The 56,746-nt window shown below is 70.0% G+C and carries 53 protein-coding genes (1 of these 53 cut by a window edge); 29 read left to right on the top strand and 24 right to left on the bottom strand.

The genetic code is table 11. The features are described 5' to 3' along the window. Nucleotides 1-610 carry the 3' portion of a class II fructose-bisphosphatase gene (gene glpX, locus AB0B61_RS52160; RefSeq protein ID WP_358448826.1) on the top strand. The gene continues 425 nt to the left of window position 1, outside the view, so the window shows 610 of its 1,035 coding nt (coding positions 426-1,035); its start codon lies off the left edge, out of view; it ends in the stop codon at nt 608-610. A gap of 20 nt (nt 611-630) precedes the next feature. Here the strand turns inward: glpX and AB0B61_RS52155 are convergent, their stop codons facing one another. Next, nucleotides 631-1,281, bottom strand: coding sequence for a DUF1707 domain-containing protein (locus AB0B61_RS52155; protein ID WP_357651747.1), 651 nt, complete (start codon nt 1,279-1,281; stop codon nt 631-633). 86 nt (nt 1,282-1,367) lie between these two features. Then, nucleotides 1,368-1,919 carry a TetR/AcrR family transcriptional regulator gene (locus AB0B61_RS52150; protein WP_358448824.1) on the bottom strand — a complete coding sequence of 184 codons (552 nt, stop codon included), beginning with the start codon at nt 1,917-1,919 and terminating at the stop codon, nt 1,368-1,370. A gap of 73 nt (nt 1,920-1,992) precedes the next feature. On the opposite strand from AB0B61_RS52150, the gene AB0B61_RS52145 reads away from it, so the two are divergent. The 3 genes from AB0B61_RS52145 (at nt 1,993) to AB0B61_RS52135 (ending at nt 4,784) form a co-directional block, all read left to right on the top strand. After that, a complete protein-coding gene (locus tag AB0B61_RS52145) occupies nt 1,993-2,700 on the top strand; it encodes an SDR family oxidoreductase (protein ID WP_358448822.1) in 708 nt (235 codons plus the stop codon). Further along, complete coding sequence (locus tag AB0B61_RS52140; protein ID WP_358448820.1) at nt 2,697-3,521, top strand: SDR family NAD(P)-dependent oxidoreductase; 825 nt, start codon at nt 2,697-2,699, stop codon at nt 3,519-3,521. The genes AB0B61_RS52145 and AB0B61_RS52140 overlap by 4 nt, the downstream gene beginning before the upstream one ends. 102 nt (nt 3,522-3,623) lie before the next feature. Beyond that, complete coding sequence (locus AB0B61_RS52135; protein WP_358448818.1) at nt 3,624-4,784, top strand: MFS transporter; 1,161 nt, start codon at nt 3,624-3,626, stop codon at nt 4,782-4,784. 3 nt (nt 4,785-4,787) lie between these two features. On the opposite strand, the gene AB0B61_RS52130 is transcribed toward AB0B61_RS52135, so the two are convergent. The 3 genes from AB0B61_RS52130 to AB0B61_RS52120 form a co-directional block, all read right to left on the bottom strand. Beyond that, nucleotides 4,788-5,351: a TIM barrel protein gene (locus AB0B61_RS52130; protein WP_358448816.1), complete on the bottom strand. Its 564-nt coding sequence runs from the start codon at nt 5,349-5,351 to the stop codon at nt 4,788-4,790. Nucleotides 5,352-5,414: 63 nt separating this feature from the next. Continuing rightward, nucleotides 5,415-6,353 (bottom strand): Gfo/Idh/MocA family oxidoreductase, encoded by a 939-nt coding sequence (locus tag AB0B61_RS52125; RefSeq protein ID WP_358448814.1) that lies wholly within the window; start codon nt 6,351-6,353, stop codon nt 5,415-5,417. A 48-nt stretch (nt 6,354-6,401) separates the two neighbouring features. Continuing rightward, complete coding sequence (locus AB0B61_RS52120) at nt 6,402-7,787, bottom strand: PLP-dependent aminotransferase family protein (RefSeq protein WP_358448812.1); 1,386 nt, start codon at nt 7,785-7,787, stop codon at nt 6,402-6,404. Between the two features lie 68 nt (nt 7,788-7,855). On the opposite strand from AB0B61_RS52120, the gene AB0B61_RS52115 reads away from it, so the two are divergent. Both AB0B61_RS52115 and AB0B61_RS52110 read left to right on the top strand, forming a co-directional pair. Beyond that, entirely contained in the window at nt 7,856-8,719 is an 864-nt protein-coding gene (locus tag AB0B61_RS52115; RefSeq protein WP_358448810.1) for a DMT family transporter, read from the top strand. Nucleotides 8,720-8,951: 232 nt separating this feature from the next. Next, on the top strand, nt 8,952-10,604 hold the full coding sequence (locus AB0B61_RS52110) for a fumarate hydratase (RefSeq protein WP_358448808.1): 1,653 nt from the start codon (nt 8,952-8,954) through the stop codon (nt 10,602-10,604). 152 nt (nt 10,605-10,756) lie between these two features. Here the strand turns inward: AB0B61_RS52110 and AB0B61_RS52105 are convergent, their stop codons facing one another. Next, the gene (locus AB0B61_RS52105; protein ID WP_214639679.1) at nt 10,757-10,945 is read right to left on the bottom strand and encodes a DUF5999 family protein; all 189 of its coding nucleotides are present in this window, start codon (nt 10,943-10,945) and stop codon (nt 10,757-10,759) included. A gap of 765 nt (nt 10,946-11,710) precedes the next feature. Here AB0B61_RS52105 and AB0B61_RS52100 point away from each other — a divergent pair. From AB0B61_RS52100 to AB0B61_RS52090, 3 genes are all read left to right on the top strand, one after another. Next, the gene (locus tag AB0B61_RS52100) at nt 11,711-12,820 is read left to right on the top strand and encodes a serine/threonine-protein kinase (RefSeq protein WP_225296465.1); all 1,110 of its coding nucleotides are present in this window, start codon (nt 11,711-11,713) and stop codon (nt 12,818-12,820) included. 35 nt (nt 12,821-12,855) lie between these two features. After that, entirely contained in the window at nt 12,856-14,847 is a 1,992-nt protein-coding gene (locus tag AB0B61_RS52095) for a protein kinase (protein WP_358448805.1), read from the top strand. A gap of 67 nt (nt 14,848-14,914) precedes the next feature. Beyond that, nucleotides 14,915-16,306: a class II fumarate hydratase gene (locus tag AB0B61_RS52090; RefSeq protein ID WP_358448803.1), complete on the top strand. Its 1,392-nt coding sequence runs from the start codon at nt 14,915-14,917 to the stop codon at nt 16,304-16,306. Between the two features lie 84 nt (nt 16,307-16,390). On the opposite strand, the gene trpD is transcribed toward AB0B61_RS52090, so the two are convergent. Beyond that, the gene (trpD, locus tag AB0B61_RS52085) at nt 16,391-17,428 is read right to left on the bottom strand and encodes an anthranilate phosphoribosyltransferase (RefSeq protein WP_358448801.1); all 1,038 of its coding nucleotides are present in this window, start codon (nt 17,426-17,428) and stop codon (nt 16,391-16,393) included. Between the two features lie 260 nt (nt 17,429-17,688). Between trpD and AB0B61_RS52080 the strand changes: the two genes are divergently transcribed. The 5 genes from AB0B61_RS52080 to AB0B61_RS52060 all read left to right on the top strand — a co-directional run bounded on the left by AB0B61_RS52080 (nt 17,689) and on the right by AB0B61_RS52060 (nt 23,857). Further along, on the top strand, nt 17,689-18,441 hold the full coding sequence (locus AB0B61_RS52080) for an SDR family NAD(P)-dependent oxidoreductase (RefSeq protein WP_358448799.1): 753 nt from the start codon (nt 17,689-17,691) through the stop codon (nt 18,439-18,441). 126 nt (nt 18,442-18,567) lie between these two features. Then, a complete protein-coding gene (locus tag AB0B61_RS52075) occupies nt 18,568-20,427 on the top strand; it encodes a helix-turn-helix domain-containing protein (protein ID WP_358448797.1) in 1,860 nt (619 codons plus the stop codon). 30 nt (nt 20,428-20,457) lie between these two features. Further along, nucleotides 20,458-21,729 carry an MFS transporter gene (locus AB0B61_RS52070; protein WP_358448795.1) on the top strand — a complete coding sequence of 424 codons (1,272 nt, stop codon included), beginning with the start codon at nt 20,458-20,460 and terminating at the stop codon, nt 21,727-21,729. Continuing rightward, complete coding sequence (locus tag AB0B61_RS52065; protein ID WP_358448793.1) at nt 21,726-22,724, top strand: alpha/beta hydrolase; 999 nt, start codon at nt 21,726-21,728, stop codon at nt 22,722-22,724. Before AB0B61_RS52070 ends, AB0B61_RS52065 begins: the two co-directional genes overlap by 4 nt. Next, the gene (locus tag AB0B61_RS52060) at nt 22,724-23,857 is read left to right on the top strand and encodes a tannase/feruloyl esterase family alpha/beta hydrolase (RefSeq protein WP_358448791.1); all 1,134 of its coding nucleotides are present in this window, start codon (nt 22,724-22,726) and stop codon (nt 23,855-23,857) included. Before AB0B61_RS52065 ends, AB0B61_RS52060 begins: the two co-directional genes overlap by 1 nt. Here the strand turns inward: AB0B61_RS52060 and AB0B61_RS52055 are convergent. Both AB0B61_RS52055 and AB0B61_RS52050 read right to left on the bottom strand, forming a co-directional pair. Beyond that, on the bottom strand, nt 23,847-25,844 hold the full coding sequence (locus tag AB0B61_RS52055) for a glycosyltransferase family 2 protein (RefSeq protein ID WP_358448789.1): 1,998 nt from the start codon (nt 25,842-25,844) through the stop codon (nt 23,847-23,849). The genes AB0B61_RS52060 and AB0B61_RS52055 overlap by 11 nt on opposite strands. 70 nt (nt 25,845-25,914) lie before the next feature. Then, the gene (locus AB0B61_RS52050) at nt 25,915-26,550 is read right to left on the bottom strand and encodes a lytic transglycosylase domain-containing protein (RefSeq protein ID WP_358448787.1); all 636 of its coding nucleotides are present in this window, start codon (nt 26,548-26,550) and stop codon (nt 25,915-25,917) included. 353 nt (nt 26,551-26,903) lie between these two features. Here AB0B61_RS52050 and AB0B61_RS52045 point away from each other — a divergent pair, with 353 nt between their 5' ends. The 3 genes from AB0B61_RS52045 to AB0B61_RS52035 are packed head-to-tail and all read left to right on the top strand — an operon-like array spanning nt 26,904 to nt 29,492. After that, nucleotides 26,904-27,578 carry a response regulator transcription factor gene (locus tag AB0B61_RS52045; protein WP_358448785.1) on the top strand — a complete coding sequence of 225 codons (675 nt, stop codon included), beginning with the start codon at nt 26,904-26,906 and terminating at the stop codon, nt 27,576-27,578. After that, nucleotides 27,575-28,987: a HAMP domain-containing sensor histidine kinase gene (locus AB0B61_RS52040; RefSeq protein WP_358448783.1), complete on the top strand. Its 1,413-nt coding sequence runs from the start codon at nt 27,575-27,577 to the stop codon at nt 28,985-28,987. Before AB0B61_RS52045 ends, AB0B61_RS52040 begins: the two co-directional genes overlap by 4 nt. Further along, complete coding sequence (locus AB0B61_RS52035) at nt 28,980-29,492, top strand: hypothetical protein (protein WP_358448781.1); 513 nt, start codon at nt 28,980-28,982, stop codon at nt 29,490-29,492. Before AB0B61_RS52040 ends, AB0B61_RS52035 begins: the two co-directional genes overlap by 8 nt. A gap of 1 nt (nt 29,493) precedes the next feature. Here the strand turns inward: AB0B61_RS52035 and AB0B61_RS52030 are convergent, their stop codons facing one another. The 9 genes from AB0B61_RS52030 to AB0B61_RS51990 form a co-directional block, all read right to left on the bottom strand. After that, complete coding sequence (locus tag AB0B61_RS52030) at nt 29,494-30,813, bottom strand: PhoH family protein (RefSeq protein ID WP_308016218.1); 1,320 nt, start codon at nt 30,811-30,813, stop codon at nt 29,494-29,496. Between the two features lie 207 nt (nt 30,814-31,020). Next, complete coding sequence (locus tag AB0B61_RS52025; RefSeq protein ID WP_214639665.1) at nt 31,021-31,782, bottom strand: isoprenyl transferase; 762 nt, start codon at nt 31,780-31,782, stop codon at nt 31,021-31,023. A gap of 82 nt (nt 31,783-31,864) precedes the next feature. Beyond that, the gene (locus tag AB0B61_RS52020; protein WP_358448779.1) at nt 31,865-32,380 is read right to left on the bottom strand and encodes a hypothetical protein; all 516 of its coding nucleotides are present in this window, start codon (nt 32,378-32,380) and stop codon (nt 31,865-31,867) included. 19 nt (nt 32,381-32,399) lie between these two features. Further along, on the bottom strand, nt 32,400-33,233 hold the full coding sequence (locus tag AB0B61_RS52015; protein WP_358448777.1) for an amidohydrolase family protein: 834 nt from the start codon (nt 33,231-33,233) through the stop codon (nt 32,400-32,402). Between the two features lie 185 nt (nt 33,234-33,418). Next, complete coding sequence (locus tag AB0B61_RS52010; RefSeq protein WP_358448775.1) at nt 33,419-35,212, bottom strand: phosphoenolpyruvate carboxykinase (GTP); 1,794 nt, start codon at nt 35,210-35,212, stop codon at nt 33,419-33,421. 249 nt (nt 35,213-35,461) lie between these two features. Then, entirely contained in the window at nt 35,462-35,983 is a 522-nt protein-coding gene (locus AB0B61_RS52005) for a hypothetical protein (protein ID WP_358448773.1), read from the bottom strand. A 68-nt stretch (nt 35,984-36,051) separates the two neighbouring features. After that, entirely contained in the window at nt 36,052-37,194 is a 1,143-nt protein-coding gene (locus AB0B61_RS52000; RefSeq protein WP_358448771.1) for a C40 family peptidase, read from the bottom strand. A 137-nt stretch (nt 37,195-37,331) separates the two neighbouring features. Beyond that, nucleotides 37,332-37,832 carry a transcription elongation factor GreA gene (gene greA, locus AB0B61_RS51995; RefSeq protein WP_219534083.1) on the bottom strand — a complete coding sequence of 167 codons (501 nt, stop codon included), beginning with the start codon at nt 37,830-37,832 and terminating at the stop codon, nt 37,332-37,334. Between the two features lie 105 nt (nt 37,833-37,937). Next, the gene (locus AB0B61_RS51990; protein ID WP_358448769.1) at nt 37,938-38,360 is read right to left on the bottom strand and encodes a DUF4307 domain-containing protein; all 423 of its coding nucleotides are present in this window, start codon (nt 38,358-38,360) and stop codon (nt 37,938-37,940) included. Between the two features lie 134 nt (nt 38,361-38,494). Here AB0B61_RS51990 and mca point away from each other — a divergent pair, with 134 nt between their 5' ends. From mca to AB0B61_RS51975, 3 genes are all read left to right on the top strand, one after another. Next, on the top strand, nt 38,495-39,379 hold the full coding sequence (mca, locus tag AB0B61_RS51985) for a mycothiol conjugate amidase Mca (protein ID WP_225296424.1): 885 nt from the start codon (nt 38,495-38,497) through the stop codon (nt 39,377-39,379). A 66-nt stretch (nt 39,380-39,445) separates the two neighbouring features. Then, the gene (locus tag AB0B61_RS51980; RefSeq protein WP_358448767.1) at nt 39,446-39,610 is read left to right on the top strand and encodes a hypothetical protein; all 165 of its coding nucleotides are present in this window, start codon (nt 39,446-39,448) and stop codon (nt 39,608-39,610) included. Further along, nucleotides 39,611-39,904, top strand: a complete 294-nt coding sequence (locus tag AB0B61_RS51975) for a GNAT family N-acetyltransferase (RefSeq protein WP_358448765.1) — start codon at nt 39,611-39,613, stop codon at nt 39,902-39,904. A gap of 3 nt (nt 39,905-39,907) precedes the next feature. On the opposite strand, the gene AB0B61_RS51970 is transcribed toward AB0B61_RS51975, so the two are convergent. Continuing rightward, nucleotides 39,908-41,059 (bottom strand): hypothetical protein, encoded by a 1,152-nt coding sequence (locus AB0B61_RS51970; RefSeq protein WP_358448763.1) that lies wholly within the window; start codon nt 41,057-41,059, stop codon nt 39,908-39,910. Nucleotides 41,060-41,155: 96 nt separating this feature from the next. On the opposite strand from AB0B61_RS51970, the gene AB0B61_RS51965 reads away from it, so the two are divergent. Continuing rightward, nucleotides 41,156-43,132: a thioredoxin domain-containing protein gene (locus tag AB0B61_RS51965; RefSeq protein WP_358448761.1), complete on the top strand. Its 1,977-nt coding sequence runs from the start codon at nt 41,156-41,158 to the stop codon at nt 43,130-43,132. Nucleotides 43,133-43,198: 66 nt separating this feature from the next. On the opposite strand, the gene AB0B61_RS51960 is transcribed toward AB0B61_RS51965, so the two are convergent. Continuing rightward, complete coding sequence (locus tag AB0B61_RS51960) at nt 43,199-45,268, bottom strand: transglycosylase domain-containing protein (RefSeq protein WP_358448759.1); 2,070 nt, start codon at nt 45,266-45,268, stop codon at nt 43,199-43,201. A 183-nt stretch (nt 45,269-45,451) separates the two neighbouring features. Continuing rightward, nucleotides 45,452-45,931: an Lrp/AsnC family transcriptional regulator gene (locus AB0B61_RS51955; RefSeq protein WP_358448757.1), complete on the bottom strand. Its 480-nt coding sequence runs from the start codon at nt 45,929-45,931 to the stop codon at nt 45,452-45,454. Nucleotides 45,932-46,034: 103 nt separating this feature from the next. Between AB0B61_RS51955 and hppD the strand changes: the two genes are divergently transcribed. From hppD to AB0B61_RS51940, 3 genes are read left to right on the top strand one after another with little or no spacing between them, the layout of a single operon-like run. After that, entirely contained in the window at nt 46,035-47,144 is a 1,110-nt protein-coding gene (gene hppD, locus AB0B61_RS51950) for a 4-hydroxyphenylpyruvate dioxygenase (protein ID WP_358448755.1), read from the top strand. Nucleotides 47,145-47,182: 38 nt separating this feature from the next. After that, nucleotides 47,183-47,335, top strand: a complete 153-nt coding sequence (locus tag AB0B61_RS51945) for a hypothetical protein (RefSeq protein WP_358448753.1) — start codon at nt 47,183-47,185, stop codon at nt 47,333-47,335. After that, nucleotides 47,325-48,737: a M1 family metallopeptidase gene (locus tag AB0B61_RS51940; RefSeq protein ID WP_358448751.1), complete on the top strand. Its 1,413-nt coding sequence runs from the start codon at nt 47,325-47,327 to the stop codon at nt 48,735-48,737. The genes AB0B61_RS51945 and AB0B61_RS51940 overlap by 11 nt, the downstream gene beginning before the upstream one ends. Nucleotides 48,738-48,746: 9 nt before the next feature. Here the strand turns inward: AB0B61_RS51940 and AB0B61_RS51935 are convergent, their stop codons facing one another. Beyond that, complete coding sequence (locus AB0B61_RS51935; RefSeq protein WP_358448858.1) at nt 48,747-49,931, bottom strand: FIST N-terminal domain-containing protein; 1,185 nt, start codon at nt 49,929-49,931, stop codon at nt 48,747-48,749. Between the two features lie 171 nt (nt 49,932-50,102). On the opposite strand from AB0B61_RS51935, the gene AB0B61_RS51930 reads away from it, so the two are divergent. From AB0B61_RS51930 to AB0B61_RS51920, 3 genes are all read left to right on the top strand, one after another. Continuing rightward, entirely contained in the window at nt 50,103-51,494 is a 1,392-nt protein-coding gene (locus AB0B61_RS51930; protein WP_358448749.1) for a sigma 54-interacting transcriptional regulator, read from the top strand. 62 nt (nt 51,495-51,556) lie between these two features. Further along, complete coding sequence (locus AB0B61_RS51925) at nt 51,557-52,306, top strand: hypothetical protein (RefSeq protein ID WP_358448747.1); 750 nt, start codon at nt 51,557-51,559, stop codon at nt 52,304-52,306. A gap of 30 nt (nt 52,307-52,336) precedes the next feature. Beyond that, the gene (locus tag AB0B61_RS51920) at nt 52,337-54,292 is read left to right on the top strand and encodes a hypothetical protein (RefSeq protein ID WP_358448856.1); all 1,956 of its coding nucleotides are present in this window, start codon (nt 52,337-52,339) and stop codon (nt 54,290-54,292) included. A 67-nt stretch (nt 54,293-54,359) separates the two neighbouring features. Here the strand turns inward: AB0B61_RS51920 and AB0B61_RS51915 are convergent, their stop codons facing one another. Further along, nucleotides 54,360-54,782, bottom strand: coding sequence for a DUF6292 family protein (locus AB0B61_RS51915; RefSeq protein ID WP_358448745.1), 423 nt, complete (start codon nt 54,780-54,782; stop codon nt 54,360-54,362). Nucleotides 54,783-54,922: 140 nt separating this feature from the next. On the opposite strand from AB0B61_RS51915, the gene AB0B61_RS51910 reads away from it, so the two are divergent. Then, a complete protein-coding gene (locus AB0B61_RS51910) occupies nt 54,923-55,048 on the top strand; it encodes a hypothetical protein (protein ID WP_263655728.1) in 126 nt (41 codons plus the stop codon). A gap of 10 nt (nt 55,049-55,058) precedes the next feature. Continuing rightward, the gene (locus AB0B61_RS51905; RefSeq protein WP_358448743.1) at nt 55,059-55,493 is read left to right on the top strand and encodes a hypothetical protein; all 435 of its coding nucleotides are present in this window, start codon (nt 55,059-55,061) and stop codon (nt 55,491-55,493) included. 29 nt (nt 55,494-55,522) lie between these two features. On the opposite strand, the gene AB0B61_RS51900 is transcribed toward AB0B61_RS51905, so the two are convergent. Next, nucleotides 55,523-56,662, bottom strand: a complete 1,140-nt coding sequence (locus tag AB0B61_RS51900; protein WP_358448741.1) for a cystathionine gamma-synthase — start codon at nt 56,660-56,662, stop codon at nt 55,523-55,525. Nucleotides 56,663-56,746: the final 84 nt, after the last annotated feature.

Raw genomic sequence — 56,746 nt, 5'->3', positions numbered from 1 at the left:
CACCGGCCCCGACGCCGCTGACGTGGTCGACATCGAGGCTCCGGTGGCCGCCAACATCCGGGCGGTCGCCAGGGCCAAGGGTTGTTCGTCCTCCGACGTGACGGTGGTCGTACTCGACCGCCCGCGGCACGAGCAGATGGTCAAGGAGATCAGGGAGACCGGGGCGAGGATCAAGTTCATCGTCGACGGCGACGTGGCGGGCGCGATCATGGCGGCCCGCGCCGACACCGGCATCGACCTGATGCTGGGCATCGGCGGCACCCCCGAGGGCATCGTGGCCGCGTGCGCGCTCAAGTGCCTGGGCGGCGTGATCCAGGGCAAGCTGTGGCCGCGCGACGACGCCGAGCGGCAGAAGGCGCTCGACGCCGGGCACGACCTCGGCCAGGTGCTGACCACGAACGACCTGGTGCGTTCGGAGGATGTGTTCTTCGCGGCGACGGGCATCACGCAGGGCGAGCTCATGCAGGGCGTACGGTTCAGGGGCGGGGTGGCGCTGACGCACTCGCTGGTGATGCGCGGGCGTTCCGGCACCATCCGCAAGGTGGACAGCGAGCACCAGCTCACGAAGCTGCGCGCCTACAGCGCGATCAACTTCGACACGGCCGGATAGGGGCCGGTTAGGGATAGGGATCAGCGGCGGCGCTTGCGGCGGGGCGGCTCTTTGACCTTGACGTCACCCGCGAAGTTCGTGGTGCGTACCTCGACCACCGGCGCTCCGGGCTCGGTCGGCTGCTTGGTCAGCCGGACCGTGCTGCCCTTCGCGACGCGGATCACCTCGAGGCCCTCGGGCACGTGGATCTCCAGGCCGCCGAAGACCAGCGTCGCGTTGATCACGATGCGCCGGTTCTGCAGGATGGCTTCGCGGAAGTCCAGCTTGGTGGTGCCGAACATGGTGGTCACGCTCAGCTCGGCGGGCACCACCCAGCGTCCGCCGCGCTGCTCCTGCTTGAAGAACGCCGACACCGGCCTGCCGTCGAGGTTCAGCGGCTGCTGCTCCGCCGGCAGCAGGTCGGCCGTCACCGCGGCGAGCTCGCCCAGCGTCCGGGCCGAGTAGACGACGCCGAGTCGCTCCTCCAGCTCGTCGAGCATGAGGCGGCCGTCGGCGTGGGCGTCCTGGAGCACCTGGACGAACCGCTCGCGATCCTCGTCGGATGCGCGTAGTTCGTGCGGGCGCGGGGCGCTGTCATCTTCTTTGGGACGGCGTGCCGAGACCCATTCCTCGGCCAGCCGTTCTCCGACTTCTTGCAGGCGCGGCAACCAGGATCCCGGGCGTTCATTCACACTTCTGACGATATCCGGCAGTCGGCCACTTCGCTCGCGCCTCCGGCGCCGCGCCAGCCGAAAGTGCCCCGAAAGTCAGCCAAGAGTCAGCCGAGCCGCGCGACCAGGGCCGCGATCTCCTCCGCGAGTGCCTCGTCGACTTCGGCGTGGCGGTTGAGCAGGCGGTACCACATGGCGCCGAAGATCAGATCGACCGCGAGCTCCACGTCCACGTCGGCGGGGAGCGCGCCGCGCTCGAGCACCGAGCGCAATGCCTGCCGGCGCGGGCCGATGAGCTTGGCCCGCAGCTCCGCGCCGAACTGGGGATCGGCCTGGGCGTCGGCCATGAGACCCACGACCACCCGCCCGGCCACGCCATGCGCCACCGCGAACGTCTCGCGCAAGAACGTCACCAGGTCCGCGCCCGCGTCGCCGCTGACGGGCGGCGGCCGCATCTCGGCGCCCACCAGGTCGGTCATCGCCTCCAGCAGCACCTCGCGCCTGGTCGGCCACCAGCGATAGAGGGTCTGCCTGCCGACGCCCGCCGCGGCGGCGATGCCCTTCAGGGTGACGTTCGGGTATCCGTCGCGCTCGCACAGGTCGAGCGCGGCCTTGAGGATCGCCTTCCTGGCCACCTCGCTACGCGGTCTGCCTACCATGCCCGCCACTTTACAAGACACGATGCCTCGATATAGTTTCGAGGCAAGATGTCTTGAATTAGGAGGAAACACGATGCGAGTCGTGATCATTGGCGGCACCACGGGTATCGGGCTGGCGACGGCGGCCCGGCTGGCGGCCGACGGCGCCGAGGTGGTCATCACCGGCCGGTCCGCCGAGCGGGTGGCGGCCGCGGTGAAGCTGCTCGGTGACCGGGCCTCGGGAGAGGCCGTGGATGCCCGTGACACCGAGGCGATGCGCGATCTCTTCGCCAGGACCGGTGCCGTCGACCATCTGATCATCACCGTGACCGGCCGCGGGCCCGCCGGGCCGCTGCGCTCACTGACGAAGGAGGCGCTGGTCGAGGCCGTACAGAACAAGCTGATCCCGCATCTGCTGGCCGCGCAGGCCGCCTTGGACGTACTCGATCCCGAGGGTTCGATCACGTTCGTGACCGCGGCGTCGGCGGGCTCGGCCTTCCCCGGCGTCTCCGCACTGGCGGCGGTGAACGGCGGGATCGAGGCCGCGGTGCCCGGCCTGGCGGTCGAGCTGGGCCCGATCCGGGTGAACGCCGTCTCCCCCGGCGTGATCGACACCGAGTGGTGGTCGGGACTCTCCGACGACGCGCGGGAGGCCCTGTTCGCCCACGCGGCGGGGAGCTCGCCGGTCGGCCGGGTAGGCCGGCCGGAGGATGTGGCGGCGACGATCGCCTACGTGGTGGGCAACTCCTTCGTCACCGGAACCGTGCTGACCGTCGACGGAGGGGGCAGGCTGAAGGCATGAGGACGATCCTGATCACCGGCGCGACGGATGGACTCGGGCGGGAGCTGGCGCGACGGCTGGCCGCCGACGACCGCGTCATCGTGCACGGACGAGACCCGGAGCGGGTACGGCAGGCGCGGGCTGACGCGGAGCGGGTACGGCGAGTGGGAGCCGAGGCGGGCGGTACCACCGAGGGTGTGCTGGCCGACCTGGCCGATCTGAGCCAGGTGGACCGGCTGGCCGATGAGGTGCTCGATCGGTTCGACCGGCTCGACGTGCTGGTCAACAATGCCGGGATGGGCGGTGGTCCGCCCGGCTCCGGCCGCGCGGAGAGCCAGGACGGCATCGAGCTCCGCTTCGCGGTCAACTACCTGGCCGGATACCACCTGACCCGGCGGCTGCTTCCGCTGCTCGGCGAGTCGGCGCCGTCGAGGGTGGTGAACGTCGCCTCGGCCGGGCAGCAGGCGATCGACTTCGCCGACCCGATGCTGACCCACGGCTACGGGCGTCAGCGCGCGTACAACCAGAGCAAGCTCGCGCAGATCATGTTCACCTTCGACCTGGCCGAGGAACTGGCCGGGCAGGGTGTGACGGTCAACGCCCTGCACCCGGCCACGTACATGGACACCACGATGGTCCGCGAGGCGGGCGCACCCGTGATGAGCACGGTCGACGAGGGCGTGGCGGCGACGCGGCAGTTGATCGACGGGCTCGACGGCGTGAGCGGGCGTTACTTCAACGGGCTGCGGGAGAGCCGGGCCGACGCCCAGGCATACGATCTCGCGGCGCGGAAGCGGTTGCGCGAGCTCAGCGATGATCTCGTACGGCGAGCGCTGGGCTGATCCACGAGCCACCACCGTCACAGGGCCGTGGGATGGTGGCGAAAGAGCTGGCCAAGCGGCTAACCTGACCCAGCCTCACGTTCCCCCCATCAGGAGGCCGCCGTGCCGACTCCTCGTGATCGCCAGGCCCGTACAGCCACGTTCGTCGTGTACGCGGTGCAGGGCCTCTCGTTCATCACCCTGCTCGCCCAGGTCGCGAACCTGCAGACCAAACACCGGCTCGACGAAGGCGCCCTGACGATCCTGCTGCTCATCGTGCCGGTGTTCGCCGGGCTGGGCAGCGTGGGCGCCGGCTGGTTCGCCTCGCGAAGGGGCAGCAAGCCGCTGCTCCGTCTCGCGCAGCCGGTCGTGGCCGTCGCCGTGGTGCTCATCGCCCTCGCGCCGAGCGTGCCGCTGCTGGTGCTCGCGTTGCTGCTGTTCGGCCTCGGGCTCGGCGCGGTCGACGCGGGCATCAACATGCAGGGCGTGGCCGTCGAACGTCGCTACGGGCGGGCCGTGCTGAACGGCTTCCACTGCATGTGGAGCGTGTTCAGCACGGCCGGAGCGCTCTGGGCGTCGGTCGCGGCCGAGCTTCCCTTGCTGGTCACGATGACGGTTCCGATGGTCGTGGCGGTGGCGGGCTCCCTGTACGCCGGGCCGCGGCTGTGCACCATCGAGGAGGAGAAGGTCGAGGAGAGCGCCGCGACGGCCGCCGGCGGGTTCCCGTGGAAGCCGATCATCCCGCTCTGCCTGGCGATGGCCTTCCTGTACGTCGGGGACGCCTCGGTCTCCAACTTCAGCACCGTCTACATGCAGCAGGTGCTGGCCGCGACCCCCGCGGTCGTCCCGCTGGCCTACGCCGCCTACCAGGCCACCACGCTGCTGATCAGGCTCGGCGGCGACGTCGCCGTCAGGAAGTACGGACCGGCGGCGATCGTCAGGATCGGCGGCGCGATCGCCACCCTCGGCTTCCTGGGCATCGTCCTGGCGCCCAACCAGCCGCTGGCCATCCTGGCGTTCGGCCTGACCGGGGTGGGGCTGTCGGTGATCGCGCCGCAGTCGTTCTCGGCGGCCGGACGGCTCGACCCGGCGGGGACGGGGGTGGCCATCGCGCGGGTCAACATGTTCAACTACGTCGGCTTCATCGTGGGCGCGGCGCTGGTCGGCGGCATCGCCAGCGCCAGCGACATGCAGGTGGCGTTCGTCGCTCCGCTGGTGCTGTCCGCCGGGATCATCGTCCTGGCCAGGGGCTTCGAGCCGCGGCGGGTCAAAGAGATCGCATGACGGTCAGCCAACCCCTAGGTAGGCGAGGCTCCGCCGTACGTCGTGGACCGGCTCGTCCCCCGGGCCGGACAGGACCACGTCCTGCTCCATGACGTACCAGCCCTGGTAGCCGCTGCCCTCGAGGCCGGAGACGATGCCCGCGATGTCCACGTCGCCCTGCCCGAGCGGCCGGTAGACGCCCGCGCGCACAGCCTGCGTGTACGTGAGCTCGCCGCGGGCGACCTGCCGGGCGAGCGAGGCGTCGACGTCCTTGAGGTGGACGTGCGCGACGCGGCCGGGGTCGGCGGCGGCCAGGGCGGCCGGGTGTCGTAGCCGTCGGCGCCGGTGGCCGCCGCCAGCACGAGCATGCCCGGCGGGTCGGGGGGCAGACCGGGGAGCGGGTCGTGACCCGGATCGTGCAGCACCACGGGGACGAATCCGCCCGCGACGCTCAGGCCGTACTCCTCGATGAGGGCGGGTGTCAGGAAACCGTCCGGGCCCAGTTCCGTCGCGGTGAGACCGAGGTCGCGCATCTCGGCGAGCACCCGCTCGGGCGGAAGCTGGAAGCCCCAGCCGGGCACCTCGCACACACCCCACGAGATGGGCGCTCCAGCCAGGTTCATGGCGCTACCTCCACGCCGATGGCCAGGTTCATGACGCCACCTCCGCGACCTCGACAGGGCGGTGCTCGCGGCGGGAGAGCTCGGCGGCCTCGGCGACGTACAGGGCCGCCAGGGCGTCTTCGATGGAGCAGAGGCTCACGTCGCTGCGCAGGAAGCAGTCGATCTCGGCGGCGTACGCGCCGGCGAAGCGGGTGACGAAGTCGGGCCACGGCTCCCCGGGCGGTTGCAGGCCTTCTGAGCTGCTCAGGGGCGCGCGCGGCCCGAGGCCGACGGCTCGGGTGCCCTTGGTGCCGGCCAGTTCCATGCGCACGTCGTAGCCGGCGCCGTTGTAGCGGGAGCCCTGCACCGTGCCCAGCGTGCCGTCGTCGAGCGTGAGCAGCGCGGCGCTGGTGTCGACGTCGCCCGCCGCGCCGAAGAAGGCGGCACCCCGGTTCGCGCCGGTCGCGTACACGGACACCACCTCGCGTCCCGTCACCCAGCGCAGGATGTCGAAGTCGTGGATGTGGCAGTCGCGGTAGATGCCGCCGGACAGCGGGATGTACTCGGCGGGCGGCGGTGCCGGATCCGCGGTGATGAGGTGAACCCGGTGCAGCTCCCCCAGCTCACCGCCGCGCAGCGCCATCGCCGCGTCGACGTAACCGAGGTCGAACCTGCGCTGGAAGCCGATCTGCACCCGGTTGCCCTGACTGGCCGCGAGCACTTCCAGGGTCTCCTTGACGCTCCCCGCGACCGGTTTCTCGCAGAACACCGGGATGCCCAGCCCGCACGCCTTCAGCAGAAGTTCGGCGTGCGTGCCGGTCGGGGTGGCGATGACCAGCGCGTCCGCCTCGAAGGGGTCTCCCGGCCTGCCGTACGGCGACTCACGTACGGGGTCCGAGACGATCAGCTCGTCCACCAGCGGATGTGCGGCCAGGGTGGCCGCGTGAAACGCGCCGATCCTGCCCAAGCCCAGCAGTCCCACGCGCATGGCGCCTCCAATGAGGTGGGGTTTTCTTTCTAAGCGAGACCTTCTCCATCAGTCAATATTTTGTCCTGACATTCTGACCTTTAAGCCTTGGATGACCGCCGCGGCGCGGTGGGCGGGGAGGCGGGCGAAGCCGACCACGACCCCGGGCGGTCCGGGCGTGAGACGCGTCGGGCCGACCGGGTCGGCGGCCAGGCCCAGCTCCCGCGCCGGCCGTACGAAGGCGTCCTCGTCCGAGCCCGGCGGCAGGTCCAGGTAGGCGTGCAGGCCCGCCGCGATGCCCCGGACGCGCACCTCGGGCAGGTGCTCGTCCACGGCCTTGACCAGGGCGTCCCTGCGGCGCCGGTACTCCCGGCGCATCCGGCGCAGGTGCTTGTCGTAGCCGCCGGTACGCAGGAAGTGGGCCAGGGCGTACTGGTCGATGACCGGCGAGCCCAGGTCCAGCTCGCCTCTGGCCTGCCGCATGGACTCGGCCAGCTCGGCGGGGGCCGCCACCCAGCCGAGCCGCAGCCCGGGGGCCAGCGCCTTGCTGACGCTGCCGGACAGGATCACCCGGGCGGGGGCGAGGCCTTGCAGGCAGCCGACGGGGTCGCGGTCGAAGCGGAACTCGGCGTCGTAGTCGTCCTCCAGGACGACCCCGCCGCTCTCGGCGGCCCACTCCATGAGGGCGGCCCGCCGGGCCGGGGAGAGCACGACGCCGGTGGGGTACTGGTGGGCGGGGGTGATCAGGACCGCGTCAGCTCCGCGCGCCCGCAGCTCCGTCACGACGAGGCCCTGGTCGTCCACCGGGACGGGGACGAGCTCGGCGCCCGCCCGCAGGAGGAGGGGGACCTGGCGGTGGCTGTTCGGGTCCTCCACGGCCAGCCGCAGGCCGCCGGTCCCCTGGGTGAGCACGTGGAGCGCCAGGCTGATCCCCTGGGCCACTCCACCGACGATCACCAGGTTGTCGGCGCGTATGTCCGCCGCCCGCACCCGCCGCAGGTAACCGGCCAGCTCGTCGCGCAGCTCAAGGACGCCGCCGGGGTCGCCGTAGTCGAACACGTCGGAGGGCATCGTGGTGAGCACATGGCGTACGGAGGCCAGCCAGCGCTCCCGGGGAAAGCAGCCGAGGTCGGGAGAGGTGGGGCGGTGACCGTAGTGAGGGCTGTAGACCGGGCCATTCGCGGGGACCACGTCCATCGCCGAGCGAGCCGAGGTGGGGGCCACCTGGGTGCCCGCGCCAACGCGGGAGATCAGGAACCCCTCGGCCACCAGCTGCTCGTACGCTTCGACCACGACGCCCCGCGAGACCTGGAGGTCGGTGGCCAGGTCGCGGCTGGCGGGCAGCCGGGTGCCCGGGGTGAGGCGGCCATGCCGGATGGACGCGCGAATCTCCGCCGCGATCTGCCCGGCGATGCCCCCTTGATCCCGATTTATCGGGACATGTAGGTCAGCCACATTGGTCCATCCTTTTAGCGGAACATTGGACTGCTGCTATGAGCCATTGTGTCCCTAGTCTCCTTTTTATGAGAAGCGGAGTCGCCGGGGCCGCCGCCGCCATGTTCCTCGTGGGGACGCTGGCGGGCGTGTCCGGCCTGATCCAGGACTACCCCGTGTACGGCGGGCAGGCGGTGCGCTACCTGGTCGCGGCGGTGATCTGGCTAGTCGTGATCCGGGCGCTCGGCCTGCGGTTCGTCCGGCTGACGCGGCGCGAGACGCTGCTGCTCGTCGGCCTGACGCTGCTCGGGCTGGTGCTGTTCAACATGTGCGTGATCGAGTCGACCCGCACCTCCGGCCCCGCCCTGGTCGGGACCGTGCTGGGCACCGTGCCGCTCGCCCTGGCGCTGCTCGGCGGCCGTCCCGCGCCCCGGCTGCTGACCGGCGCGGTGGTCGTGGTGGCCGGTGCGACGCTGGCCACCGGGCTCGGCAGCGGCGACCTACCCGGCCTGCTGTGGTCGCTGGGCGCGCTGGTGGGCGAGGTCAGCTTCTCGATGCTGGCCATCCCGCTGCTGCCGAAGCTGGGGGCGATCCGGCTGTCGGCGTACTCGACGGTGCTGGCCGTCCCCATGCTGGCCACGATCGGCCTGGTCAAGGAGGGCACCGGCATGCTCAAGACACCGACCACGGCACAGGCCCTCGGCTTCGTCTACCTGGCGGTCGTGGTGACCGTCCTGGCCTTCTTCCTCTGGTACACCGCACTGCCCAAGCTCGGCCCGGGCCACGCGGGCCTGTTCGCCGGCCTCATCCCGGTCGGGGCGATCACCACCGGCCTGGCTTTGGGCATCGCCACCCCAACGGTCTTCGACCTACTGGGCGCCTCATTGGTGATCGCGGGCATCCTGGTCGGGCTGACCACCACGAGGAACCGGGAACCGGTCCCCGTCAGCTGACAGCCCGCCCCCAGAAGGCCGACTCCGTCTCACGGACCGCCCAGACGGCCAACGCCGCCGCACAGACCACCCAGATGGCCGACGTCGCGCACGTCACGGCGGCCCGCCACCTCCACCGGAGGAGCGTGTCCCTGGACAGGGCCCGGCCACGGTCGGCGGGTGGGGCCCACCGGGCTGGCCGTAAAAAAGACTGGTAGAAAAGATAGGCTCTGTGCGGCGAATGGGGAGGATCATGGGCGAGTTCGATTACAGCGAGTTGCTGCCGCTGGGGGCCGACGAGACGCAATACCGGCTCATCACGCCGGACGGCGTGCGGCGGGTCGAGGCCGCCGGGCGCAGCTTCCTCGAAGTGGAGCCCGAGGCGCTGCGGCTGCTCACCGAGACCGCGATCCACGACATCTCCCACTTCCTCCGTCCTTCGCACCTCGCCCAGCTGCGGAAGATCGTCGACGACCCCGAGTCCAGCGGCAACGACCGGTTCGTCGCGCTCGACCTGCTGAAGAACGCCTCCATCTCGGCCGGCGGCGTGCTGCCCATGTGCCAGGACACCGGCACCGCCATCGTCATGGGCAAGCGCGGCCGCCACGTCCTCACCGACGGGCGCGACGCCGAGCACATCTCGCGCGGCGTCTACGACGCCTACACGCGCCTCAACCTGCGCTACTCGCAGATGGCGCCGCTGAGCATGTGGGAGGAGAAGAACACCGGCAGCAACCTGCCCGCCCAGATCGAGCTCTACGCCGAGGACCCCTACGGCCACGCGGACGAGTACAAACTGCTGTTCATGGCCAAGGGCGGCGGATCGGCCAACAAGTCGTTCCTGTACCAGGAGACCAAGGCCGTGCTCAACGAGAAGCGGATGCTGGCCTTCCTGGAGGAGAAGATCCGCTCGCTCGGCACCGCGGCCTGCCCGCCGTACCATCTGGCGATCGTGGTCGGCGGCACGTCGGCCGAGTACGCGCTGAAGACGGCCAAGTACGCCAGCGCCCGCTACCTCGACTCGATCCCCACCTCGGGCTCCCCCTCCGCGCACGGCTTCCGCGACCTGGAGCTGGAGGCCAAGGTCTTCGAGCTGACGCAGAAGCTCGGCATCGGCGCCCAGTTCGGCGGCAAGTACTTCTGCCACGACGTACGCGTGATCCGGCTGCCCCGGCACGGCGCGTCCTGCCCGGTGGCCATCGCGGTGTCCTGCTCGGCCGACCGGCAGGCCCTGGCCAAGATCACGCCCGAGGGCGTCTTCCTGGAGCAGCTGGAGACCGATCCGGCGCGCTTCCTGCCGGAGACCACCGATGAGCACCTCTCGGACGACGTCGTCACCATCAACCTCAACCGGCCCATGCCGGAGGTCCTGGCCGAGCTGTCGAAATATCCGGTGAAGACGCGCCTCTCGCTGACCGGCCCGCTCGTGGTCGCCCGTGACATCGCGCACGCGAAGATCGCCGACCTGCTCGACGCGGGCGGCGAGATGCCCCAGTACCTGAAGGATCACGCCGTCTACTACGCGGGCCCGGCCAAGACGCCGGAGGGCTACGCGTCGGGTTCGTTCGGCCCCACGACCGCGGGGCGGATGGACTCCTACGTGGAGCGCTTCCAGGCCGCCGGCGGCTCGATGGTGATGCTGGCCAAGGGCAACCGGTCGAAGCAGGTGACCGACGCCTGCAGGGAGCACGGAGGCTTCTACCTGGGGTCCATCGGCGGGCCCGCGGCCAGGCTGGCCCAGGACTGCATCAAGAAGGTGGAGGTCCTGGAATATCCGGAGCTGGGGATGGAGGCGGTGTGGAAGATCGAGGTGGTCGACTTCCCCGCGTTCATCGTCGTCGACGACAAGGGTGACGACTTCTTCACCGATCGCACCGGGCCGGTCCTGTCGATCGGCCGCCGCTGACGCTCTCGCGAACCGGTCGCCGAAAGGGTGCCAGGTGGGCCGTCTCCGGCCGCTCGGCACCGGCGGTCAAGTGACGCTCGGGCGGCACCGGTCAGGCGACGCTCAAGCGGCACTGGTCAAGTGACACTCACGTGGCACTGGTCAGGTGACGCTCAGGCGGCCACAAGACCGCGGTGGGGCGCGACGACGGAGCCGTCGGGAAGGAGCAACCCGGTGTCCTCGAACAGCACCACGCCGTTGCACAGCAGGCTCCAGCCCTGATCAGGGTGAGCCGAGATCACGTGGGAAGCCTCACGGTCAGGTGAGTCGGCGGTGGGACAAAGCGGGTAGTGACTGCACATCGTGCACCTCTCAGGTGGCGCTCCTGTTGTGGGTTTCAAAAGGGCAGCTGTCGCCCCGACGGCGTGCGAAGGTCCAGTGCGGGTGCGACCGGCCTCTTTGCCGGTCGGCGACGAACCTGACTCTGGCGCATCCTCATCACGTCCCTCAACGAACTCGTCTCGGTTATTGGTTCCGGCAAGCACCAGGGCGTTTGTCCCCAGTGTGACCGCCGACACTGACAGTTTCGGCCGCCTCCGGGTTCATCCGATCCCCTTAACTTCACTCTGCCCCTTGGCCCTTACGAGACCCTTACAAACTGCTGACGGCTGCGTCAGGCCCCTATGAGTAACCCTGCCGGACGCCTGCGAACTTCTTGCGGGGCATCGCGCACAATCCTGGTGACCAACTTGGGCCAGGTGCCATATCGGCAGGTCAGCGGCCAGAGGAAGATTCGGACGCAGCTCCCTGCCAAGCCCCTGGGGGCGAGCTCGATGCTCGTGGATCTTGGCGCGTTCCCGGAGCGGGCGGCGGTGCGCGGCTCCGCCGGGGTACGAAGCCGAGCTGCGGGACCCCGGGTGGATGGCTGGCCATCGGCCGCGTTTACCACCATCATGGGAACGCCGCTGGTGTTCGGCGCCAGGGAGCACGCCTACTCCTTATCAACTGGACCGATGTGGACAGCAGGTTTGCTGACGTCACGAGTCAGACCAGTTGACTTAACTTCGCAACAATTTATCGGCCCCGCCTCTACTGGTCGGTTTAGACAAATAGGTAAGCTGCCTGCCATGCGTGCGCCCTCCGGTTACCTACTAGCCGCGCGCTACCGGCTTCTGGAGCCGGTCGGCCGCGGCGGCATGGGTACCGTTTGGCGAGCGCACGATGAGCTGCTCGACCGGGACGTGGCGGTCAAGGAGGTCCGGCTGCCGGCCGTGCTCGACGAGGAGCTGCGGGCCGAGCTGTGCGCCCGCACCGAGCGCGAGGGCAGGGCGACCGCGATGGTCGCGCACCCGTCGGTCATCACCGTGTTCGACGTGGTCACCGAGGACGACCGGCCGTGGATCGTGATGGAGCTGCTCCAGGCCAGGTCCCTTGAGCAGCTGATCCTCGAGGGCGGACCGCTCCATCCCCGCAAGGCGGCCGAGATCGGGCGCCAGATCCTCGGGGCGCTGCGGGCCGTACACGCCAAGGGGATCCTGCACCGCGACGTGAAGCCCAGCAACGTGCTGGTGATGGAGGACCGCGCGGTCCTGACGGACTTCGGCCTGGCCGCACTGGAAGGTGACGTTTCTATTACCCAGGCGGGCATCGTGCTGGGCTCCGCGGGATACATCGCTCCAGAGCGGGTGCTGGGGTCGAAGGCCAGTCCGGCCGGTGATCTGTGGTCGCTCGGCGCGACCCTCTACACCGCCGTCGAAGGCAGGGGCCTGCACGGGCGCCGTACGGCCGCCGCCGCGCTGGCCGCGCTCACCAGCGGCGAGCCGATCCCGATGACGAAGGCCGGGCCGCTGGCGCCGGTTCTCGACGCGCTGCTGCGCATCGACCCGCAGACCAGGCTCGACTCCGTACGCGCCTCGTTGATGCTGGCCAGGGTCGCGGCGGGCGGCTCCGCGGAGGAGCCACTGGCCCCGACCAGATCGGTACGGCCGGCCCCGGTGATCACCACTCCCTCTTTCGCGCGCCGGCCCGCGCACCGCGGGCTGCACCGGGCAGAGGCCACCGCGGCCGCCTTGGCGGTTCCGCCACCACGTCAGGAACGTAAACCGGGTGAAGGCGTCCATCGGAAACGGGTCGAACCCCGACCTACACCGTCCGCTTATGCCCGTTTCAAAGCGACGGTGATAAAGTTGTGCCTTCCTCGACGGTTCTGGCCAAGAGAACTTCGCAAGCGAGGGTAAAGCACTTCCCAAGCGAGAATCGATATCTTCTTCTCATGCCGGAACAGCAGACACGCCTGCTCGCGGAGCGCTACGAGCTCATCGCGCCCCTCGGTCGAGGGACCATGGGCACGGTATGGCGCGCCCGCGACCGCGCGCTCGGGCGCGAGGTGGCGGTCAAGGAAATCCGCCAGGACCCGGGTCTCACCGAGGAACAGCGGGCCGAGCTGCGCGAGCGCATGGTCCGGGAGGGGCGCATCGCCGCCCGGATCCAGCACCCGTCCGTCGCCGCCATCCACGACGTGCTCATCCACGACAGCAGTCCGTGGATCATCATGGAGCTCATCGAGGCCCGCTCCCTGGAACAGGTGATCGACGAGGAGGGCCCGCTGCCGCCCCGGCTGGTGGCGGAGATCGGCGTCGACCTGCTCGGCGCGCTGCGCGCGGCGCACTCCCAGGGCATCACGCATCGCGACGTCAAGCCGGGCAACGTGCTCATCACCGAGAGCGGCCGCGTGGTGCTGACCGACTTCGGCATCGCCAAGGCCGAGGGCGACTCCCGGCTCACCAAGACCGGCATGGTCATCGGCTCGCCCGGATACACGGCGCCGGAGCGGGCCAGGGGCGAATACACCGGGCCCGAGTCCGACGTCTGGTCGCTGGGCGCGACGCTGTACTTCGCGGTCGAGGGCCGTCCCGCGTACGAGCGGTCCACGATCGCGGAGACGCTCGCCGCGCTGCTGAGCGAGAACGCCGACCCGCCGACCCAGGCCGGGCAGCTGCGGCCGGTGCTGACCGGGCTGCTGGACAAGGACCACAAGCGGCGACTGTCGGCGGCCAAGGCGGAGACCTTGCTCAGGATGGTCGCCGACACGCCCACGAGCGAGATGCCGGCGATCACGGCGGAGGCCCTGATCGCCCAGGAGGCCGGCGTGCCCGACTCGAACGAGACGGCACCCGCCGTACAGCCCCCCAAGGCGGCCGGCCCGTGGGGTCCCCCACCCGCCGCCCCCGGCCGTGGAGCTCCGGCCGCGGCGGCTGGTCGGGATGCGCGGACCCCGCACGCCGCGACGGGCCCGAGCGGAATGACGCCGGGCGGAGCGGGTTCGAGCGGACAGACGCCGGGCGGAGCGGGTCCGAGCGGACGGGCACCAGCCGGAGCGGGCCCGAGCGGGCAGGCGCCGGGCTGGGCGGGTGGTCCCGGCGGGCAAGCCGGTCCGCGCGGGCAGAGGACGATGGGCGAGCCGCAGGGGCCCGGGTCAGGTCCGAACGCGTTCGACACGCCCCCGCAGGGCCCCCCGACAGGAGCACAGGCCGCGCGGGCAGGCGGGGCACTCGGCGCGCAGGCCGCCGGTCCGGCGACCGGAGCGCGGCCACACGGCCCCGCAGGTGCCCCATCCGGGCCAGCGGGTGGCCCTCCCAGATCTCCCGGATCGACGGGCGCGCCATCCGGCCCTGGTGGCGCCCCACCCGGCTCCACGGGCGCCACGTCCGGGCCCGGCGGCCCTCAGCGTGGTGCCGGAGGATCTGGCGCCCCGACCGGGCCTCGTCCGAGCGGTGCGTACGACCCCGAGCGGACCATCAGCGTGGCGCGTCCGAAGACCCCCATGCCCCAGGACCCATCGCGGCGCGGCTCCGACGAGGAGAGCACCGTCACCACCCGCATCCACCAGCCTCCGGGCCAGCAGGTCTACCCGCTGCCCCCGCCCCAGCAGCAGAACCCGCGCGGCCCACAGCCCGGACCGCCGCCGGGCGGCCCGCAGGCAGGGCCCTACATGGGACCGCAGGGTGGACCGCAGGCAGGACCTCGCATGGGCCCGATGGGGCCGCAGCAGGGGCCGCCGACCGGTCCGCACGCGGGCCCGCCACGCCCGGCGGGGCAGGAGCGCCAGGCCGGGCAGGGGCTGGGCACGGACCTGTTCGCCATCGCGAAGGAGCCCGAGCAGGGCCCCACGGGCAACCGCAACGGGATGCTGGTCCTGATGGCCGTGGCGGCGGCCGCCGCCGTGGTGATCGCCGTGCTCATCGTGGCACTCCTGTCGAGCTGAGCCGGCGCGGCCTCGTCGTGGCGCCCCTTTCGGGCTGTTCTGGTATGCGTGAGCCAGACTGGGAGGCATGAGCGAGTTCCGCATTGAACATGACTCCATGGGTGAGGTGCGCGTTCCGGTCGGAGCCAGGTGGCGCGCGCAGACGCAGCGGGCGGTGGAGAACTTCCCGGTGTCCGGACGGCCGCTGGAGCCGTCCCACATCGCCGCGCTCGGCCTGATCAAGGCGGTCGCCGCCGAGGTCAACGGAGAGCTCGGCGTGCTGGAGAAGGACCTGTCCGAGGCCATCGCCCAGGCCGCGGCCGACGTCGCGGAGAACGAGCACGACGACCACTTCCCGATCGACGTCTTCCAGACCGGTTCCGGCACCTCGTCCAACATGAACGCCAACGAGGTCGTCGCGACGCTGGCCGAGGAGCGGCTGGGCCGTCCCGTACACCCGAACGACCACGTCAACGCCTCGCAGTCGTCCAATGACGTGTTCCCGACCTCGATCCACGTGGCGGCGGCGACGGAGGTGACCTACCACCTGCTGCCCTCCCTGGAACACCTGGCGGCGGCGCTGCGGGCCAAGGCGATCCAGTTCGACCAGGTGGTGAAGTCGGGGCGTACGCACCTCATGGACGCCACGCCTGTGACGCTGGGGCAGGAGTTCGGCGGCTACGCCACACAGATCGAGCACGGCTCCGTACGGGTGAAGACGGCGCTCGGCCACGTGCTGGAGCTGCCGCTGGGCGGTACGGCGGTGGGCACCGGCATCAACACCCCGCCGGGCTTCGCGCGGCTGGCGATCGAGAAGCTGCGCGAGGCGACCGGGATCCCGTTCAGGGAGGCGATGGACCACTTCGAGGCGCAGAGCGCTCAGGACTCCATCGTCGAGCTGTCGGGGCAGCTGAAGGTGGTCGCGGTCTCGCTCAACAAGATCGCCAACGATCTGCGGTGGATGGGCTCCGGGCCGCGCGCCGGGCTGGGCGAGATCAACCTGCCGGACCTGCAGCCGGGCTCGTCGATCATGCCCGGCAAGGTCAACCCGGTGATCCCCGAGGCGACGGCCATGGTCGCGGCGCAGGTCATCGGCAATGACGCCGCGATCACGTTCGCGGGCGCGTCGGGCAGCTTCGAGCTGAACGTGCAGCTGCCGGTCATCGCGCGGAACATCCTGGAGTCGATCCACCTGCTGGCCAACGTCTCACGGCTGCTGGCCGACCGGTGCGTGTCGGGGATCACGGCGAATGTGCCACGGCTGCGGGAGTACGCGGAGTCGTCGCCGTCGATCGTCACGCCGTTGAACCGGTATGTGGGCTACGAGGAGGCGGCGAAGATCGCCAAGCAGGCGTTGGCCGAGCGCAAGACGATCCGCGAGGTGGTCATCGAACGCGGCCACGTGTCGGCCGGCCGGCTCACGGAAGAGCAACTCGACGCTCTGCTGGACGTACTCTCCATGACCCGGCCCGCCGAGTGACGACGGGCCTCAAACCACCCGCCAAGTGACGACGGGCCTCAGGCCACCCGCCAAGTGATGACAGCCCGCCGAGTGATGGCGGCCTCAGGCCGCCCTCTGGGTGGCCTGGGCCCAGCGGGTGAGCAGGGTCTCCGCGGCCCCTGAGTCGACGGCGTCCCCCGCTCGCTTGTAGGCGTGGGCGAGAGCCCCGGTGAGGTCGGCGGCGGGCGGTGTGCCGTCGGCCGCGACCAGGGCGGCGGCCGCGTTCAGCAGGACGATGTCGCGGACCGGCCCCCGCTCGCCCGCGAGGACCGCCCGCGCCACCGCCGCGTTGTGCGCCGCGTCGCCACCGGCCAGGTCCGATGGGCGGGCTCGTGGGATCGACAGGTCCGCCGGATCGAAGCGGGTCGGAGTGACCGTGCCCTTGCGGACGAGCCAGATGGCCGAGGGGCCGGAGGTGGTCAGCTCGTCGAGGCCGTCGTCGCCCCGGAAGACGAGCGAGGAGCCGCCGCGCTCCGCGAGGACGCCCGCGATCACCGGCGCCAGGTCCGGATGGAAGACGCCGACCGCCTGGGCGGCCGGGAGGGCGGGGTTGGTGAGGGGGCCGAGGAAGTTGAAGACCGTCGGCACCCCCAGCTCTCGCCGCGCCCCCGAGGTCCGTCTCAATGCCGGGTGGAAGGTGGGCGCGAAGCAGAACGTGATGCCGACCTCCTCCACGACCTGGGCGACACCGGCCGGCGACAGGTCGATGACCACGCCGAGCTCTTCCAGCAGGTCGGCGGCTCCGGTGGTCGAGGAGGCGGCCCGGCCGCCGTGCTTGACGACCTTGGCCCCGGACGCCGCCGCCACGATGGCCGCCATGGTCGAGACGTTGACCGTGTTGGCCCGGTCGCCGCCGGTGCCGACCAGGTCGACCGGGTCGCCGGGGATCCTGATGGCCGCCGATCTGGCGAGCATGCCGTCGGCCAGGCCGGACACCTCCGCCACGGTCTCGCCCTTGGCCCGCATGGCGATGGCGAACGCGGCGATCTGGGCGTCCGTGGCGGCGCCCGACATGATCTGGTCCATGGCCCAGGCGGCCTGGCCCGAGGTGAGCGAGGTGCCGTCGAGGAGGGTGCTGAGCAGCGCTGGCCAGGTTGTCACTGGACGCCCTTTCGTCTGAGGTGCTCGACAAGGGGGTCCTGACATGACGACGGCCGCCTCGTCGAGGCGGCCGGGGTGCGTATGCGCTAGGAGGACCGCCTAGAAGGCGGGCCACCAGGAGTACGAATACGCGTGCATGGGAGAAACCGTACCAGCCACGTGGGCGCCGTGGCCGCCGGGACACACCACATAAAGGACTACCGATCTATGTCGTGGACACCCATGCCGTCTTCGCCCCGCGAGCGCCTAGGCTCGGAGACATGGCGAACGAGCTGACGGGGCGGACGGCGCTGGTCACGGGGGGCGGAGCCGGCATCGGGGCCGCCTGCGCGAGACGGCTGGCCGCCGGCGGGGCGAAGGTGCTGGTCGTCGACCGGAGCGCGGAGTCGGCGGAGAAGGTGGCCGCCGAGGTCGGCGGGGTGCCGGTGGTGGCCGACCTGAGCGATCCGGAGTTCGTCGGCGTGCTGCCGGACGGGCCCGTCGACATCGTGGTCAACAACGCGGGGTTCCAGCACATGGCGCCGATCGAGGAGTTCCCGCCCGAGGTGTTCGGCACGATGCTGCGGGTCATGGTCGAGGCGCCGTTCCGGATCGCGCGGCATGTGCTGCCGGGCATGTACGCGCGGGGGTGGGGGCGGTTCGTCAACATCTCCTCGGTGCATGGGCTGCGGGCTTCGCCGTACAAGTCGGCGTACACGGCGGCCAAGCATGGGCTGGAGGGGTTCTCCAAGGCCCTCGCGCTCGAAGGGGCGCCCCATGGGGTGACCTCCACCTGCGTGTGCCCGGCCTTCGTACGAACCGGGCTGGTCGAGGGCCAGATCGCCGACCAGGCGAAGATGCACGGCATCGATCCGGGCGAGGTCGTCGAGGCCATCATGCTCCAGCCCGCGGCGATCAAGCGGCTGATCGAGCCCGACGAGGTGGCCGAACTGGTCGCCTACCTGTGCGGCCCCGCCGGTTCGTTCATCACCGGCGTCTCCCTGCCCCTCGACGGCGGCTGGACGGCACGCTAGAGACGCCATGATGAGTCGGCGAGGGAGTGCCGTCGTCTGGAGGAGGAGCGGCGGGAGCGTAGCGACCAGAGCGACGGGGGAAGACGGCGGCATTTGGCGACCGAGCCCGCCTCACGGAGTGAGGCAATGAGTAGACAATTCCTCGAATTGCTGGCCAGAGAGGCGTCGGCGGTCGAGTTCGAGGGGCCGATCATCCAGGCCAGGGCCGCCGGTGCCGACGCGGCGACCGTCGAGGAGCTGGAGCTGGCCAAGGTCGACGCCCTCAAGGTGCGCGCCCTGCTCAGACGCCGGGCCAGGCGCGAAGCCGAGCTGTCGGCCCTCTACGACACCGCCAACGACCTGGCCGCGCTGCGCGACCTCGACGCGGTGCTGGAGGCGATCGTGCACCGGGCCAGGCAGCTGCTCGCGACCGACACCGCCTACCTCACGCTGCACGATCCGGCCCGCGGCGACACGTACATGCAGGTGACCGACGGCTCGATCTCGGCCAAGTTCCGGGCGCTCCGGCTGGCGATGGGGGCGGGGCTCGGCGGGCTGGTGGCGCAGAGCGCGACACCGTACGCGACCGCCGACTATTTCGACGACGCCCGCTTCCACCACAAGAACCACATCGACGAGGCCGTCACCGAGGAGGGCCTGGTCGCGATCCTCGGCGTGCCGCTGCGGCTGGGGCAGCGGGTGATCGGCGTGCTGTTCGCGGCCAACCGCAGCCGCCGGCCGTTCTTGCAGGAGGAGGTGTCGCTGCTGGCGAGCCTGGCGGCGCACGCGGCCGTCGCGATCGACAACGCCAGGCTGCTGCAGGAGACCAGGAACGCCCTCGAAGAGCTGTCCACCGCGCACCGCACCGTCAGGGAGCACGGCCAGGCCGTCGAGCGGGCCGCGCTGGCCCACGACCGGATGACCTCGCTGGTGCTGCGCGGCGGCGGCATCGAGGATGTGGCCGCCGTGGTGACCGACGTGCTCGGCGGCTCGCTGGCCGTACTCGACGACCTGGGCCGGCCGATCACCGGAGACGTGGGCGAGCTGGACGCGGGGGTGTTCGAGGCCGCGCAGGCGTCCAGGGCGCTGGGCCGTACCGTGCGCCGGGCGGATCTGCTGATCGCGTCGGTGGACGTCGGCGGTGAGCCGCTCTGCACGCTGATCCTTCGCAGCGACGACGCCGACGAGCGCATCCTGGAGCGGGCGGCGCTGGTCTGCGCGTTGCTGCTGCTGTTCCGCAGGAGCGTCGCCGAGGCGGAGGGCCGGGTGCGGGGCGAGCTGCTCGACGACCTGATCTCCAGGCCCGGCTCCCCAGGGCTGGCCGACCGGGCGCGGCGGCTGGGCGTGGACCTGACCGCGCCGCACGTCGTTGTCGTGGTCCGGCATGACGGGCAGCGCGAGCGGGCCGCGTTCTGGGCGTCGTCGCAGGCGGCCGTGCGTCATGGGCTGGCGGCGGGGCGGGCCGACGAGGTCGTGCTGCTGCTTCCCGGCGGCGACGCGGGCGCCATCGCGCAGCGCGTCGCGGCCGAGCTGAGCACGTCGCTGCACACGCCCGCCACGGCCGGAGCCTCGCGCAAGAGCGACGTGGCCGCCGCCTACCAGGAGGCCCGGCGCTGCGCGGAGGCGCTCATCGCGCTGGGCCGGGCGGGTGACGGAGCGAGCGCGAGCGAGCTGGGCTTCGTCGGCCTGCTGGTCGGCGACGGCCGCGACGTGCGCGGCTTCGTCGGCTCGGTGCTCGGCCCGGTGGTCGAGTACGACGCCCGCCGGGGCACCGTCCTGGCCGACACGCTCGCCGCCTACTTCGGCTCGGGCGGCTCGCCCTCCCGTACGGCCGAGGCCATGCACATCCACGTCAACACCGTCACTCAACGGCTCGACCGCGTCGGCAAGCTCCTGGGCGACGGCTGGCTGGAGCCGGAGCGGGCGCTGGAGATCCAGCTCGCCCTCCGCCTGCACCGGCTCGGCCACACATCCTCGCCACAGACTGTGGGTTCCGACGCCATATGAGTGACGCCGGTCACTCCCTAGCGTGACGGCATGGCCACTTCCATCAAGAAGATCGTCGCCGCGAGCCTGATCGGCACCACCATCGAGTGGTACGACTTCTTCCTGTACGGCTCGGCAGCCGCCCTCGTCTTCAACAAGCTCTTCTTCCCCGACGCCGACCCCCTGACCGGAACGCTTCTGGCGTTCCTCACCTACGCCGTCGGGTTCATCGCCCGCCCGCTCGGCGGCCTGATCTTCGGCCACTTCGGCGACCGGCTCGGCCGCAAGCAGCTGCTGGTGGTCAGCCTGCTGCTGATGGGCGCCGCCACGTTCCTGATCGGCTGCCTGCCGACGTACGCGGGTGTGGGTGCCGCCGCGCCGCTGCTGCTGACCCTGCTCCGGCTGGTGCAGGGCTTCGCGCTGGGCGGCGAGTGGGGCGGCGCGGTGCTGATCGTCTCCGAGCACGGCGACGCGGCGCGGCGCGGCTTCTGGGCCTCCTGGCCGCAGGCCGGCGCGCCGGGCGGCAACCTGCTGGCCACCGGCGTGCTGGCGCTGCTGGCCGCCACGCAGTCGGACGAGGCGTTCCTGGCGTGGGGCTGGCGGGTGCCGTTCCTGCTGTCGGGAGTGCTGGTGCTGATCGGCCTGTGGATCCGGTTGTCGATCACCGAGTCGCCGGTGTTCCAGCAGGCCGAGCCGGAGGAGACCGCGCCGATCATCGGAGTGCTGCGCCACCACTGGCGCGACGTCGTCGTCGCGATCGGCGCGCGGCTGGCCGAGAACATCTCGTTCTACCTGCTCACGGTCTTCGTCATCACCTACGCGAAGGCGAACAAGATCGAGAACACCACCGTGCTCAACGCCGTGCTGATCGCCTCGGCCATCCACTTCGTCACGATCCCGATGTGGGGCGCGCTGTCGGACCGGATCGGCCGCCGCCCGATGTACCTGGCCGGGGCCGCCGGCATCGGGCTGTGGATCTTCGCGTTCTTCCCGCTGATCGACACCGGCAACTTCCTGGCCATCACGCTGGCCATCACCGTGGGCCTGCTCTTCCACGGCATGATGTACGGCCCGCAGGCGGCCTTCTTCGCCGAGCTGTTCGGCACCAGGATGCGCTACACCGGGGTGTCGATCGGCGCCCAGCTGTCGGCCATCGTGGCCGGGGCGCTGGCCCCGATCATCGCGGTCGCGCTGCTGAAGGGCTACGGCAGCAGCCTGCCGATCTCCGTCTACCTCGGCCTGGCGGCCGTCCTCACCCTGGTCGCCGTCTACGCCGCCAGGGAGACCCAGGGCCGCGACCTGGCGGAGAAGGTGAACGCGTGAAGGTCACCACGCCACGGCTCACCCAGCACGTCCTGACCGTGGCGGGCCGGGACAGCGGTGAGCCCGTGCTGTTCGTGCACGGCAACGTCTCCTCCAGCGCGTTCTGGCGGGACACCATGGCCGCGCTGCCCGAGGCGTACCGGCCGCTCGCGGTGGACCTGCGCGGGTTCGGCGAGAGCGACCCCGAGCCGGTGGACGCCACGCGAGGCCTGCGCGACTACTCCGACGACCTGAGCGAGCTGATCGACCGGCTGGGCCTGGAGCGGGTGCACCTGGTCGGCTGGAGCATGGGCGGCGGCATCGTCCTGCGGCTGCTGCGTGACCGTCCCGGCACGGTCAGGAGCGTCACGCTGGTCAACCCCGTCTCGCCGTACGGCTACGGCGGGACGGAGGGCGCGGACGGCCGGCTCACCCACGCCGACGGGACGGGAGCGGGCGCCGGGGCCGCCAACCCCGACTTCGTGTCCCGCCTCAGAGCGGGCGACATGTCGGACGAATCCCCCACGTCTCCTCGCTCGGTGTTCCGGGCCACGTACGTAAAGAACCCGGTCCCCGACGAGGACTTCTACGTCCGCTCCATGCTCACCACCCACGTCGGCGAGGCCAACTATCCGGGCGACCCCGTCGGCTCGGCGCAGTGGCCGGGCGTCGCCCCGGGCAAGCACGGCGTGCTCAACGCGCTGGCCCCCACCCATTTCCGGCTGGACGACCTGCACGAGATCGACCCCAAGCCGCCCATCCTGTGGATCAGGGGCGCCGATGACGTGATCGTCTCCGACACCTCGCTGTTCGACCTGGCCCACCTCGGCCAGTTGGGCGTGGTGCCCGGCTCGCCCGGCACCGCCGCGCAGCCCATGGTGACCCAGACCAGGGCCGTGCTCGACCGCTACGGCCGTTATCGGGGGGCCGTGCTGACGGAGTGCGGCCACAGCCCGCACCTGGAGCGTCCCGCCGACTTCCAGCGCCTGCTGGCCGACCATCTCGCGGAGTCCTGATGTTAGTCGCGTTAACCCTGGTGGCCGCCCTGCTGACACCCGCCCAAAGCGGCATCACGGTGCCGGGCGCCGAGCACACCATCAGCGCCCGGCTCGACGACCTGACCACGGCGGGCACCGTCGGAACGGGCCACACCGACCCGGCCGACTGGGCCGGGCTGCACTCGGCGGCCACCGTGAACCCCACCGGCGTTCCCGGCGTCCAGATCGACGGCTACTTCCCCGACACCTCGGCCACCAACACCAACCACGGCTGGAACCACGACGCCCAGTTCGTCATCAGGCTCCCCGAGAAGTGGAACGGCGGCCTGGTCGTCACCGGCACCCCGGGCAACAGGGAGCAGTACGCCAACGACTTCACGATCTCCGACTGGGTGCTGTCGAAGGGCTACGCGTTCGCCGCCACGGACAAGGGCAACACCGGCCTGGAGTTCTACGCCGACGGCCGCCGCCCGGGCGACGCGATCGCCGAGTGGAACGAGCGCGTCACCCAGCTCACGATCGCCGCCAAGGCCGTCGTCAGGCAGCGGTACGGCCGCCAGCCCCGGCGCACGTTCATGGCCGGTATCTCCAACGGCGGCTACCTCGTCCGCTGGCAGCTGGAGAACCGCGGATGGCTCTACGACGGCGGCGTCGACTGGGAGGGCACGCTCTGGCGGGTCAAGGGCGACAACCTGCTCAACTTCCTGCCCCAGGCGCTGAAGGAGTCTCCCGAGCGGGCCGGCTTCGCCGCGGGCTCGGAGTTCCTGTGGCCCTTCCACCGGCAGTACTACTGGGAGCTCACCCAGCGGCTCTACCAGAAGGAGCTCGACCCCTCCTACGAGGGCGCCCCGGCGGACTACGACTACGACGCGCGCAAGCCGTACGCGGCCGTCGCCAAGATCGCGCTGACCGGCAGGATCACCAAGCCGCTCATCACCATCCACGGCACCCTCGACTCGCTGCTGCCGATCTCGCGTGATTCCGACGTCTACGCCAAGATGGTCGGCCCGCACCGGCCGTTCCGCTATCACCGGGTCGAGGGCGGCAATCACCTCGACAGCCTGGTGGACGTCTACCCGGACAAGCTGAAGCCGATGCTGCCGGTCTTCAGAGACTCCTTCGCCGAGCTGGAGGGCTGGGTCAGTCCCTGAGGTAGCGATGCCTGCCCGCGCGCGCCAGCCGGACGATGTGCCGCGCGCCGGGCAGGCGGCGGCCGAGCCGGTGCAGCAGCGTGTCGGTGCCCATCGCCGAGCGCTTCTCGGGGTCCACGGCGGCCGACGGCCGCACCTCGATCCTGCCTCTTCGCACCTCCAGCCCGAACCGCAGGCCGATCTCGTCGTCGGCGGTACGCAGCGAGGAGAGCCAGGCCCCGGGGCCGAGGCTGTCCTTTCCCGGCATCATCCGCTTGACCGGCACCTTGGCCACCAGCTGGCCGGCGATCTTGCCCGGCACCCCCGGCTCGACCAGCGCGGGCGCGCTCACCTCGCGTGGCCGCCGCGCGGTGTTGCGCAGCACCAGCTCCAGCGCCGGACCGCCGCTGGGCGGCACGTACGGCACGGGCAGCACGACGTACAGGTGCCCCTCCTGCCGCCGGATGATCACGCCGGGCGACACCAGCGCGATCGACTCCGAGAACGAGCGCGGCTCGACGGCCAGCCCGAGCTCCCCGGCGTCGCTCCAGCAGGGCACCACCAGGCGCATCCTGGGCCGCTGGGCGAGCACGCCGAGGCAGTTCAGCGGGCCGTCCGGACGGCGGACCCGGCTCCTGGCCTGGTGCGCGCCGCCGAACATGCGGACGTGCACCTCCCACTGGCCGGCCTTGAGCGGCTCACCGTGCGCCGCCGCCGTCACGTCGACCCTGGCCTCGCCGACGATCCGCACGCGGACGTGGCGGCGCCCGTCCTGGACCCGTTCGACCCGGTAGGCGACCGGCAGGTAGTGGATGACGCTCGTCTCGCTGTGGCGTACGTACACCTCGATGCGGGCCCGCTCGATGGCGGCGGTGACGTCCAGGACGCTGTCGGGCAGCAGCCTGGCGTCGACCGATCGGGGTGGCTGCCAGAGCAACCGCTCACCGTCCGTACGGAACCTGGTGGGCCACCCGTCACCGCCCAGAACCTCCACGGACAGGCCGAGCACCAGCACCTGCGCGTCCCAGCGCACTTCGCTCAGGTCCGCCCGCAGCCCGGCCCGCCCGGAGGAGTTGGCCAGGACGACGAGCTGGTCCAGCCGCCCGGTACGGACGAAGGTGGCCACGGCCCGCAGCTGGACCGGGAGGTAGCGGTCCAGGCGCTCGGGGAAGCTGTCGAGCACGAGCTGCCTGATCAACCTGAAGTGCATGCCCCGGTCCACGGACGAGGCGAAGAACCGGCTGCTCAGCAACGGCTTGAGCACGGTGGTGCGCAGCCAGTGGCCGTACATGCGGTCGCGCTGGCGCCCGTCGCTCACGTAGGCGTCGATGTCGGCGAGCAGGATCCGCAGCTCGGCCACGGTGGTGCGCGGGTCCTCCACGACCTCCTCGCGCTCGCCGATGTGACAGCAGATCTGATCGGCCAGCACGGCGACGACCTTGGCCTGCAGATAGGCCCGTACGGCGAACGCCTGCTCGGCCACCTGCCCGCCGGGCACGGCGAAGCCCAGCTCGTGCTCCTCCAGGAAGGCGCGGCGGTAGAGCTTGTGCGGGGTGAGCAGGCTGAGCAGCCGGTCGCGCAGGAGGTCGGCGCGCCCCCGGCTGCGCACGAACGCGGTCACCGGCGGCCCCACGTCCCGCACCAGGCGGCCGACCAGCACGTCGGCGTCGGTCTCCACGGCCCGGTCGTACATGCTCAGCAGGGCGCCGCGCTCCAGCCGGTCGCCCTGGTCCAGCAGGTAGATGTAGTCGCCCTTGGCGGCGGCCATGCCGACGTTGCGTCCCCGCATCGGCGAGCCGGTGTGGGGCAGGTGCAGCACCCGGACGTTCCTGCGGACCGCGGCGACCGTGTCGAGCCGCTCCGCGATCCCGTCCATGGAACCGTCGTCCACGAAGATCACTTCATAGTCGTCCGCGGGCATGCTCTGCTCCAGGACGGAGCGAATGCACGCGTCGGCGCGGCTTCCCGGGTTGTGGACATTAACGATCACACTGACCTTCACACCCATGTGGTCAGCGTGCGCCGACCTATCTCATGAGGCGCGGCGGCTTGCCGATTGCAGAGGAAAAGATGGCTCGTTAATACCAACCGCTGGCCTGCGAGTGTCCCCAGGCGCCGCAGGGCGTGCCGTAGCGGCCCTTGATGTAGCCGAGGCCCCACTTGATCTGCGTGGCCGCGTTGGTCTGCCAGTCGCCGCCCGCGCTGGCCATCTTGCTGCCGGGCAGGGACTGCGGGATGCCGTAGGCGCCGGAGTAGCGGTTCATGGCCCGCTCGTTCCAGCCGCTCTCCTTCTGCCAGAGCCGCTCCAGGCAGCCCCACTGGTCGGCACCGAAGCCCGCCCCGGCCAGCATCTGCTTGGCCACGGCCTTGTTGCTGCCCGGCGAGGGGTTGCTGCCCGGCGGGAAGTCGGCGGGCGGGAACCCGTCGCCGCCCGGCGACTTCTTCTTGACCACGATCCAGTCGAGGTCGTCGGACTTGCCGCCCTTGCGGCTCTCCTTGAGCTTGCGCGCCTGGTAGGCCTTGACCCCCGCCTCCTTGAGCGCGTCGCTGTCGGGGTCGGGCGCGTAGAGGTCGCCGCTGGCGATCCGGCCGAAGTCCTCCGCCGAGATGGGCGTGGGCGGCGTGTTGGCGTTCTGGATCGCTCGGTAGGCGACGAAGGCACCGCCGCCACAGACGACCACGACGGACAACCCGATGACCACCACGCGCTTCACTGTCCGCGAGGACGAACGGGCCGGTCGACGTGCCGAGCGGGGGGTTTCCGGCGCGGGGCGCTCACTCAACTGCGGACCAGGGCTCACGACCCATGAGCTTGCCCTGTCATAGGGGGTGGTCCGCAACCGAAACGGGATATCCGATTGGCGGCACATTTACTAACGGGCTGGTTGGCGCACGGTTTCGCCAACAGTGTGATTTTCATCACATCATCCGGCCCGCCCCTCGGGCGCCCGTCACCGAAGGGAGGGCCGCTTCTAGCGTGCCTGGAGTTGTTTTGGGTCTTGTGCGCGCCATGTCACAGTTTCATGACAGAACGCAGATAGTCGCAGCTGGGAAGAATAATGTCCGCGTGGCTGGCATCCTCCTCGTCGAAGACGACCCCTCCGTCCGCACGGCTCTAGAGCTGGCGCTGACCAGGCAGGGGCACTCCGTCACGTCGTACGCGACGGGCGAGGAGGCCCTCGACCACGTCAGGTCCCGCCGCCCCGAGATCGCGATCCTCGACGTCATGCTGCCCGGCATGGACGGGGTCGAGGTCTGCCGGCGCATCCGCCGGCTCGACCAGCTGCCGGTCATCCTGCTCACCGCGCGCGGCGACGACCTGGACGTGGTGGTCGGGCTGGAGGCGGGCGCCGACGACTACGTGGTCAAGCCGGTCGAACCCCGGGTCCTGGACGCCCGCATCCGCGCCATCCTGCGCCGGGCCGAGTCCGCCGCCTCCGACCGGATCTCCTTCGGCGACCTCATGATCGACCGGGGCGCGCTGAAGGTCACGCTGGCCAGCAAGGAGATCCACCTGACGCCGACCGAGCTGCGCCTGCTGCTGGAGCTCGTCCGGCATCCCGGCCAGGTGCTCAACCGGCGCTACCTGCTGCGGGCCGTCTGGGACCACACGCACGTGGCCGACTCACGCCTGGTCGACGCCTGCGTGCAGCGGGTGCGCGCGAAGATCGAGCCGAGACCGGCGGAGCCGGTGTTCATCCACACCGTGCGCGGGTTCGGTTACCGGTTCAGCCCTCCGTGATCCCGCTGCCCACCGGGCTACGCGCGCGCCTGGTCATCACGTTCACCCTGGTCGCCGTCACCGCCTCCTTCCTCGTCGCCACCATCGGCTTCGAGCTGGCCAAGTCGGCGCTCATCAAACGGGCCGAGGACACCTCCATCGACCTGGTGACCAGAGAGCTGGGCCGCATCACCTTCCCGGTCGGCACGCTGCGGCAGGGCGAGGCCCCGCCCACCACCAAGAACCTGGAGAACGTCGCCCAGTCCCTCAACGGCCCCGGCCGCAGCGTCGTCGTCGAGTACAAGAACCTGGCCTACGCCGAAGGCCCGCTGAACATGAACGACGTGCCCAACGAGCTGTACGGCCGGGCCAAGCGGAACGTCGTCACCCAGCGCACCCTTATCCACGACGAGCTCTGGCTCATCGTCGGCGCCGAGGTCTACCGCAGCACCGACACCGGACCCGAGGCCACCGGCCTGCGGGCCTTCGTGTTCTTCCCGCTGCGCGACGACGAGCGCCAGCTGGCCACGCTCAGGGGCACGCTCACCCAGGGCGGCGCGGTCATCCTGCTGATCGCCCTGGTCGTGGCCCTGCTGTCGGCCAGGCAGGTGCTGCTGCCCGTAAGACGGCTCAGCGCCGCCGCGCAGGCGCTCGGCCAGGGCCGCCTGGACACGCGCCTGCCCGTGCACGGTCAGGACGAGCTGGCCGAGCTCACCTCCAGGTTCAACGACGCGGCGGCGGCGCTGGAGCTCAGCGTCTCGGAGCTGCGCTCGCTGGAGGCGCTGTCGCGCCGCTTCGTCGCCGACGTCTCGCACGAGCTGCGCACCCCGCTCACCGCGATGACCGCCGTGGCCGACATGCTCTCCGAGGAGGCCGAGCGGCTGCCCAGCGCGCCCGCGGAGGCGGTACGGCTGGTGCTGCGGGAGATCGAGCGGCTGCGCGGCCTGGTCGAGCACCTCATCGAGATCAGCCGCTTCGACGCGGGCACGGCGACGCTCAACCTCGAGCCGGTCAACGTCTCCGACGCCATCGACGACTGCCTGGAGGTACGCGGCTGGAGCGAGCAGGTGGAAGTGCACACCTCCCGCATCCTGACGGTCAACCTCGACCCGAGGAGGTTCGACGTCATCGTGGCCAACCTCGTCGGCAACGCGCTCAAGCACGGGCTGCCGCCTGTGGTGGTCAACGCCAGGGCCACGAAGAACGGGCTGGAGGTCAAGGTACGCGACCACGGCAAGGGCATCCCGGTCGAGGCGATGCCCCATGTGTTCGACCGCTTCTTCAAGGCCGGCGCGGGCCGGGCGCGCAGCCAGGGCAGCGGTCTCGGCCTGGCCATCGCAAGGGCCAACGTGCACCTGCACGGCGGCACCATCTCGGTACGCCGGCAGGAGCCGGGCACGCTCTTCACGGTCTGGCTGCCCCATGGCTGACCGTCGTGCCCTCGTAGCCGCGCTCCTCGCTCTCTTCGCGGTGGCCGCGTGCGGCATCTCCCCCACGGACGTCGAGGAACGGGCCGCGCCGCCGGTCATCGAGGTGCCGCCGCCTTCGAAGACCATCTACCTGCTCAAGAACGGCAAGCTGACGCTGGAACCCGCCGACGTCGACTCCGACACGGTCAGCAGCCTGCTGACCGCCCTGTTCGACGCCTCGGGGATGCCGCTCGGCGACCGGGACACCGCCCTGCGCGGGTTCACCTTCGAGCGCATCGAGGACTCGCTGAACCCCATCCAGCGCGACGAGGTCCAGCTGCCGCGCACCTCGACGCTGACCGTCTTCGTCAGGGGCGAGGGCACGCTCAGCAAACTGGCCAAGGCCCAGATCGTCTGTACGGCCCAGCAGGACGCCGCGTTCGAGCAGGTCAAGATCGTCCACCAGTACCCGGACGACCGTCCCTCCAAGACGGAGGGACGGTTCATCTGCGGGGATCTGAAGTGACCTACAGCGTGATGTCCTCCAGCATCTCGGTCACCAGTGCGGCGATCGGCGAGCGCTCCGACCTGGTCAGCGTGACGTGCGCGAACAGCGGGTGGCCCTTCAGCTTCTCCACCACCGCCACCACGCCGTCGTGCCGGCCGACCCGCAGGTTGTCACGCTGCGCGATGTCGTGGGTGAGCACCACCCGGGAGTTGGCGCCGATCCTGCTCAACACGGTCAGCAGGACTCCGCGCTCCAGCGACTGCGCCTCGTCCACGATCACGAACGCGTCGTGCAGCGACCGGCCGCGGATGTGCGTGAGCGGCAGCACCTCCAGCATGCCGCGGTCGAGCACCTCCTCGATCACCTCGGGAGAGCTGACCGCGCCCAGGGTGTCGAAGACCGCCTGGGCCCACGGGCCCATCTTCTCGCCCTCGGAACCGGGCAGGTAGCCGAGCTCCTGGCCGCCCACGGCGTACAGGGGGCGGAAGACGACCACCTTGCGGTGCTGGCGGCGCTCCAGCACGGCCTCCAGGCCCGCGCAGAGTGCCAGCGCCGACTTGCCGGTGCCCGCGCGCCCGCCCAGCGAGACGATCCCGATCTCCGGGTCCATCAGCAGGTCGAGCGCGATGCGCTGCTCCGCGGAGCGGCCGTGCAGGCCGAACACTTCCCGGTCGCCACGCACCAGCCGCACCGACTTGTCCGGCAGCACGCGGCCGAGGGCCGAGCCCTTGGCCGAGAGCATCCGCAGGCCCGTGTGCGTCGGCAGGTCTCTGGCCTCCTCCAGATCGGCCGTGCCGTGCTCGAAGAGTGTTCCCACGTCCTCCGTGGTCACCTGGACCTCGGCCATCCCGGTCCAGCCCGACTCGACCACCAGCTCGGCGCGGTATTCCTCCGCGGACAAGCCGATCGAGGCGGCCTTGACCCTCATGGGCAGGTCCTTGGAGACCAGCACGACGTCGCAGCCTTCGGCGGCGAGCGAGCGCGCCACGGTCAGGATGCGGGTGTCGTTGTCGCCAAGGCGGAACCCGACGGGCAGGATGGACGGATCACTGTGGTTGAGCTCAACCCTGATCGTGCCGTCTCCCGTGGGCATCGGCTCGTCCAGCCGGCCGTACTGAACTCGTAGATCGTCGAGGTAGCGCAAAGCTTTCCTCGCGAAGTAGCCGAGTTCGGGGTGGTGTCGCTTGCCCTCCAGTTCGGTGATGACCACGATCGGGAGGACCACGTCGTGCTCCGCGAACCGGGTCATGGCCGCCGGGTCCGCTAGCAGGACCGAGGTGTCCAGCACATACGTGCGCTTGGCCGGGTTGGTCGAAGGGTTGCTCGAGGACACTGCCACACGTTCTCCCCCGGGCGCCCATCGAAACGGGCACCCTGCAGACGAGGTGGGAACCGGACCGGACCCGCGTCCCCGACCACGATCTGCCGGCGGCGCCGGATTCCGGCCCCCCGCGGCAGGTGTTGGTGCAAAGGCGGGCCCTCTCCGGAGTGTCCGGCCTGTGGCCGGACACTTTTCACGTTACGTCCTGGATACCCAGATGTCCCGTCAGGAACCGTAACGTCGGTGTCTCGCGGCGTAGTCGCGCAGCGCCCGCAGGAAGTCCACCCTGCGGAAGTCGGGCCAATATGCCTCATGGAAGTAGAACTCTGAGTGAGCGCTCTGCCACAGCATGAAGCCCGACAGGCGTTGCTCGCCTGAGGTCCGGATGAGAAGATCCGGGTCGGGTTGGCCGCGAGTGTAGAGATGCTCCGCGATGTGCTCGACATCGAGTACCTCAACGAGGTCCTCGATGCTGGCACCCTTGCTGGCGTGCTCCTGGAGGAGTGAGCGCACCGCATCGGCAATCTCACGCCTTCCTCCATACCCAACTGCAACGTTCACAATCAGGCCGGGACGGTGCGATGTGACTTCTTTTGCGTTTTTGAGGACATTCGCCGTCCGGTCAGGGAGCAGATCCAGCGCGCCGACCGGGCTGATCCGCCAGCCGGCCTCCACCAGCTCCCGCGTCACGTCCTCGATGATGCGCAGGAGCGGCTCCAGCTCCTCGCTCGGCCGGTTGAGGTTGTCGTTGGACAGCATCCAGATGGTGACCACCTCGACGCCGGTCTCGCGGCACCAGGTGACCAGCTCGGCTATCTTGTCGGCACCCTTGCGGTGACCACTCGCGACATCACGCATCCCCATGGCCCGCGCCCAGCGCCGGTTGCCGTCGATGATGACCCCGACGTGCCGGGGAACGCTGTCCTTCGACAGCTTGGTCTCCAGCCGGTGCTCGTACAGCCGGTAGACCAGATCGCGCAGGCCCACGGAGTCCTCCCCATCGGTGCCGTGCCTATGGTCGAATGACCCAACAGGCAATTATCACCGCGTTTCACCCCAGCCTGCCCCCTCAACCGGAATCCCGGCCGCCCAGGCAGTGCTCCACCTCGTCGACCAGACCGTGGACGAACGCGGCCAGCTCGGACGATGTCAGGACCGCCCGCATCCCCACACCGCTGGAGCCCCAGGCTTCCACGTAGGCCCTGCGGGTCACCCGCCACTCGCCCTGGGCCGGCAGCCAGATGGGGATGGTCCTGAGCTGGCAGCGTAGCTCCCCGCCGGTCACCGCGCCGGACCTCGCGCGATATCGGAACGAGAACAGCTCGCTCCCGCCCTCGTCGCCGGGGAACCTGTCATCAGGATCCGGCCATTTACCCGCTTCGCCCTGTTCCTGCGCCTCGCGTGCCCGGCTGACGCCGCGCGCCAGCCGGGCCAGCAGCCAGCCGCACCGCTCGCCGACGGTCCCGCACGGCGCGCCGTCGCGGCGGAGTTCCAGGGTGATCTCGTACGGCGTGCCGACGCTGTCCGTGCACGCGACGGGCGTAACGGTCAGGTATGAGCCGTCGACACAGCGGAGTCCTCCCATGTCAAGAGGGTATCCCCCATCAAACTCCGGCAAACCCGTAGAAATACCCAGCCGTACCACCGAATACCTGGTCGCGGTCGGTGCCGCCGAGCAGGGCCGTCGCCACCTCCCAGACCGTCCAGTAGTCGGCCGCCAGCAGGGCCACAGGCCAGTCGCTGCCGTACATCAGCCGTCCGGGCCCGAACGCCTCCACCGCGTGCTCCACGTACGGCCTGAGGTCCTCCACGGTCCACTCCTGGTGGTCCGCCTCGGTGACCAGACCCGAGACCTTGGCGTACACGTTGGGGCACGCGGCGGCCCGGGAGAGCTGGGCCGCCCACGGCTCCCACTCGTGGTCCTTGATCCGCGGCTTGGACAGGTGGTCGATGACGATCTTCAGGCTCGGATGGCGCTCGGCGAGGGTGACCACGTGGTCGAGGTGGCGCGGCAGCAGCGACGGCACGTCGAGGGTCAGACCGGCCTCGGCCAGCAGCCCGAGCGACTCCAGGACACGGTCTTGGACCACCCAGTCGGGGTCGGGTTCGTCATGGATGAGGTGCCGGATGCCGACAAACTTCGGATGTTTCCGGTAGCGGTCGATGGCCGCCGCGGCCTCCTCCGGGCGCTCCAGCGGCACCCAGCCGACGACCGCCGCGATGAAGTCGTGCGCCTCGGCCTGGGCCAGCATGGCGTCGGTGTCCTCGTAGCAGTCGGCCGCCTGCACCAGGACCGTCGCCTCTATGCCGGTGGCTTCGAGCTCCGGCCTCAGGTCCTCGGGGGCATAGGTGCGGTGCAAGGGGCCTAGGTCGGGGGTCAGCCAGGTGTACCAGCCGGTTTCGACATTCCAGAAATGCTGGTGCGCATCCACTATCACCCGACAAAACCTAGGATGTCTGGATATATCAGAGCAAGAGGCGCCAGCCATGCGGTCGCCCGCTCTGACGCGCGACTGACCGTGCCACCCGCTCCCCACGCGCGACCGCGCCGGCCGTCACGAGACGGCCGGCGCGGTCGGTGCCGGTGTTGGTGCCAGCCGATGCCGGCTGGTGCCGCCGTGGGTCAGCTCAGCCGGTCGAGGAGGGCGTTGTACTCCTCCCACAGCTCCTTGGGCAGGTGCGAGCCGAACTTGTCGAAGTGGGCCGGGATCAGCGCCGCCTCCTCCCGCCACACCTCGCGGTCGACCGTGAGCAGCGTACGCAGGTCCTCGTCCGCCAGGTCCAGGCCCTCGACGTCGAGCGCGTCCGGCAGCAGGCCGATCGGGCTGGACACGGCCTCGGCCTCGCCGTTGAGCCGGTCCACGATCCACTTGAGCACGCGGCTGTTCTCGCCGAAGCCGGGCCAGATGAACTTGCCGTCGGCGTTCTTGCGGAACCAGTTCACGTAGTAGATGCGCGGCAGCCTGGCGTTCTTGCGGCGGCCGATCTCCAGCCAGTGGGCGAAGTAGTCGCCCATGTTGTAGCCGCAGAACGGCAGCATCGCGAACGGGTCGTGGCGCAGCTCGCCGACCTTGCCCTCGGCGGCGGCGGTCTTCTCGGAGGCGACGTTGGCTCCGAGGAAGACGCCGTGCTCCCAGCTCAGCGACTCGGTGACCAGCGGCACCGCGGTGGCGCGGCGGCCGCCGAACAGGATCGCCGAGATGGGCACGCCCTTGGGGTCCTGCCATTCGGGGGCGATGGTCGGGCACTGCGCGGCGGGGGTGGTGAAGCGCGCGTTCGGATGGGCGGCGGGCTCGTCGGACTCCGGCGTCCAGGAGCGGCCCTTCCAGTCGGTCAGGTGCGCGGGCGGCTCGGCGGTGAGCCCCTCCCACCACACGTCCCCGTCGTCGGTCAGCGCGACGTTGGTGAAGATGCTGTTGCCCCAGAGCGTCTTGACCGCGTTGGCGTTGGTGACCTCGCCGGTGCCGGGCGCGACGCCGAAGAAGCCGGCCTCGGGGTTGATGGCGTGCAGGCGGCCGTCGTCGCCGAACCGCATCCAGGCGATGTCGTCACCGACCGTCTCGACCTTCCAGCCGGGGATCGTCGGCTGGAGCATGGCGAGGTTGGTCTTGCCGCAGGCGCTCGGGAACGCGGCCGCGATGTAGCGGGTCTCGCCCGAGGGCGGGGTCAGCTTGAGGATGAGCATGTGCTCGGCCAGCCAGCCCTCGTCGCGGGCCATGACGCTGGCGATGCGCAGGGCGTAGCACTTCTTGCCGAGCAGCGCGTTGCCGCCGTAGCCGGAGCCGTAGGACCAGATCTCGCGGCTCTCCGGGAAGTGGCTGATGTACTTGGTCGAGCTGCACGGCCACGGCACGTCCTCCTGGTCGGGCGCCAGCGGCGCACCGACGGAGTGGACGCACTTGACGAACTCGCCGCGCTCCTCGATCAGGCGCAGCGCCCGCTCCCCCATGCGGGTCATGACCCGCATGGAGACGGCCACGTACGGCGAGTCGGTGATCTCGACGCCCAGCTGGGAGATCTCCCCGCCCAGCGGGCCCATGCAGAACGGCACGACGTACATGGTCCGGCCGCGCATGCTGCCGGCGAACAGCGTGCCGAACGTCCGGCGCATCTCGGCGGGCGCGACCCAGTTGTTCGTCGGCCCGGCGTCCTCCTCGCGCTCGGAGCAGATGAACGTGCGGTCCTCGACCCGGGCCACGTCGGTCGGGTCGGACTTGGCGTGGAAACTGTTGGGCCGCTTGGCCAGGCGCGTGAACGTGCCCTGCTCGACGAGCAGGTTGGTCAGGCGCGTCCACTCCTCCTCCGAGCCATCGCACCACTCGATCCGGTCGGGCTGGGTCAATGCGGCGATCTGGTTCACCCAGGCGACCAATTCGGCATTGCTCGTCGGGGCGGGTACTTCCACGGAAACGGACACGGCGGCGGCTCCTCCACTCTTCAGGGCCCAAACATCATTCACGACGACGGCGCGAAAAAGCCAATTGGCATAGACCTATGCCTGGATCCGGCCGTCGCCGCAGGCTGCGGCCTCGATGATTGGGGGAGCCTACCCCGACGAAGCGGTTTCAAAAGAAAGCGACCCGCGCACCGCCGGCGAATGAAGTTGGTCTAAACCAATTTCGCAAGAGGTTTAGTCCATTCGCCGGAGAGTTTCTCCTGCGTACTCTCAGGAATTGACGTCCGGCCCGGCGGAGCGAACTCGGTCGACGTGTTGCAACGCGTCTCGCAGTTCGGACAGCCAGGTGTCGGTGTGCTTTCCGACCAGTCGTACGCACCAGGCCAGCGCGTCGCTGCGGCTACGGGCCACGCCCGCGGCGACGAGCGTGTCGAGCACCTGGCGTTCCTGCTGTCGCAGGCGTGTCATGACGGGCACCGAAAGAGTGGTGAACATCACAGTGGTGTCGCCGCAGACGACACCCCAGGACACCTTCTGCCGGAACCGCCGCTCGGCCTCCTTGGCGATCTCGATGCGACGCTCGCGCGTCTCTTCCCTGAACCGTCCGATGAGCCCCTCTATCAGGGCCGCCCGCTCGGCGTCCGATCCCTCGGAACTGGGCTCCGGCAGTGTGCCGAGCACCGCGATCTCCTCGCGGTCCAGGACGATCTCCGGCGCCTCGGTGAACCATCCCTCGGGCAACCGCCCGGTGAACCAGCCCTTGATCTGGGCCGCTGCTTCATCACTTGCCATGTAATGAGAATTACACGGTTGCAGAGAAAAAGCACGTGCCGAGGACTCTCTTTCGCCATGAAGCTTCGTCAGCGAACGCGCGCCGCGAGCGCCGGGCTGACCCGGACGATTCCGGCCAGGTTCCGGGTGCTCATCGGGGCGATCTTGACCACGTCGCCGGTGCGCGGGGCCACCACCATCTTGCCGTCGCCCCAGTAGATCGCCACATGCGAGATATAGCCGGGATTGGTCGGGTCAAGGCGCCAGAAAATCAGGTCGCCCGGCTGGATCTGGGCGAGCGGCACCTGCGGCCCGGCCAGCCACTGCTGGTGCGTCACCCTCGGCATGCGTACCCCCGCCTGTGCGAAGGCCCACTGGACCAGGCCCGAGCAGTCGAAGGTGTCGGGGCCTTCCGCGCCCCACACGTACGGCCTGCCCAGCTTGGAGGCGGCGGCCTTGAGCGCGACGGTGATCTGTTCGCCGTTCACGAACGAGCCGGCCGCCCAGGTGCGGGCCTTGGCCTGCGCGGGAGGCAGCACCGGGTTGACCATGGCCGTCTGCGTGCCCTTGGGCAGCACCTTGAGCAGGGCCTTGCGCAGCTTGTCGGAGTTGGCCTTGGGCGCGCTCACGATCAGCGCGTTGTCGCGCGGCAGGCCGAGCGTACGTCCGACCTCGCGGGAGACGACGGCGTCGACCGCCCCGAAGCCGGTCGTGGCGTAGGCCCCGATGCGCAGCGGCCCGGCGGGCCCGCGCACCCGGCTGTGCAGGCTGAGGCCCCCGTCGCTGCCGAGCACGAACGAGACCGCCACGTCGCCGGCCGCCACGTTGTTCCACAGCGCGTCGGAGGCCGCCGTGACCTTGGGCGTGTAGGCGCGGAAGGTCGAGGGGTCAACAGCGAGCGTCTGCACCCGCTTGTTGTCGAGCATGATCGAGGCCGCGTCGGCCAGTTCGAGCGCGGTCACCCCTCGCAACCGCGCCACCTTGCGCAGCAGCTCGTTGGTCAGCGGCTTGCGGGTGACCACGAAGAGGTTGGGCTTGTGTAATTGGCCCAGCGGCTTCACCGGCTGCGTCGCCGACTGCGCGGTCTTGCCGCTCTCGGCCGCCAGGCTCTGCTGGGGCGTGGGGCGGTGCTGCTGCCGCACGGCGGCCGCGGGCAGCTGGCCGACCGACTGCCGCTGGCCCACCTGCGCGAGCAGCAGCAGGTCGGCGGTCAGCACCGCGACGAGCGACACCACGATGAACGGGACCAGTTTGTGGTGGTCACGCCGCTTCCTGGAGCGGACCAGGAAGCTGAGATCCTGCCGGATACCGGAGGAACGCGAAAAATCCGCCGGACCTTCGTGGGCCCGGCGGGTCGTGTCTTCGGAAGTCAGTTGCCGATGTACGGAACGGCCTCGAGGATCTCGACGGTGTTCTGGCGACCGTTGGGCATGGAGTAGGTCGCCTTTTCGCCGATCTTCTTACCATTGATCGCCGCGCCAAGCGGCGATTTCGGCGAATACACGTCGATCGGGGCTCCGCTCTCCTCGCGGGACGCCAGCAGGAAGGTCACCTCATCGTCGTCACGGACGAACCGGATCGTCACGGTCATGCCGGGACCGACGACCCCTTCGGTCTTCGGTGCCTCTCCCACCTTGGCGTTGTCGATGATCTGCCGGAGGTGGAAGATGCGGGCCTCCATCTTGCCCTGCTCATCCTTGGCCGCGTGATAGCCGCCGTTCTCCTTCAGGTCACCTTCCTCACGGGCGGCCTCGATCTTCTTGGCGATGTCGACGCGCCCTGGGCCCGAGAGGTATTCGTACTCCGCCTTGAGACGGTCGTACGCCTCCTGCGTCAGCCATGTGACGTTCTCATCGCGAGAGTCGGCCACGGGTTCTCCTTGCTTGCCTAGGGGGCCCTGAGATCACTAGAGGTTGCATGCGGTTGAATTGCGAAAGGCTAACAAGTCAACAGCTCGTACGCTTCCTCAAACGTCTCATTCTACGAGAGTGCAGTACTGGATGTGGACGGACGTGGCCTGGGCACTCGTGTCCAGGCGCTCTTTGAGCTGCTTACTACCCCCACCAGCCGGGATTCTTACTTCCCTGCTGCCCACTTCTGCGTGGTTGACATCTGTGGCCCTGATACGGCATACGGCGACCCGGTCGGCCGGTTTGCTCACCTCGAAGGTGATCTCGGCTTCGTTGGGGCGATTGGCCTGGAACGACACCACCTGGGGGATGGCCCCGGTGTTGCCGCCGGTCATCGACCACATCACGTAGCCCCAGCCACCTGCGATGATGGCCACCAGCACGCCGATCACGACGTGCACGACGAAGCGGCCCCGGCGCTCAGGACGATCGGGGAAGTCGTCGGGTGTGCCGAGAACTGGACGGCTCTCGACATCTTCGGTGGCCATGGCGGAATCTCCCTGCACTCCCTCAGCGTTATCCGAGACAATTGTTCCCTGCGGGGGTCACGCCCTCGCGACCGCCCAGCTGAACCTAACCTGCCTGGGCAAGTGATCGGTCCAACTGAGGAGACATCGAGCCCGTGAGTGCACCGTTGAGGCTGATGGCCGTCCACGCCCATCCCGACGACGAGTCGAGCAAGGGCGCCGCCACGATGGCGCGCTACGTCCGTGAAGGCGTTGACGTGCTGGTCTGTACGCTCACGGGCGGTGAGCGAGGCTCGGTCCTCAATCCCAAGATGGACCGGCCGGAGATCGTCGACAACATCGGCGAGGTCCGCAAAGCGGAAATGGCCCGTGCGCGGGAGATTCTTGGAGTTCAGCAGGAGTTCATGGGCTTCGTCGACTCCGGCCTGCCGGAGAGCGAGGAGGAGGAGCTGCCCGAGGGCTGCTTCGCGGTGCAGAAGCTCGAAGACGCCTCCGCGCCCCTTGTCGCCGCCGTGCGCGCGTTCAAGCCGCACGTCATCGTCACCTACGACGACGACGGCGGCTACCCGCACCCCGACCACATCATGACGAACCGGGTCTCCGTGGAGGCGTTCGAGGCGGCCGGCGACCCCGACCGCTACCCGGGCACCGGCGACCCGTGGCAGCCGCTGAAGCTTTACTACCAAATGGGCTTCACCAAGGAGCGGTTCGAGGCGCTGCACGAGGCGATGACCTCGCGCGGCATGGGCTCGCCTTACTCCGACTGGATCTCCCGCTGGGAGGACCGGCCCGCCAAGTGGCCGGTGACGACCCGGGTGCCCTGCGCCGACTACTTCGAGCTGCGCGACGAGGCGCTGCTCGCGCACGCCACCCAGGTGGACCCCGACGGCTTCTGGTTCGTCTGCCCGCGCGAGCTCCAGCAGGAGATCTGGCCGACCGAGGACTACCACCTGGCACGCTCCCTGGTCGACACCGAGCTGCCGGAAGACGATCTGTTCGCCGGAATCCACGCCGACGAGGTCTCCGCCGCCTGCCACTGACGCCGATGAGGTCGCTGCCCGCCTGCCACTGACCGGAGCATGACCCCCCGGTGGCAGACTGGAGGAGTGATAACTCTCGCAGCGGGTGATGTGAGTCCGGGCCTGCTCGGCTTCGTCGTCGTCGCCCTCATCGGGGTCGCCCTGTACATCCTGATCAAATCGATGAACAAGCAGATGTCGAAGATCCAGGTGCCCCGGGCGGCCGACATCGACGACAAGAAGGCCGAATAGATGCCGGTCGAAATAGTCGACAACGCGGAGCGGAGCCGATTCGAGATTCTCGTGGACGGCACGGTCGCCGGGTTCGCCGACTACCGTCTGCTGCCCACGAAGATCGTTTTCACGCACACCGAGGTGCTGCCCGAACACGAGGGTCAGGGCCTGGCGGGCAAGCTGGTCGGGTACGCGCTCGACATGAGCAGAGACACGGGCCTGCGGGTCGTGCCTCTCTGCCCGTACGTCGTCAAGTACATCGAGCGCCACCCCCAGTACAAGGATCTGGTCGACGCCTCAGCCAGTGGGTGACACTCAGTCGCCGGGTGACCATGCTCGCTCGAGCGCCTTGGGCAGGCCCCACCAGCCGAGCGGGGTGAGCACGTCCTCGGTGTCGAGGATGCCCAGATAGCCCCACAAGGTCACCACCGGCACGAACAGGCGCTCGGTCGCGTCGAGGTCGTCGGCGTCCTGGTCGTCGATGTCGATGTCCTCCGACTCGGCGATGAGCCGGGCCAGCCGCTCGGGCGAGGCGAGCACGCCGGGACCCAGCCTGGTCAGGGCCGCCACCGCGGCCAGCCAGTCGGCGTGCTGGATGGCGCACAGGTTGGCCAGCACGGTGTCCTCGTGGCTGAGGTCGCCGTCGAGGTCCGCGAACTCCTCCAGGCTGTCGCCGGCCTCCGACAGGTCGGAGATGGGCCCGGCGATGCCGGCCGCCACCGACAGCCAGAGCTCGCCGTCGTCCTCGGGCATCGGCCGGTCGTCGAGCCCGGCGCAGGCCCGCAGCACGTTCGCCGGATAGCCGGGCAGGCCGAGCAGCTCACGCAGCAGTGCCCCGGCCCGCCGCAGCTCCTCGGCGGGCAGCTCGGGCGGCTTGGGCAACTCGCCGACGATCCGCCGCAGCTCGGCCAGCGCGAACGCCTCCTCCTCGTCCCAGGCGGCGAACAGCTCCTCGTCCTGCTCGTCGCTGACCGCGAACCCGGGCACCCGGCCGTCGGGCTGCGGCTCGCTCAGCCAGCGCTCCTGAAGCTCCTCGTACGTCCTGCGGGCCCCCGAGTCACCGGCGACCAGCGCGTCGGGGTCGATCTCACCCGCGCTGACGCGTTCCTCCAGATACCGCACGAGCAGCGAGAACATCTCCTCGGCCACCGGCCCGCGCTCGTCCTCCTCCGGCCAGACGAAGTAGCCGGGCGTCATCAGCATGGGCTCGGTGCCGGTCGACTCGACCCAGCGCTGCACGTCGCCGACCGTGGCGACACCCGACTCGATCGAGCCGAGCGTCGACCTGGCCGACTCCCAGAACGCCAGGGAGAGCGGGTTGCCCGCGGCCATCAACGCGCGCCGCAGGTCGGGCAGCGCCACCAGCGCCACCCCGGAGGGCACGGCGAGCAAGGCGCGTGCAACGTCCCTGCGGGTGAGGGCGGCGGCGGGGCGGCCGGCATGCGTGCACACGTAGTCCAGATCCACGCTCCGTAACCTACGCCCCCGCCGTCCCCACCACACGCGTTGCCACCGACCCGACACCCACCGGGCGTGGTCGTAGAGTGCTCAGAGGAGGACCTGATGAACCGCTTGCAGGACGCGACGAGCCCTTATCTGCTCCAACACGCGGGCAACCCCGTCGACTGGCACCCCTGGGGCGAGGAGGCTTTCGCCGAGGCACGACGGCGCGACGTGCCACTGCTGATCAGCGTGGGTTATTCGGCGTGCCACTGGTGTCACGTGATGGCGCACGAGAGTTTCGAGGACGCCGACACCGCGCGGCTGATGAACGAGCACTTCGTCAACGTCAAAGTGGATCGCGAGGAGCGGCCCGACGTCGACGCCGTCTACATGAGCGCCACCCAGGCCATGATCCATCAGGGCGGCTGGCCGATGACGGTGTTCGCCACGCCCGAGGGCCATCCGTTCTACTGCGGCACCTACTTTCCGCGGCCCCAGTTCCAGCGGCTGCTGCGCGGGGTGCGCGACGCGTGGGCCGGTGACCGGGCGAGCGTGACCGAGCAGGGGTCGAAGGTGGTCGAGGCGCTCAACGCGCACACGACGCTGCCCACCGGGCCGCTGCCCGGCGAGGAGACGCTGGCGCTGGCCGTAGGGAATCTGCGGGAGTCGTTCGACAAGGTCCGCGGCGGGTTCGGCGGGGCGCCCAAGTTCCCGCCGTCGATGGTGCTGGAGTTCCTGCTGCGCTCCGGCGAGACCGAGATGAGCGGCCACACGCTGGAGTCGATGGCGCGCGGCGGGATGTACGACCAGCTCGGCGGCGGTTTCGCACGCTACAGCGTGGACGCGGGCTGGGTGGTGCCGCACTTCGAGAAGATGCTGTACGACAACGCGCTGCTGCTGCGGGTCTACACGCACTGGTGGAAGGCGAGCCGGGCGCCCCTCGCCCGGCGGGTGGCGCTGGAGACGGCCGAGTGGCTGCTGCGCGAGCTGCGCACCGCGGAGGGCGGCTTCGCCTCGGCGCTCGACGCCGACAGTGAGGGCGAGGAGGGCCGATTCTACGTCTGGACGCCCGAGCAGCTGCGTGAGGTGCTCGGCGACGAGGACGGGGACTGGGCTACGCGGCTCTTCGAGGTGCGGGGGACGTTCGAGCACGGCACGTCGGTGCTGCAGCTGCTCACCGACCCCGGCTCCGGCACGGACGACGCGGCGCGGTTCGACGACGTGCGGGCGCGGTTGCTCGCCGCCAGGGAGCGGCGGGTCCGGCCGGGGCGTGACGACAAGGTCGTGGCCTCGTGGAACGGCCTGGCCATCGCCGCCCTGGCGGAGACCGGCGCGGTGTTCGACCGGCCGGATCTGGTGGCGGCCGCCCGGCAGGCGGCGGAGCTGCTCGAAGACGTGCACATGGACGGCGGCAGGCTGCTGCGGACCTCGCGCGACGGGCGGGCGGGCCGCAACGCCGGGGTCCTGGAGGACTACGCGAACCTGGCCGAGGGGCTGATCGCCCTCTACGGCGTGACCGGGGAGACGCGCTGGCACCGGCTGGCGGGCACGCTGCTCGACACCGTGCTCGACCGGTTCGGGGACGGCGAGGGCGGGTTCTACGACACGGCCGACGACGCCGAACGGCTGTTCCAGCGGCCGCAGGATCCCACCGACAACGCGACCCCGTCGGGACAGTACGCCGCCGCAGGGGCCCTGCTGTCCTACTCGGCGCTGACGGGGTCCGCGCGGCACCGTGAGGCCGCCTACGCGGCGCTGGGCACGGTGTCCGTGCTGGCCGCCGGGCACGCGCGGTTCGCCGGCTGGGGGCTGGCTGTGGCGCGGGCGGCGCTCAGCGGTCCCGTCGAGGTGGCGGTCGTCGGGCCGATGGACGACCCGCGTACGCGGGCGCTGCACCGGGAGGCGCTGCTGGCCGACGTGCCCGGACTGGTCGTCGCGCTGGGCGACGGCGAAGGCGTGCCGTCCGGCGGGCCCGAGCTGCTGGCTGGCCGCGGGCCGGTCGGCGGCGCACCCGCCGCGTACGTGTGCCGGGGCTTCACCTGCCGGATGCCCGTCACCACCCCCGAGGAGCTACGGGCCGAGCTAGCCGACCGATGACCGGTGGCCGAGCTAGCCGACCGATGACCGGTGGCCGCCCTAGCCGACCGATGACCGGTGGCCGCCCTAGCCGACCGGTGAGCGTGCGTTGTCGTTCCACCGGCCGGGGTTGTTCTCGTCGGGTCCGGTCGTGGGGACGTCCGGTTCGCCGGTGGGCGGGCCGCCGGTGTCGTTCTGCCGGGGCGGATCCTGCTGCGTGTCCGGGCCCTGCGTGGTGGGCTGCTCCGTGCTCGGCTGTTCGGTGATCTCGGGGGTGGGCGAGGACCACGGGTCGGGCGCCTGGGTGTGCTGCGGTTCCTGCGGCATGTCCTGGCGCTGGTCGGGGCGGGCCCAGTCGTCGGAGCCGTACCCGTAGTCGGACGGCTCAGGGAACTCCACGACCGGCTTGCCCGCCATGGCCTCGGTCATGAACGCCCGCCAGATCTGGGCGGGCAGCTGGCCACCGAACTGCACGCCGTAGCCGGGGATGTCCACCGGCTTGTTGTCGTCGCGGAACATGTCGACGGCGACGGCCAGCTGCGGCGTGAAGCCGTTGAACCAGACCGCCTGGGAGTTGTCCGTGGTGCCCGTCTTGCCGGCCACCGGACGGTCGTACAGCCTGGCCGCGGTGCCGGTGCCGTACTTGACGACCTGCTGCATCGCGTACGCGGTGTCGGCGGCGGCCTGCTCGCTGACCACCTGGGTCGACGCGCCCTTGATCACGTTCTTCTTGCTGTCGGGGGCGGTCACCGACTTCACGACGTGCGCCTCCATGTGGACGCCGCCGTTGGCGAAGGAGGAGAAGCCGGAGGCGTTCTGCACGGCGCTCAGCGAGGCGACGCCGAGCGGGAACGTGGCGGCCGCCTCGTGCTGCTTGAGCTGCGTCTCCGGGATGCCCGCCGCCACCGCGGTGGCGGCCACCTTGTCGAGGCCGACCTTCTGGCCGAGGTCGACGAAGGCGGTGTTGACGGAGTTCTGGGTGGCACTGATCAGGTTGATCTCGCCGTAGGAGCGGTCGCTGTCGTTGGGGATGGGCTTGGTGGCCGAGGCCACGCGCATCGGCGAGTTGCCGTTGACCCTGGTGGACAGGTCGAAGCCGTTGTTGAGCGCGGCGGCCAGCGTGTACGGCTTGAACGTGGAGCCGGCCATCACCTTGGCCGAGAAGGCGTTGTCGTAGTACTCGGAGCGGTCGGGGCGGCCGCCGTAGAAGGCGACGACCTCGCCGGTGGCCGGATCGACGGCCGCCAGCCCGGTGCGGACCTTCTTGGGCGTCGAGTCAGGCAGCACGGTCTTGACCGCGTTCTCGGCCGCCTGCATGAGCTTCTTGTCGAACGTCGTGACGACCCTCAGCCCGCCGCCGTTGATGTCCTCGTCGGTGTAGCCGCGCCGGTTGAGCTCGGCGGTGACCTGGTCGAGCATGTACTGGGCCTGGCCCTTGAGCTCGAACGGCTTCTTCGGCGCCTTGAGCGCCGGGAACGTCTGGGCGGCGGCCTGCTCGGCGGTGAGCGTGCCCGTCTGCCGCATGGCGTCGATCACGGCCTGCCAGCGGGCCTCGGCGGCGTCGAGGTCGGCGCCCTTGGGGTCGGCGAAGCGGCTGGGCTGCTGGATCACCGCGGCCAGGTAGGCGCCCTCGGCCACGCTCAGCTTGCCGACGTCCTTGCCGAAGTACGCCTGCGCGGCCGCCTGGGCGCCGTTGGCGCCGCGGCCGAAGTAGATCGTGTTGAGGTACTGCTCAAGGACCCAGTCCTTGGACTTGGACTGGTCGACCTTGATGGAGATCATGATCTCCTTGAACTTGCGGGTGATGGACCGTTCCTGGCTGAGGCCGCTGTAGTAGTTGCGGACCAGCTGCTGGGTGATCGTCGAGCCGCCCTGGAGCTGCTGCCCGGAGATGGTGGACCACACGGCCCGCGCGGTGCCTTTGACCGAGACACCGCCGTCTTGGTAGAACGAGCGATTCTCGGCTGCTATCACCGCGTCACGTACGTGCTGGGGCACCTTGTCCAGCGGAACGTTCCTGCGGTCGATGCCCTTCTTGGCGAGCACGCTCTTGCCGTCGCGGTAATAGATCACCGACCCCTGGGCCGTGGCGTCCTTCTGGGTGCTGTCGGGAATCGGGGTCATCGCCCACGCGACGGCGAAAAGCCCTATGGCCAAGAGGATCCCGGCGCCGAAAACGATCAATAGCCGTGTCAGGATCCGCCGCTTTCGCATGCCCTTTTCACCACCGATCCGCACCCGCAACCCCCCGATCGCGTCTCGCCAAACCCCCGTCAGCTGGGCGAATGCCAAGGTTAAGCGATCGATAACGGTGCCTCGTCCCCTCCCGCGATAGTACGGCTAGCGCGTTTCGCGTTGGGGAACATTCGCCACCAATGGCAAAACGCGGTAGGGAACAGGGGTGTCGAGCGCGATGATCGAGGAAGTCCTGAGAACGCCCTGAACCTCGACGATCTGGTCGATCACCCGCTGCAGATCGGCGTTCGTCCGCGCCACCACCCGGCACAGCAGGTCGCTGCCACCCGTGATCGTGTGGACCTCCAGCACCTCGGGGATGTGGGCCAGCCGGTGCGCCACCGGGTCGTGCCCCGCGACCTGCCTGATCTCCATCGTCACGAACGCGGTGACGTCATAGCCGAGCGCCACCGGCGAGACGTCGGGCCCGAACCCGGTGATCACTCCCCTGGCGATCAGCCGGTCGAGCCGGGCCTGCACGGTGCCGCGGGCCACGCCCAGCCTGCGCGAGCACTCCAGCACGCCCAAGCGCGGCTCGGCGGCCAGGAGGGCGATCAGCCGGGCGTCCAGGTGGTCGATCGTCATGGTGTACAGATCTCCCGCTCTTCTCGGCTATGGACAGTACATATTGTTCAGTCAAAAAGGCAGCTGTTGCTCAACCCGTCCAGCGAATCCGAGTATTAATGCTATGACTGATGTCTTTCCGGTTAACGGGATGCACGCCGTGGTGTTCGCCGTGGGCAACGCCAGGCAGGCGGCGCACTATTACTCGAGCGCGTTCGGCATGCGGCTGGTGGCCTATCGCGGGCCGGAGAACGGCAGCCGCGACGAGGCGGCCTACGTCCTGACCTCGGGGAGCGCCAGGTTCGAGTTCAGGGCCTCGATCCGGCCGGGGAGCGACCTGGCCAGGCACGTCGCCGAGCACGGTGACGGGGTGATCGACCTGGCCATCGAGGTGCCGGACGTGGAGGCCGCCTATCGGCACGCCGTGGAGCAGGGGGCCCGCGGGCTGGCGGAGCCGTACACGCTGGAGGACGAACGGGGCAAGGTGGTGCTCGCGGCGATCGCCACCTACGGCGAGACGCGGCACACGCTCGTCGACAGGTCCAACTACAGCGGCGCCTACCTGCCCGGTTACGTGCCCGCCGAGCCGCTCGTCGCCCCGCCCGCGACCAGGTCCGGACGGCTGTTCCAGGCCGTCGACCACTGTGTGGGCAACGTCGAGCTGGGCCGGATGGACGAGTGGGTGGAGTTCTACAAGCACGTGATGGGCTTCACCAACATGGCGGAGTTCGTCGGCGACGACATCGCCACCGAGTACTCGGCGCTGATGTCCAAGGTCGTGGCCGACGGGAGCCGCAAGGTCAAGTTCCCGCTGAACGAGCCGGCCGTGAGCCGCAGGAAATCGCAGATCGACGAGTATCTGGAGTTCTACCGCGGACCGGGCGTGCAGCACGTCGCGCTGGCCACCAACGACATCCTGACCACGGTCGACCACATGCGCGCGGCCGGGGTGAGCTTCCTGGACACCCCCGACTCCTACTACGACGACCCCGAGTTGCGCGCGCGCATCGGGCGGGTCAGGGCGCCGATCGAGGAGCTGAAGAAGCGCAAGATCCTGGTCGACCGCGACGAGGACGGCTACCTGCTGCAGATCTTCACCAAGCCGGTGCAGGACCGGCCCACGGTCTTCTTCGAGCTCATCGAGCGGCACGGCTCGCTCGGGTTCGGCAAGGGCAACTTCAAGGCGTTGTTCGAGGCCATCGAGCGGGAGCAGGAGCGGAGGGGCAACCTTTAGACCGCGCCACGGTTGCCCTGACAGGGCGGGGACGCCGCGTGGGCGGCCTGCTGGACCTAGGCTGGATTCTGTTCGACCCGCGCAAGCAGGCTCTGCATGACAAAGCCGCGAAGACGGTCGTGGTCAATGCCCGACTCCGCGTAGAATTCCTGTCACTTAGCGAAGGGAAGAGCGCAGCCTATGGGGTTTGACCAGCGCAGGGCCGCTTCGCTCGTGGCGCTTCTGAGCATCCTCGCCTGCGCGCCGTCCAACGGCGCCATGGCGCCCACAGCGGCCCGGCCGGTGAGCGGAGACACGGGCGCGCCCGGCATCGGCGACCCCGACTTCCCCCTTGACGGCAACGGCGGCTACGACGTCTCCCACTACGGCCTCGAGCTCGGCTACACACCGAGCAGCAAGCACCTCGACGGCGTGGCGACGATCAAGGCCAAGACCACGCAGCGGCTCTCGCGCTTCGACCTCGACCTGTCCGGCCTCGACGTGAGCGAGGTGACGGTCGACGGGGAGAAGGCCATCTTCTCGCGCAACGGCACCGAGCTCGGCGTGCTGCCCACCACACCGCTCGGCGACAAGGCCGACTTCACCGTCAAGGTGACCTACTCCGGGGTGCCCAAGCCGATCAAGGACTCCACCAACCTCGGCACGTTCGGCTTCGTCCCGACGCCCGACGGCGCGTTCGTGGCCTGTGAGCCCGACGGCGCCAAGACCTGGTATCCGGTCAACGACCACCCCGCCGACAAGGCCGCCTACGACTTCGCGATCACCGTGCCCGACGGCGTGACCGCGCTGGCCAACGGCGAGCAGGTCGGCGAGCCCACGACCAGCGACGGCAAGACCACGTTCCGCTGGCGCGAGCGGCATCCGATGGTGAGCTACCTCGCGACGGCCACGATCGGCAAGTTCGAGCTGCGCAAGGGCCTGACGCCGGGCGGCATCCCCAACTTCGCGGCGGTCGATCCCAAGCACCGCGGCTCACTCGACGGTCTCTTCAAGGTGTCGGGCGAGGTCACCGACTACTGGAGCAAGGTCTTCGGGCCCTACCCGTTCTCCTCCACGGGCGGCATGATCGACGACTTCGCGGCCGGCTACGCCCTGGAGAACCAGACCAAGCCGCTCTACGGCGGCTTCGAGCCCGACCAGAGCATCATCGCGCACGAGCTGGCCCACCAGTGGTTCGGCGACAGCGTGAGCATCAAGCGCTGGCGCGACCTCTGGCTCAACGAGGGCTTCGCCACCTATGCCGAGTGGCTCTGGGCCGAGCACAAGGGCACCAACACCGCCGACCGGCTCTTCCAGACCTTCTACAACCGCGGCGCGGGCGACCCGATCTGGAAATATCCCCCTGGCCGGGCCCAGCCCAAAGACCTGTTCAACGACTCGGTCTACACCCGGGGCGGGCTGACCCTCCATGCCCTGCGCAAGGCCATCGGCGACGAGACCTTCTTCACGCTGCTGAAGACGTGGACGTCCGACCACAAATACGGCAACGTCACGACGGACGAGTTCATCGCGCTGGCGGAGAAGCTCTCGGGCAAGGATCTCAAGCCGCTGTTCGACGCCTGGCTCTTCCAGCCGGCCAAACCGGCGGCCTGATCACCCGGCTCACGGGGTGCCGGATGTACCCGTGGGTGCCGAGAAGACCAGGACGGACGCCGTGAAGCCGTGCACGTGGTTCTGGCCGCCCACCGGGCCGACCTCGCCGGCGGCGAAGAAGCCCGCGATCCCGATCGGCCCGAGCGTGTCGCGCAGCGCCACCGGATCGTGGTCGGCGGTGCCGAACATCGCCGACCCTCGGCCGTTGCAGGAGAACAGCAGCGCGCCGTCGATCCGGCCGAGCTCCTCCCGGTGCGCGTCGAGCAGGTCGTAGAGGTCCTCGTCCGCCGTGGCCGCGTCGCGCACGTGGAAGCGTACGGTCCTGCCGACCTCCACGACGTCGCCGATGGCCACAGCCTCGCGTTCCGGGTCGATGCCGATCACGCCTCTGATGAGGAAGTCGCCGCGTTCGTGCCGTTCGGCGTACTCGTTCATGGCCACGCCGATCTGCAGGCCGGCGGCGACCAGTTCGCGGTCGTCCTCGTCGAGCTCGCTGACGATGTCCTCCAGCCGGGCCAGCGCCGGTTGGCCGGCCAGCTCCAGCAGCAGGTTCTCCTCGGAGCGGGTGACGACCATGGTCGGGCCGATCGGCCGGCAGCCCTGGCTGACCACTGTGCTGACCCGTACGGAGCCGCTGAGCAGTACGCCGATGGCGCCCTCGGTGTAGACCTCGCCGTCGGCGAAGAGCCGTACCGAGCCCCGGCCCCGCATCCCGTTGGCCAGCCCGCCGATCAGCGGCAGATCACCCAGCACATCCACGGAACGCTCCACGAACGCGTCCGTGGGGAAGGTGTAAGGGTCGGCCAGCAGGATCGCCACGTGATCCTCCGCCGTGCGCTCCGGCAGCCCCACCACCACGAACCGGTCCTCGGCGGTCAGCGTCTCCAGCGCGAACGTGGTCAGCTCGGCCCCGTCCAGCGTGGCCGCCCACGCGCTCACGGCGGACGTCAGCTCGACTCCCTGCCCGTCCGCGATCACGCCGGTGGCGCTGCAGCCGATCACGTGGGCCTCGGGGGCCAGCCGCATCGCGCACTCCCCCGCCCTGGCGACCTCGTCAGGATCGTCGCCGCAGATGAAGAAGCACACCAGGTCCGCCTCGCCGCTGAGTCTCGACAGGGCCTGACCGACAGCACGCTCCGCGGCCTCCACCAGGTCGGTACCCACGGCGAGGCCGTCGGCGAAGCGGCTCGTCATCACAGCCACGGATCTCGCCTCCTCAGCGGGTCGAAGTTCCCTAGGAACCGATTCTCCCCATTAAAGGAACAAGCACGCGCACGAACCGTCACGCAATAGTCAAGATCCGAAATCTCCGCCAGATGCGAAAGTGTCTGCCGCAGTGGTCCCAGGGGACGTAGTCTCGTTCCCGTGCATCAGCCTCTAAATATCCGCGAGCTGCGAGAGAGCGGTCACGTTCATCGCACCGTGAAAGCAGAGGTCCGCGAAAACCTGCTGGCCAAGCTGCGGGCCGGTGAGCCCCGTTTTCCAGGCATCGTGGGCTTCGACGACTCCGTCCTGCCCCACTTGGAGCGGGCGCTACTAGCCGGGCACGACCTCGTCCTGCTCGGTGAGCGGGGCCAGGGCAAGACCCGACTCATCCGTACCGTCACCGGGCTGCTCGACGAGTGGACCCCGGTGATCGACGGGTGCGAGATCAACGACCATCCGTACGCGCCGGCCTGTACGCGCTGCCTCGCGCTCGCGCGAGAGCTGGGCGACGAGCTGCCCGTGGCGTGGAAGCATCGCGACGAGCGCTACGGCGAGAAGCTCGCGACCCCCGACACCTCCGTCGGCGACCTGATCGGCGACGTCGATCCGATCAAGATCGCCGAGGGCCGGACGCTCGGCGACCCCGAGACCGTCCACTACGGGCTGGTGCCGCGCACCAACCGGGGCGTGTTCTCCGTCAACGAGCTGCCCGACCTGGCCGAGCGCATCCAGGTGTCGCTGCTGAACGTGCTGGAGGAGCGCGACATCCAGGTGCGCGGCTACAACCTGCGCCTGCCGCTCGACATCCTGCTCATCGCCAGCGCCAACCCCGAGGACTACACCAACCGGGGCCGGATCATCACCCCGCTGAAAGACCGCTTCGGCGCCGAGATCCGCACCCATTACCCGCTGACGGTCGAGGACGAGCTGGTGCTCATCCGCCAGGAGTCCATGCCGGACATCGGGGCGGACCTCCCCGAGCACCTGGTGGAGGTGATCGCCCGGTTCACCCGCCTGGTCCGCGAGTCCACCGCGGTCGACGCCCGCTCCGGCGTGTCGGCGCGGTTCTCGATCGCGGCCGCCGAGACCGCCATGGCCTCCGCCGTACGCAGGGGGGCGATCGCCGGCGAGGAGCAGTCCGTCGCCCGCGTCTGCGACCTGACCAGCGTCGTCCACAGCCTGCGCGGCAAGGTGGAGTTCGAGGTCAGCGAGGAGGGCAGGGAGACCGAGATCCTCGCCCACCTGCTCCGCCGGGCCACGGCCGAGACGTTCAGGAGCCGGTTGGGCGGCATGGACCTGTCGCCGCTGACGGACAAGTTCGCCGAGGGCAACCAGGTGGAGTCCGGCGAGCTGATCCCGGCCGCCGAGCTGCTGCGCCGCATCGGCCCGGTCAGCGGCCTGGCGAAGGTCATGTCGCGGCTGGGCATGGGCGAGGGCGAGGAGTCGCCCGGGCACGCGGCGGCCGCGCTGGAGTTCGCCCTGGAGGGCCTGTACCTCATGCGGCGCCTGTCCAAGGACGACGTGGACGGGGTCTCCGTCTACCGGACGTGAACATTCGGGCGGTCTCCTGCGTCGAACGTGATGATTGATCACGCCGTCGGGGGAGACCGCCCATGCGTCTGCTTGTCTGTGCCACCGCCCTGAGCGCCACCGCCCTGAGCGCCACCGCCTTGTGCGCTTTCGCCGTACCCGCCAACGCCGCGGACACCAAGATCGTGTATGGGTACGCCTGGGCGACCGGCGCGACCGAAATCCGCATCACGCCCATGACCGCCACGTACCGCAAGCCGCTCCACACCTTCAAGGCCGTCTCCGGCGCCAAGGAGCTACGGCTCGACTACGCCAAGGCGGCCTTCCGGCGGGTGACCGTCGCCTGCGACCTCAAGGAGACCGAGGGGCGCGTGGCGATCGACCGCAAGGGCCTGGGCACCACCGTCTGCGAGCCCGACGCCCTGACCGACCAGCTGGCGGCCGGGCCCCGCCCGGTCCGCGTGGAGTATCGCGGTAGCGAGGCCGTCAAGATCAACGAAGTGCTCGCCAAGTGGCCCGCGTCGCGCACCGTCCGTGGCACGGTCAAGCGGGTGGACGACACGACGGTCCTGTTCACCGGGGCGGGCAGGACGCTCAAGCTCGGCTACACGAACCTGATGTCGTTCGCCAGGACCACCAAGCGCTGCGGCGACGGCTGGCTGGCCGGCAGGCCGGTCAACGCCGACAAGCACGGCCTCGGCAAGAAGGCCTGCCAGAGCCGCGACTTCACCAAAGCCCTCAAGTCGGTCGGGCACCCGGTGCTCGTACAGGTCGATTACACGCCAGATGTCAACGAACTCTCCGGTGTGCGTGAGGTCTTCAGGGACGCGTAGCCTCCGTTCTCGGGTTAGCGTGTGTTCGTGATGGCCTACCGCTATGGCGAGTACAACGATGGCCCCGACCCCCTCGCCCCGCCGTACGACGTACGCGCCGCGCTCGACGAGATGGGCGACGCCATCCTGTCCGGCTCCACCCCCGTGCACGCCCTGCGCGACCTGCTCAAGCGCGGGCTGCCCGGGGCCCAGGACCGCCGGGGTCTCGACGACATGCTCAGAGAGGTACGACGGCGCCGCAGGGACCTGCGCGAGAGCGGCCGCCTCGACGGCACGCTGGAGCGGGCGCGGGCGCTCCTCGACAAGGCCATCGGCCAGGAGCGGGCCGAGCTGTTCCCCGACCCGTCCGACGACGCGCGGCTGCGCGAGAGCGAGCTCGACTCCCTGCCCGACGACACGGCCAGCGCGATCCAGCAGCTGACCCCCTACGAGTGGCGCTCCGCCGCCGCCAGGCAGACCTTCGACGAGCTGCGCGACCTGCTGCGCCGCGAAGTGCTCGACAGCCAGTTCCGAGGGCTGCGCGACGCGCTGGCCCAGCCGGACCCGGCGGCGATGGAGCGCGTCCGGCAGATGATGTCGGACCTCAACGACATGCTCGACAAGGACGCCAGAGGTCAGCACACCCAGCAGGACTTCGACGCGTTCATGAAGGAATACGGCGATCTCTTCCCGGAGAAGCCGCGCGACCTCGACGAGCTGGTCGACGTCCTGGCCCGGCGGGCCGCCGCGACCCAGCGCATGCTCGCCTCGATGACCCCGAGCCAGCGCGAGGAGCTGGCCAACCTGATGAGCCAGACGCTCGACCAGGCGGGGCTGTCCGACGAGATGCGCCGTCTCGGTGAGTCCCTCCAGGCCCGCCGGCCCGACCTGGCCTGGGACACCCCCGAACGGCTGACCGGCGAGGAGCCGCTGGGCATGGGCGACGCCGTCACCGCCCTGGAGGAGCTGGCCGACCTCTCGCAGCTGGAGACCTCGCTCCGCCAGGACTACCCGGGCGCCAGGCTCGACGACGTGGACGAGTCCGCGATCCGCCGCGCGCTCGGCCGCTCGGCGGTCGACGACCTGGAGGCACTCAAGCGGATCGAACGCGAGCTGGAGGAGCAGGGCTACCTCCTGCGCCGCCGGGGCAAGCTGGAGCTCACCCCCAAGGCCGTCAGGAGGCTCGGCGAGACCGCGCTGCGCCGGGTGTTCTCCTCGCTCGACGCGGGCCGGCGCGGCGACCACGACCAGCGCGACGCGGGCTCGGCCGGGGAGCTCACCGGCTCGTCGCGGCCCTGGCGCTTCGGCGACGAGCAGCCGATCGACGTGGTCCGCACGCTGGTCAACGGCGTCCGCAACGGCGGCGTCCAGCCCGAGTCGGGCGCCGTACACCTCTCGGTCGACGACTTCGAGGTGGCCGAGACCGAGCGGCGCAGCGCGGCGGCCGTCTGCCTGCTGGTCGACCTGTCCTACTCGATGGCCCTGCGGGGCACCTGGGCGGCGGCCAAGCAGACCGCGCTCGCCCTTCAGGCGCTGGTCGCCTCCAAGTTCCCGCAGGACGCGGTGCAGATCATCGGGTTCTCCAACTACGCGCGGGTGCTGCAGCCGGACGAGCTGGCCGGGCTCGACTGGGACATGGTCCAGGGGACGAACCTGCACCACGCCCTGCTCATCGCGGGCCGGCACCTGGATCGCCATCCCGACTTCGAGCCGGTCGTGCTCGTGGTCACCGACGGCGAGCCGACGGCTCACCTGATGCGCAACGGGCACTCGGCCTTCGAGTGGCCGCCGTCGCCCGAGACACTGGAGCTCACGCTGTCCGAGGTGGACAAGATGACGCGGCGGCGGGCGACGCTCAACATCTTCATGCTGGCCGGTGACGACCGGCTCAAAGAGTTCGTGGACGAGGTGGCGCGGCGCAACGGCGGTCGCGTGTTCTCCCCCAGCGCGGACCGGCTGGGCGAGTATGTGGTGAGCGACTTCCTGCGGGTACGCCGGTCCCGCTGAACACGGATTGATGTCGTAGCGCGCGTCCTCAAGCGGCCAGGGCGCGCGTCTTCAGCCGGTCAGCCGCTCAGGCGTCGACGAGGGGCGCGTAGAAGTCGAGGGCGACGTCGAAGCCGTCCCGGCAGTTGCGGTGCGAGCGGTAGCAGGGGCGCCAGGCGGAGCTGGCGCCCACGCCCGTGCGGGCGTCCGTCAGCGCCGACGGCACGCGCTCGGGCCGGGGCAGCAGGCCGCCCCCCAGATAACGGACGCCGTCGAGCTGGGTGTGCTCGCCGCGGCCGCCGGAGACGAAGCCGCCGAGCCGCCACCCGCTCTCCTCGTCCCACACCAGCGCGCTGCCGTCCGCCAGGCGGACGGTCGCGCCACGCGGCTCGCAGGGGCCCTCCCACCAGTCGGCGACCTCGGCTTCGAGCAGGTCGACGACCCGCTGCACATAGCCGGTCGGCTGCTGCAGCCACTCGTCGGTATACGGCTCGACATGCCTGATGGCCACGGACGGCACCCCCTTGTGCCCAAACGGTAAGGAAAAAGCGACGGTGGTCAACCATACCCGCGCCGAACTTATTCCGTTGCCAGAGCGTCTAGTCATTACGGACGATATTTACGTCCGACACGGGGAAGGAGGGGGGCTCCATGATTGCCATGATTCTTCTGATCGTGCTCATGGTGGTCGCGATCGCGGCCACCGAGCTGATCATGCGCTGCTCCTCAGAGGGTAAACAGAGTGTCGAGTCCACGGGCGAGATCGTCGGGGACTAGTCTCCTTCGCATGTCGTCCCTGCTTCTCTGGCTGCACATCGGCTTCGCGATCTTCACGATCGGCCCGCTCACGGCGGCCACCATGACCGCCCCGCGGGCCATCCGCGGCAAGAACCTGCCCGTCCTGCAGAACATCCAGCGGACCACCAGGATCTACAGCATCGGTTCGCTGGGTGTGCTGATCTTCGGGCTGGCCGTCGGCATGTCGATCGGCGGCGGCGTGCTCGGCAAGTGGTACATGACGGCCTCGATGACGCTGTTCATCGTGGCCGCCGTGCTGATCGTCATCATCGACCGCGACCTGCGCGCCGCCGTCCGGGTCCTCGGCACCGAGACCCCGGACGATGACGCGAAGGTGCAGAACGGCAGGATCGCCGCCATCAGCGGGCTGCTGTCGGTGATCTGGTTGGTGATCCTGTTCCTGATGGTCGTACCGGGTTCTTAGCCGAGCGTCCTGATGGTCGTACCCGGCTCTTAGCCGAGCGCCTGCGTCAGGTCGGCGAGCAGGTCGTCGACCGTCTCGATGCCGACCGACAGCCGCACCAGGTCGGCGGGCACCTCCAGCGGCGAGCCGGCCGCCGAGGCGTGCGTCATCCTGCCCGGGTGCTCGATGAGCGACTCGACGCCGCCCAGCGACTCGCCCAGCGTGAACAGCTTCGCCCGGTTACACACCTCGACCGCCTCGGCCTCGCCGCCCGCGACGCGGAACGACACCATGCCGCCGAACCGCTTCATCTGCTTGGCGGCCACCTCGTGCCCGGGGTGGTCACCCATCCCCGGGTAGAGCACCTGTGTCACGCGCGGGTGCGCGAGCAGCAGATCGACGATCCGCTCGGCGTTGTCGCAGTGGCGGTCCATCCGTACACCCAGGGTCTTGAGCCCGCGCAGCGTCAGCCAGGCGTCGAACGGCCCGGCCACCGCGCCCATCGCGTTCTGGTGGAAGGCCAGCTCCGCGCCGACCGACTCGTCGGCCGCGATCAGCGCGCCGCCGACCACGTCGGAGTGGCCGCCGACGTACTTGGTGGTGGAGTGCACGACCACGTCCGCGCCCAGCGCGAGCGGCTGCTGCAGGTAGGGCGAGGCGAAGGTGTTGTCGACGACCAGCAGCGCCCCGTTGTCGTGGGCCAGCTGGGCGAGCGCGGGGATGTCGGCGATGCCGAGCAGCGGGTTCGTCGGCGTCTCCACCCAGACGATCCGCGTCTTCTGGGTCATCGCCGCGGCCACCGCGTCGAGGTCGCCGAGCGGCACCGGGTCGTAGTGCAGGCCCCAGCGCTCACCGACCTTCGCGAACAGCCGGTACGTGCCTCCGTAGGCGTCGTTGGGGATGACGACGTGGTCCTGCGGCTGGCACAGAGCGCGCAGCAGGGTGTCCTCGGCCGCCAGGCCCGACGCGAACGCCAGCCCGCGCACGCCCCCCTCGACCGCGGCCAGCGCCTCTTCGAGCGCGGTCCTGGTCGGGTTGGCCGAGCGGCTGTACTCATATCCGGAACGCAGGCCACCCACACCGTCCTGCTTGTAGGTGGACGTCGCATAGATCGGCGGCACGACCGCGCCGGTAAGCGGGTCAGGCTCCTGACCTGCGTGGATCGCCAGGGTTTCGAAACCGTTCGTCATAGGCCCACGGTAACGGAAACAGATCGGAAGACCGACGTGAATGGAAATAGTTAACCTGACGCTGTGTAGAACTCGGTGTACGCC

This window comes from Nonomuraea sp. NPDC049158 (assembly GCF_040648335.1).
Taxonomy (GTDB): Bacteria; Actinomycetota; Actinomycetes; order Streptosporangiales; family Streptosporangiaceae; genus Nonomuraea.
The sequence above is the reverse complement of the archived record's forward strand: the minus strand, read 5'-3'. Positions and strand labels throughout refer to the sequence as shown.

Excerpts from the sequence above, each read along its gene's own strand:
- hppD (WP_358448755.1), top strand. The coding sequence starts at position 46,035 with ATGACTGATGTCTTTCCGGTTAACGGGATGCACGCCGTGGTGTTCGCC.
- AB0B61_RS51975 (WP_358448765.1), top strand. The coding sequence starts at position 39,611 with ATGCCGGTCGAAATAGTCGACAACGCGGAGCGGAGCCGATTCGAGATT.
- AB0B61_RS52115 (WP_358448810.1), top strand. The coding sequence starts at position 7,856 with ATGAGAAGCGGAGTCGCCGGGGCCGCCGCCGCCATGTTCCTCGTGGGG.
- AB0B61_RS52150 (WP_358448824.1), bottom strand. The coding sequence starts at position 1,919 with ATGGTAGGCAGACCGCGTAGCGAGGTGGCCAGGAAGGCGATCCTCAAG.
- AB0B61_RS51900 (WP_358448741.1), bottom strand. The coding sequence starts at position 56,662 with ATGACGAACGGTTTCGAAACCCTGGCGATCCACGCAGGTCAGGAGCCT.
- AB0B61_RS51925 (WP_358448747.1), top strand. The coding sequence starts at position 51,557 with ATGCGTCTGCTTGTCTGTGCCACCGCCCTGAGCGCCACCGCCCTGAGC.
- AB0B61_RS51990 (WP_358448769.1), bottom strand. The coding sequence starts at position 38,360 with ATGGCCACCGAAGATGTCGAGAGCCGTCCAGTTCTCGGCACACCCGAC.
- AB0B61_RS52100 (WP_225296465.1), top strand. The coding sequence starts at position 11,711 with ATGCGTGCGCCCTCCGGTTACCTACTAGCCGCGCGCTACCGGCTTCTG.
- AB0B61_RS52125 (WP_358448814.1), bottom strand. The coding sequence starts at position 6,353 with ATGCGCGTGGGACTGCTGGGCTTGGGCAGGATCGGCGCGTTTCACGCG.
- AB0B61_RS52055 (WP_358448789.1), bottom strand. The coding sequence starts at position 25,844 with ATGGGTGTGAAGGTCAGTGTGATCGTTAATGTCCACAACCCGGGAAGC.
- AB0B61_RS51920 (WP_358448856.1), top strand. The coding sequence starts at position 52,337 with ATGGCCTACCGCTATGGCGAGTACAACGATGGCCCCGACCCCCTCGCC.
- AB0B61_RS52095 (WP_358448805.1), top strand. The coding sequence starts at position 12,856 with ATGCCGGAACAGCAGACACGCCTGCTCGCGGAGCGCTACGAGCTCATC.
- AB0B61_RS51955 (WP_358448757.1), bottom strand. The coding sequence starts at position 45,931 with ATGACGATCGACCACCTGGACGCCCGGCTGATCGCCCTCCTGGCCGCC.
- AB0B61_RS51940 (WP_358448751.1), top strand. The coding sequence starts at position 47,325 with ATGGGGTTTGACCAGCGCAGGGCCGCTTCGCTCGTGGCGCTTCTGAGC.
- AB0B61_RS52060 (WP_358448791.1), top strand. The coding sequence starts at position 22,724 with ATGTTAGTCGCGTTAACCCTGGTGGCCGCCCTGCTGACACCCGCCCAA.
- AB0B61_RS52070 (WP_358448795.1), top strand. The coding sequence starts at position 20,458 with ATGGCCACTTCCATCAAGAAGATCGTCGCCGCGAGCCTGATCGGCACC.
- AB0B61_RS52020 (WP_358448779.1), bottom strand. The coding sequence starts at position 32,380 with ATGGGAGGACTCCGCTGTGTCGACGGCTCATACCTGACCGTTACGCCC.
- AB0B61_RS52110 (WP_358448808.1), top strand. The coding sequence starts at position 8,952 with ATGGGCGAGTTCGATTACAGCGAGTTGCTGCCGCTGGGGGCCGACGAG.
- AB0B61_RS52140 (WP_358448820.1), top strand. The coding sequence starts at position 2,697 with ATGAGGACGATCCTGATCACCGGCGCGACGGATGGACTCGGGCGGGAG.
- AB0B61_RS51910 (WP_263655728.1), top strand. The coding sequence starts at position 54,923 with ATGATTGCCATGATTCTTCTGATCGTGCTCATGGTGGTCGCGATCGCG.
- AB0B61_RS52145 (WP_358448822.1), top strand. The coding sequence starts at position 1,993 with ATGCGAGTCGTGATCATTGGCGGCACCACGGGTATCGGGCTGGCGACG.
- AB0B61_RS52035 (WP_358448781.1), top strand. The coding sequence starts at position 28,980 with ATGGCTGACCGTCGTGCCCTCGTAGCCGCGCTCCTCGCTCTCTTCGCG.
- AB0B61_RS51935 (WP_358448858.1), bottom strand. The coding sequence starts at position 49,931 with ATGACGAGCCGCTTCGCCGACGGCCTCGCCGTGGGTACCGACCTGGTG.
- AB0B61_RS52105 (WP_214639679.1), bottom strand. The coding sequence starts at position 10,945 with ATGTGCAGTCACTACCCGCTTTGTCCCACCGCCGACTCACCTGACCGT.
- AB0B61_RS52080 (WP_358448799.1), top strand. The coding sequence starts at position 17,689 with ATGGCGAACGAGCTGACGGGGCGGACGGCGCTGGTCACGGGGGGCGGA.
- AB0B61_RS52090 (WP_358448803.1), top strand. The coding sequence starts at position 14,915 with ATGAGCGAGTTCCGCATTGAACATGACTCCATGGGTGAGGTGCGCGTT.
- AB0B61_RS51905 (WP_358448743.1), top strand. The coding sequence starts at position 55,059 with ATGTCGTCCCTGCTTCTCTGGCTGCACATCGGCTTCGCGATCTTCACG.
- AB0B61_RS51965 (WP_358448761.1), top strand. The coding sequence starts at position 41,156 with ATGAACCGCTTGCAGGACGCGACGAGCCCTTATCTGCTCCAACACGCG.
- AB0B61_RS52005 (WP_358448773.1), bottom strand. The coding sequence starts at position 35,983 with ATGGCAAGTGATGAAGCAGCGGCCCAGATCAAGGGCTGGTTCACCGGG.
- AB0B61_RS52075 (WP_358448797.1), top strand. The coding sequence starts at position 18,568 with ATGAGTAGACAATTCCTCGAATTGCTGGCCAGAGAGGCGTCGGCGGTC.